47 protein-coding genes and 1 pseudogene are annotated in these 57,671 nt (G+C 58.2%); 25 read left to right on the forward strand and 23 right to left on the reverse strand.

Going from position 1 to position 57,671, the window contains the following annotated elements:
• The first annotated feature begins 71 nt into the window (after positions 1 to 71).
• The 9 genes from bioF to KDX30_RS11630 all read left to right on the forward strand — a co-directional run bounded on the left by bioF (position 72) and on the right by KDX30_RS11630 (position 10,574).
• Positions 72 to 1,262, forward strand: a complete 1,191-nt coding sequence (gene bioF / locus KDX30_RS11590) for an 8-amino-7-oxononanoate synthase (RefSeq protein ID WP_231675805.1) — start codon at positions 72 to 74, stop codon at positions 1,260 to 1,262.
• Positions 1,255 to 1,986, forward strand: a complete 732-nt coding sequence (locus KDX30_RS11595) for an alpha/beta fold hydrolase (protein WP_231675806.1) — start codon at positions 1,255 to 1,257, stop codon at positions 1,984 to 1,986. The genes bioF and KDX30_RS11595 overlap by 8 nt, the downstream gene beginning before the upstream one ends.
• Entirely contained in the window at positions 1,979 to 2,791 is an 813-nt protein-coding gene (gene bioC / locus KDX30_RS11600; protein ID WP_231675807.1) for a malonyl-ACP O-methyltransferase BioC, read from the forward strand. The genes KDX30_RS11595 and bioC overlap by 8 nt, the downstream gene beginning before the upstream one ends.
• Positions 2,792 to 2,819: 28 nt before the next feature.
• Entirely contained in the window at positions 2,820 to 3,500 is a 681-nt protein-coding gene (bioD, locus tag KDX30_RS11605) for a dethiobiotin synthase (protein ID WP_027902455.1), read from the forward strand.
• Between the two features lie 291 nt (positions 3,501 to 3,791).
• The gene (locus KDX30_RS11610; protein ID WP_027902456.1) at positions 3,792 to 4,088 is read left to right on the forward strand and encodes a hypothetical protein; all 297 of its coding nucleotides are present in this window, start codon (positions 3,792 to 3,794) and stop codon (positions 4,086 to 4,088) included.
• Between the two features lie 345 nt (positions 4,089 to 4,433).
• The gene (locus KDX30_RS11615) at positions 4,434 to 6,239 is read left to right on the forward strand and encodes a phenylacyl-CoA dehydrogenase (RefSeq protein ID WP_027902457.1); all 1,806 of its coding nucleotides are present in this window, start codon (positions 4,434 to 4,436) and stop codon (positions 6,237 to 6,239) included.
• Between the two features lie 314 nt (positions 6,240 to 6,553).
• A complete protein-coding gene (locus KDX30_RS11620; protein ID WP_027902458.1) occupies positions 6,554 to 7,846 on the forward strand; it encodes a GGDEF domain-containing protein in 1,293 nt (430 codons plus the stop codon).
• Between the two features lie 422 nt (positions 7,847 to 8,268).
• Positions 8,269 to 10,047, forward strand: coding sequence for an acyl-CoA dehydrogenase C-terminal domain-containing protein (locus KDX30_RS11625; protein WP_231675808.1), 1,779 nt, complete (start codon positions 8,269 to 8,271; stop codon positions 10,045 to 10,047).
• A 365-nt stretch (positions 10,048 to 10,412) separates the two neighbouring features.
• The gene (locus KDX30_RS11630; protein ID WP_049826708.1) at positions 10,413 to 10,574 is read left to right on the forward strand and encodes a YqaE/Pmp3 family membrane protein; all 162 of its coding nucleotides are present in this window, start codon (positions 10,413 to 10,415) and stop codon (positions 10,572 to 10,574) included.
• 109 nt (positions 10,575 to 10,683) lie between these two features.
• On the opposite strand, the gene KDX30_RS11635 is transcribed toward KDX30_RS11630, so the two are convergent.
• From KDX30_RS11635 to ubiE, 12 genes and pseudogenes are all read right to left on the reverse strand, one after another.
• Positions 10,684 to 12,627 carry a methyl-accepting chemotaxis protein gene (locus KDX30_RS11635; protein WP_122396149.1) on the reverse strand — a complete coding sequence of 648 codons (1,944 nt, stop codon included), beginning with the start codon at positions 12,625 to 12,627 and terminating at the stop codon, positions 10,684 to 10,686.
• A gap of 270 nt (positions 12,628 to 12,897) precedes the next feature.
• Positions 12,898 to 13,761, reverse strand: a complete 864-nt coding sequence (locus KDX30_RS29960) for a methyl-accepting chemotaxis protein (RefSeq protein WP_455127254.1) — start codon at positions 13,759 to 13,761, stop codon at positions 12,898 to 12,900.
• Positions 13,753 to 14,862 (reverse strand): annotated as a pseudogene (locus KDX30_RS29965) (methyl-accepting chemotaxis protein); the annotation flags it as partial. The gene KDX30_RS29960 and the pseudogene KDX30_RS29965, both read right to left, overlap by 9 nt.
• 209 nt (positions 14,863 to 15,071) lie before the next feature.
• The gene (locus tag KDX30_RS11645; protein WP_122707510.1) at positions 15,072 to 15,779 is read right to left on the reverse strand and encodes a 16S rRNA (uracil(1498)-N(3))-methyltransferase; all 708 of its coding nucleotides are present in this window, start codon (positions 15,777 to 15,779) and stop codon (positions 15,072 to 15,074) included.
• A complete protein-coding gene (tatC, locus tag KDX30_RS11650) occupies positions 15,776 to 16,570 on the reverse strand; it encodes a twin-arginine translocase subunit TatC (protein WP_027901646.1) in 795 nt (264 codons plus the stop codon). The genes KDX30_RS11645 and tatC overlap by 4 nt, the downstream gene beginning before the upstream one ends.
• Positions 16,567 to 17,058 (reverse strand): Sec-independent protein translocase protein TatB, encoded by a 492-nt coding sequence (gene tatB / locus KDX30_RS11655; protein WP_099267987.1) that lies wholly within the window; start codon positions 17,056 to 17,058, stop codon positions 16,567 to 16,569. The genes tatC and tatB overlap by 4 nt, the downstream gene beginning before the upstream one ends.
• Before the next feature lie 10 nt (positions 17,059 to 17,068).
• On the reverse strand, positions 17,069 to 17,341 hold the full coding sequence (locus tag KDX30_RS11660) for a twin-arginine translocase TatA/TatE family subunit (protein WP_027901648.1): 273 nt from the start codon (positions 17,339 to 17,341) through the stop codon (positions 17,069 to 17,071).
• Positions 17,342 to 17,382: 41 nt separating this feature from the next.
• A complete protein-coding gene (locus KDX30_RS11665; protein WP_027901649.1) occupies positions 17,383 to 17,715 on the reverse strand; it encodes a phosphoribosyl-ATP diphosphatase in 333 nt (110 codons plus the stop codon).
• 3 nt (positions 17,716 to 17,718) lie between these two features.
• Positions 17,719 to 18,111: a phosphoribosyl-AMP cyclohydrolase gene (gene hisI, locus KDX30_RS11670; RefSeq protein ID WP_027901650.1), complete on the reverse strand. Its 393-nt coding sequence runs from the start codon at positions 18,109 to 18,111 to the stop codon at positions 17,719 to 17,721.
• A gap of 68 nt (positions 18,112 to 18,179) precedes the next feature.
• Positions 18,180 to 19,799 carry a ubiquinone biosynthesis regulatory protein kinase UbiB gene (ubiB, locus tag KDX30_RS11675; protein WP_027901651.1) on the reverse strand — a complete coding sequence of 540 codons (1,620 nt, stop codon included), beginning with the start codon at positions 19,797 to 19,799 and terminating at the stop codon, positions 18,180 to 18,182.
• On the reverse strand, positions 19,796 to 20,419 hold the full coding sequence (locus KDX30_RS11680) for a ubiquinone biosynthesis accessory factor UbiJ (RefSeq protein ID WP_099267988.1): 624 nt from the start codon (positions 20,417 to 20,419) through the stop codon (positions 19,796 to 19,798). Before KDX30_RS11680 ends, ubiB begins: the two co-directional genes overlap by 4 nt.
• Entirely contained in the window at positions 20,419 to 21,189 is a 771-nt protein-coding gene (ubiE, locus tag KDX30_RS11685) for a bifunctional demethylmenaquinone methyltransferase/2-methoxy-6-polyprenyl-1,4-benzoquinol methylase UbiE (protein WP_027901653.1), read from the reverse strand. The genes KDX30_RS11680 and ubiE overlap by 1 nt, the downstream gene beginning before the upstream one ends.
• A gap of 143 nt (positions 21,190 to 21,332) precedes the next feature.
• On the opposite strand from ubiE, the gene KDX30_RS11690 reads away from it, so the two are divergent.
• From KDX30_RS11690 to KDX30_RS11700, 3 genes are all read left to right on the forward strand, one after another.
• On the forward strand, positions 21,333 to 21,611 hold the full coding sequence (locus KDX30_RS11690; RefSeq protein WP_027901654.1) for a polyhydroxyalkanoic acid system family protein: 279 nt from the start codon (positions 21,333 to 21,335) through the stop codon (positions 21,609 to 21,611).
• A 290-nt stretch (positions 21,612 to 21,901) separates the two neighbouring features.
• Entirely contained in the window at positions 21,902 to 22,327 is a 426-nt protein-coding gene (locus KDX30_RS11695) for a phasin family protein (protein WP_095092500.1), read from the forward strand.
• Positions 22,328 to 22,337: 10 nt separating this feature from the next.
• Positions 22,338 to 23,195, forward strand: coding sequence for a phasin family protein (locus tag KDX30_RS11700; RefSeq protein ID WP_231675810.1), 858 nt, complete (start codon positions 22,338 to 22,340; stop codon positions 23,193 to 23,195).
• Positions 23,196 to 23,440: 245 nt separating this feature from the next.
• Here the strand turns inward: KDX30_RS11700 and KDX30_RS11705 are convergent, their stop codons facing one another.
• The 10 genes from KDX30_RS11705 to KDX30_RS11750 form a co-directional block, all read right to left on the reverse strand.
• Positions 23,441 to 24,055 (reverse strand): TetR/AcrR family transcriptional regulator, encoded by a 615-nt coding sequence (locus KDX30_RS11705; RefSeq protein WP_027901998.1) that lies wholly within the window; start codon positions 24,053 to 24,055, stop codon positions 23,441 to 23,443.
• Between the two features lie 157 nt (positions 24,056 to 24,212).
• Positions 24,213 to 25,898 (reverse strand): class II poly(R)-hydroxyalkanoic acid synthase, encoded by a 1,686-nt coding sequence (gene phaC / locus KDX30_RS11710; protein ID WP_231675811.1) that lies wholly within the window; start codon positions 25,896 to 25,898, stop codon positions 24,213 to 24,215.
• Positions 25,899 to 26,049: 151 nt separating this feature from the next.
• A complete protein-coding gene (gene phaZ / locus KDX30_RS11715; protein WP_027901996.1) occupies positions 26,050 to 26,904 on the reverse strand; it encodes a poly(3-hydroxyalkanoate) depolymerase in 855 nt (284 codons plus the stop codon).
• 244 nt (positions 26,905 to 27,148) lie between these two features.
• Positions 27,149 to 28,828 carry a class II poly(R)-hydroxyalkanoic acid synthase gene (gene phaC / locus KDX30_RS11720; protein ID WP_027901995.1) on the reverse strand — a complete coding sequence of 560 codons (1,680 nt, stop codon included), beginning with the start codon at positions 28,826 to 28,828 and terminating at the stop codon, positions 27,149 to 27,151.
• Between the two features lie 333 nt (positions 28,829 to 29,161).
• Entirely contained in the window at positions 29,162 to 29,539 is a 378-nt protein-coding gene (locus KDX30_RS11725) for a gamma-butyrobetaine hydroxylase-like domain-containing protein (protein WP_231675812.1), read from the reverse strand.
• Positions 29,540 to 29,817: 278 nt separating this feature from the next.
• Positions 29,818 to 31,155, reverse strand: a complete 1,338-nt coding sequence (hslU, locus tag KDX30_RS11730; RefSeq protein WP_027901993.1) for an HslU--HslV peptidase ATPase subunit — start codon at positions 31,153 to 31,155, stop codon at positions 29,818 to 29,820.
• A gap of 68 nt (positions 31,156 to 31,223) precedes the next feature.
• Positions 31,224 to 31,754 carry an ATP-dependent protease subunit HslV gene (gene hslV, locus KDX30_RS11735; RefSeq protein WP_027901992.1) on the reverse strand — a complete coding sequence of 177 codons (531 nt, stop codon included), beginning with the start codon at positions 31,752 to 31,754 and terminating at the stop codon, positions 31,224 to 31,226.
• A 386-nt stretch (positions 31,755 to 32,140) separates the two neighbouring features.
• The gene (locus KDX30_RS11740) at positions 32,141 to 32,821 is read right to left on the reverse strand and encodes an SPOR domain-containing protein (protein WP_099267999.1); all 681 of its coding nucleotides are present in this window, start codon (positions 32,819 to 32,821) and stop codon (positions 32,141 to 32,143) included.
• Position 32,822: 1 nt separating this feature from the next.
• A complete protein-coding gene (argS, locus tag KDX30_RS11745; RefSeq protein WP_231675813.1) occupies positions 32,823 to 34,559 on the reverse strand; it encodes an arginine--tRNA ligase in 1,737 nt (578 codons plus the stop codon).
• Positions 34,560 to 34,912: 353 nt separating this feature from the next.
• Positions 34,913 to 37,132 carry a primosomal protein N' gene (locus tag KDX30_RS11750; protein WP_027901989.1) on the reverse strand — a complete coding sequence of 740 codons (2,220 nt, stop codon included), beginning with the start codon at positions 37,130 to 37,132 and terminating at the stop codon, positions 34,913 to 34,915.
• Between the two features lie 166 nt (positions 37,133 to 37,298).
• On the opposite strand from KDX30_RS11750, the gene rpmE reads away from it, so the two are divergent.
• From rpmE to KDX30_RS11765, 3 genes are all read left to right on the forward strand, one after another.
• Positions 37,299 to 37,532 (forward strand): 50S ribosomal protein L31, encoded by a 234-nt coding sequence (gene rpmE, locus KDX30_RS11755; protein WP_020293533.1) that lies wholly within the window; start codon positions 37,299 to 37,301, stop codon positions 37,530 to 37,532.
• 11 nt (positions 37,533 to 37,543) lie between these two features.
• Complete coding sequence (locus KDX30_RS11760) at positions 37,544 to 38,359, forward strand: thermonuclease family protein (RefSeq protein ID WP_231675841.1); 816 nt, start codon at positions 37,544 to 37,546, stop codon at positions 38,357 to 38,359.
• Between the two features lie 291 nt (positions 38,360 to 38,650).
• Complete coding sequence (locus tag KDX30_RS11765) at positions 38,651 to 39,919, forward strand: malic enzyme-like NAD(P)-binding protein (protein WP_027901987.1); 1,269 nt, start codon at positions 38,651 to 38,653, stop codon at positions 39,917 to 39,919.
• Between the two features lie 153 nt (positions 39,920 to 40,072).
• Here KDX30_RS11765 and KDX30_RS11770 read toward each other — a convergent pair whose 3' ends face one another.
• Positions 40,073 to 42,532: a penicillin-binding protein 1A gene (locus KDX30_RS11770; RefSeq protein WP_099268002.1), complete on the reverse strand. Its 2,460-nt coding sequence runs from the start codon at positions 42,530 to 42,532 to the stop codon at positions 40,073 to 40,075.
• Positions 42,533 to 42,740: 208 nt separating this feature from the next.
• Between KDX30_RS11770 and KDX30_RS11775 the strand changes: the two genes are divergently transcribed.
• The 10 genes from KDX30_RS11775 to KDX30_RS11820 all read left to right on the forward strand — a co-directional run bounded on the left by KDX30_RS11775 (position 42,741) and on the right by KDX30_RS11820 (position 57,374).
• Positions 42,741 to 43,805: a pilus assembly protein PilM gene (locus KDX30_RS11775; RefSeq protein WP_231675814.1), complete on the forward strand. Its 1,065-nt coding sequence runs from the start codon at positions 42,741 to 42,743 to the stop codon at positions 43,803 to 43,805.
• A complete protein-coding gene (locus KDX30_RS11780; protein ID WP_027901984.1) occupies positions 43,805 to 44,371 on the forward strand; it encodes a PilN domain-containing protein in 567 nt (188 codons plus the stop codon). Before KDX30_RS11775 ends, KDX30_RS11780 begins: the two co-directional genes overlap by 1 nt.
• On the forward strand, positions 44,368 to 44,991 hold the full coding sequence (pilO, locus tag KDX30_RS11785) for a type 4a pilus biogenesis protein PilO (RefSeq protein ID WP_027901983.1): 624 nt from the start codon (positions 44,368 to 44,370) through the stop codon (positions 44,989 to 44,991). The genes KDX30_RS11780 and pilO overlap by 4 nt, the downstream gene beginning before the upstream one ends.
• Complete coding sequence (gene pilP, locus KDX30_RS11790) at positions 44,988 to 45,515, forward strand: type 4a pilus biogenesis lipoprotein PilP (RefSeq protein ID WP_099268005.1); 528 nt, start codon at positions 44,988 to 44,990, stop codon at positions 45,513 to 45,515. Before pilO ends, pilP begins: the two co-directional genes overlap by 4 nt.
• Before the next feature lie 56 nt (positions 45,516 to 45,571).
• On the forward strand, positions 45,572 to 47,674 hold the full coding sequence (gene pilQ / locus KDX30_RS11795) for a type IV pilus secretin PilQ (RefSeq protein ID WP_231675815.1): 2,103 nt from the start codon (positions 45,572 to 45,574) through the stop codon (positions 47,672 to 47,674).
• A 4-nt stretch (positions 47,675 to 47,678) separates the two neighbouring features.
• Positions 47,679 to 48,197, forward strand: coding sequence for a shikimate kinase AroK (aroK, locus tag KDX30_RS11800; protein ID WP_027901980.1), 519 nt, complete (start codon positions 47,679 to 47,681; stop codon positions 48,195 to 48,197).
• Positions 48,198 to 48,325: 128 nt separating this feature from the next.
• Complete coding sequence (gene aroB / locus KDX30_RS11805) at positions 48,326 to 49,429, forward strand: 3-dehydroquinate synthase (RefSeq protein ID WP_231675816.1); 1,104 nt, start codon at positions 48,326 to 48,328, stop codon at positions 49,427 to 49,429.
• Positions 49,430 to 49,438: 9 nt separating this feature from the next.
• Entirely contained in the window at positions 49,439 to 51,028 is a 1,590-nt protein-coding gene (locus tag KDX30_RS11810; RefSeq protein WP_231675817.1) for an AAA family ATPase, read from the forward strand.
• A 357-nt stretch (positions 51,029 to 51,385) separates the two neighbouring features.
• A complete protein-coding gene (gene gltB, locus KDX30_RS11815; RefSeq protein ID WP_099268009.1) occupies positions 51,386 to 55,834 on the forward strand; it encodes a glutamate synthase large subunit in 4,449 nt (1,482 codons plus the stop codon).
• A gap of 121 nt (positions 55,835 to 55,955) precedes the next feature.
• A complete protein-coding gene (locus KDX30_RS11820) occupies positions 55,956 to 57,374 on the forward strand; it encodes an FAD-dependent oxidoreductase (RefSeq protein WP_027901976.1) in 1,419 nt (472 codons plus the stop codon).
• The last annotated feature ends 297 nt before the right edge of the window (positions 57,375 to 57,671 follow it).

Here is a 57,671-nt window from a genome sequence, read left to right on the forward strand (position 1 = left end):
GGTTAACCCTATCGCGGGCAAGCCTCGCTCCCACATGGATCTCCAAACAGCTTCCCTCCTCGAGGCCCTCCATGTCTTTCGATCTGAGCGCACGTCTGGCTTCCCGGCGTGCTGACAATCTCTATCGCCAGCGCCCTTTGCTGCAAAGCCCGCAAGGCCCCGAAGTGGTAGTCGACGGCAAGCCGTTGCTGGCGTTCTGCAACAACGATTATCTGGGGCTGGCCAATCACCCCGAAGTTATCGCCGCCTGGCAGGCAGGCGCTGATAAGTGGGGCGTTGGCGGTGGCTCTTCGCATCTGGTGATCGGCCACAGCAGCCCGCATCACGAACTGGAAGAGGCGCTGGCCGAGCTCACCGGGCGACCGCGTGCGCTGCTGTTCTCCAATGGCTACATGGCCAACCTTGGTGCCGTTACTGCGTTGGTAGGGCAGGGCGACACCGTGCTCGAAGATCGCCTCAATCATGCTTCGCTTCTGGATGCCGGATTGCTCAGCGGTGCGCGGTTTTCCCGTTATCTGCACAACGACGCCCAGAGTTTGAATTCACGTCTGGAGAAAGCCGTTGGCGATACGCTGGTGGTCACTGATGGCGTGTTCAGCATGGATGGCGATATCGCCGATCTACCGACCCTCGCACACACCGCGAAAGCCAAAGGCGCCTGGCTGATGGTTGATGATGCTCATGGCTTCGGTCCGTTGGGCGCCAATGGTGGCGGTATTGTTGAGCATTTCGGTTTGGGCATGGATGACGTGCCGGTCTTGATCGGCACGTTGGGTAAGGCGTTCGGCACGTCCGGAGCCTTTGTAGCGGGCAGCGAAGAATTGATCGAAACCCTGATCCAGTTCGCACGACCGTACATCTACACCACCAGCCAACCTCCGGCCCTGGCCTGCGCAACACTGAAAAGCCTTGAGTTGTTGCGCACCGAGCATTGGCGTCGTGAACACCTGACGCAGCTCATCGCACAGTTTCGCGCCGGGGCCGAACAGATTGGCCTGACGCTGATGGACAGCTTCACGCCGATCCAGCCGATCCTCATCGGCGATGCCGGGCAGGCTGTGCGCCTGTCCCGGATGCTGCGCGAGCACGGCCTGCTGGTAACCGCTATTCGCCCGCCGACTGTACCCGCTGGCAGCGCGCGATTGCGCGTGACGTTATCCGCCGCACACAGCGCCGCCCAAGTGCAGCTATTGTTGAATGCATTGGCGCAGTGTTACCCGCTGCTGGGCATGAGCGAACAGGTGGAGCCAGAGCATGCGTGATCGGTTGATTCTGTTACCGGGTTGGGGCTTGGGCATCTCGCCTCTGGAACCTTTGGCCGCTGCGTTGCGCGGTCTCGACGAGCACCTCCGGGTGGAAATCGAGCCCTTGCCGGAGCTGGACAGCAGCGATCTTCGAGAATGGCTAGACGAGCTGGGCGCGAGCCTGCCCGATGACGCCTGGCTAGGTGGCTGGTCACTGGGCGGTATGCTCGCCGCTGAGCTGGCTGCGCGTCGTGGTGAGCGTTGCTGTGGTCTTCTGACGTTGGCCAGCAACGCCAGTTTCGTGCCCCGTGGTGCGTGGCCCAACGCGATGCCGGCCGGGGATTTCGATGCTTTCCTGACTGGATGCATTGATCATCCGGACGCGACCTTGAAGCGCTTCAGTCTGCTGTGTGCACAAGGGGCCGAAGACCCGCGGGCTATTTCGCGGTTGCTCAAAGCGGGCGCGCCCCATGGCTCCATCAACGCATTGGTACACGGCCTGCAGTTGCTGGGGCAACTTGATACCCGAAGCGCGCTGCAAACCTTTCGCGGTCCGCAGTTGCATCTGTTTGCCGGTCTGGATGCATTTGTGCCCGCCGAGGCAGCGAGTGATCTGCTGGCGCTGTTACCTGATGTGGAAGTGGGGCTGATCGAACAGGCCAGCCATGCCTTCCTGCTGGAAAACCCCCACGGTGTGGCGGCGGCGATCCACGCTTTTCTGCATGAGTCCGGTGATGACTGATCTTTCCAATCCACGGCTGCCGGGTGGTTTGCCCGACAAACGCCAGGTGGCGGCCTCTTTTTCCCGTGCAGCGGGCAGTTATGACAGCGTCGCCGAGTTGCAGCGTGCGGTGGGCGGCGAACTGCTGTCGCGTCTGCCTGCCGGGCTGTCCCCCCGGCGCTGGCTGGATCTGGGCAGCGGCACCGGCTATTTCAGTCGCGCCCTGGCCGAGACCTTTGCGGGCAGCAAAGGCGTTGCGCTTGATATTGCCGAAGGCATGTTGCGCCATGCTCAGCCGTTGGGCGGCGCTGAGTATTTCGTGGCGGGCGATGCTGAACGCATGCCGCTGCGCGATGACAGCTGTGAGCTGATTTTCTCCAGTCTCGCGGTGCAGTGGTGTGCCGATTTTGCTGCTGTCCTGAGTGAAGCACGTCGCGTACTGCCGCCGGGGGGCGTGTTTGCCTTTGCCAGTCTGTGCGTCGGCACCCTTTATGAATTACGCGACAGCTGGCAGGCGGTAGACGGGCTGGTTCACGTCAACCGCTTCCGGCAACTCGACGATTACCAACAGTTATGCGCGGCCAGCGGGATGCGAGTACGCTCGCTTGAGGTCCGTCCGCATGTCCTGCACTACCCGGATGTGCGCAGCCTGACCCATGAGCTGAAAGCATTGGGCGCACACAATCTCAACCCCGGACGTCCCGGCGGTTTGACCGGGCGGGCGCGGCTACTAGCCTTGATTGAGGCGTATGAAGGTTATCGTCAGGCTGAAGGTTTGCCTGCGACGTATCAGGTTATCTACGCGGTATTGGAAAAAACCGTCTGAGTTCACCACGTGAAAAGGGATTGCCGAGATGAGCCGTGCATACTTCGTCGCAGGCACCGACACTGATGTTGGTAAAACTACGATTGCTGCGGGCTTGTTGCATGCTGCCCGGTTGAGCGGGTTGAGTACGCTCGCGGGTAAGCCCGTCGCGTCGGGGTGTGTGGTCGCTCCTGATGGCTTGCGCAACCCGGATGCCCTGGCGCTGATGGCCGAGAGTTCGATAGCGTTGAGTTATGACGAGATCAATCCGTTTGCGTTCGAACCCGCCATCGCACCACATCTGGCTGCGCGGGAGGCGGGCGTCGCGCTCACGGTGCAGGCGCTGCTGGGTCCGATGCGCTTGTTACTGGCCCGCAATGCTGACTTCACTCTGATCGAAGGGGCGGGTGGCTGGCGTGTGCCGCTGGCCGACCAGGCCAATCTGTCGGATCTGGCCGTCGGTCTGCAATTGCCGGTGATTCTCGTTGTTGGCGTGCGCCTGGGGTGTATCAGTCATGCGTTGCTGACCGCTGAAGCGATCGCTGCAGATGGGCTGCAATTGGCGGGGTGGGTCGCGAATATCATCGACCCGAAAACCTCGCGCCTCGAAGAGAATCTGGCGACCTTGGCTGAGCGTTTGCCTGCGCCGTGTCTGGGGCGAGTGCCCAAGTTGAAGAAGGCCGGGGCTGACGCGGTGGCGGAGTATCTGCATCTGGAGTTGCTGGATTGAGATCTGCACGGTTCATGTAGGAGCTGCCGGAGGCTGCGATTGCGGTCTGTCTGACACACTGCTTCGCGACCGTCGTAACCTCCGATGGCTCCTACAGGGCATCGGTGTGGCTGGAATGTGCGCCACCGCACAAAAATTGATCAATGTGATTCAGGTCGAAGCAGTAAACTGGCCAAACGAGAAAGGCTAAGCCTATGAAGAGGCTTTGTGCCATTAGTCTTTTTGTCGGGTGTTTCGCCGGGTTTGCTGCTTAAATAAGCCCGTGTTCGCTTACGAACAGAGGATCGATTTATGCAAATCTCCATGAATAACACGCTCTATCCAGGCCTCAGCGCCATGGAAGTCGGGCAGTCGCGTGTCGATCAAGCGGCTACTCAAATCGCCAGCAGCAACATTGAAGTCTCCGGCAGAAGCCAGTCTTCGGACTTCCAGCTGGAAAACCTGCGGTCGGTTGACCGTTCCCAACGTTCTGACTTGTCCGCGAATCTGGTCGAAATGGCTTCTGGAAAATTTCAGGCTGAAGCCGGTGTTGCCGTGCAGAAAGCCAGCGACGAAATGCTCGGCACTCTGATCGATACCTACGCCTGATTTACCTCTCCAATGCCGTGCGATCTGCGCACGGCATGCGCTGAATTCCCTGTCATCACTCGCTTCTATTTCCTCCGCGCTACGCCGCAAAGTCATCTCTCTCAACTAGACTCATCACGTCGACAAACGGTATTTATCCCGCTGTGTGCCTTTGCCTGTGCGTCTTGTAAAACATCTCAAGATGAAAGGTAGTAGACGCACGCTTGACAAGGTTTGGGCGTAAACGTATGTTTCAAACACCTGTTTGACCGCTAGGCATCCGAGATTGTCCGGTGGTTGGGGAACATTCCCGCAGCGACCGATCGGTCATACATTTCCAGGTTTCATCAGCAGAGGTTTATCGCTATGCCTGACTACAAGGCCCCCTTGCGTGATATTCGCTTCGTTCGTGACGAACTGCTCGGCTACGAAGCGCACTATCAAAGTCTGCCGGCTTGCCAGGACGCTACTCCAGACATGGTCGACGCCATTCTTGAAGAAGGCGCCAAGTTTTGTGAGCAGGTGCTGGCACCGCTGAATCGTGTTGGTGATCTGGAAGGTTGTACGTGGAGCGAGTCGGGCGTGAAAACGCCGAGCGGCTTCAAAGAGGCCTACAAGCAATTCGTCGAAGGCGGCTGGCCAAGCCTGGCGCACGACGTTGAGCATGGTGGTCAGGGCTTGCCTGAATCCCTGGGGCTGGCGGTTAGTGAGATGGTCGGCGAAGCCAACTGGTCCTGGGGCATGTACCCAGGTCTGTCCCATGGCGCGATGAATACCATTTCCGAACACGGCACCGAAGAACAGCAGCACCTGTACCTGACCAAGCTGGTGTCGGGCGAATGGACCGGCACCATGTGCCTGACCGAATCCCACTGCGGTACCGACCTGGGCATGCTGCGGACCAAGGCGGAACCTCAGGCTGATGGCTCGTATCGTGTCACCGGCACCAAAATCTTTATCTCGGCTGGCGAGCACGACATGGCCGATAACATCGTCCATATCGTACTGGCGCGTCTGCCGGATGCCCCTGCTGGCACCAAAGGTATCTCACTGTTCATCGTGCCGAAATTCCTGCCAAACGCTGACGGCAGCGTTGGCGAGCGCAATGCCGTGAACTGTGGTTCTCTGGAACACAAGATGGGCATCCACGGCAACGCGACCTGCGTGATGAACTTCGATGCGGCCACCGGCTTCCTGATCGGCCCGGCGAACAAAGGTCTGAACTGCATGTTCACCTTCATGAACACCGCGCGTCTGGGTACCGCATTGCAAGGTCTGGCCCACGCCGAAATCGGCTTCCAGGGCGGCCTGAAATACGCGCGTGATCGTCTGCAGATGCGTTCCCTGACTGGCCCGAAAGCGCCGGACAAAGCCGCTGATCCGATCATCGTCCACCCCGACGTGCGTCGCATGCTGCTGACCATGAAGGCTTTCTCCGAAGGCACGCGTGCCATGGTGTATTTCACCGCCAAACAGGTGGATATCGCCAAGTACAGCGAAGACGCTGAACACAAGAAGCAGGCCGATGCACTGTTGGCGTTCATGACGCCGATTGCCAAGGCGTTCATGACTGAAGTGGGCTTCGAGTCCGCTAACCACGGTGTACAAATCTACGGCGGCCACGGCTTTATCGCCGAGTGGGGCATGGAGCAGAACGTTCGCGACAGCCGCATTTCCATGCTGTACGAAGGCACCACCGGTATTCAGGCGCTGGACCTGTTGGGTCGTAAGGTGCTGATGACTCAAGGCGAAGCGCTCAAGGGCTTCACCAAGATCGTCCACAAGTTCTGCCAGAACAACGAAGGCGCCGAAGCTGTTCAGGAGTTCATCACTCCGCTGGCCGCGCTGAACAAGGAGTGGGGCGAACTGACCATGAAAGTGGGCATGGCCGCCATGAAGGATCGTGAAGAAGTCGGTGCTGCGTCGGTGGATTACCTGATGTATTCCGGTTACGCCTGCCTGGCTTACTTCTGGGCTGACATGGCTCGCGTGGCGGCCGAGAAGCTCGCCGCTGGCACCAGCGAAGAGGCGTTCTACACCGCCAAGCTGCAGACTGCGCGTTTCTACTTCCAGCGCATCCTGCCTCGTACCCGCTCGCACGTTGCTGCCATGCTGTCGGGTGCCAACAACCTGATGGACATGAAAGAAGAAGATTTCGGCCTGGCTTACTAAGCCTCGCCGGTTTCACTCAAAGCCGCTTCTCCTTCGGGGGAGGCGGCTTTTTTTTGGGGAGCGTGGATCCCGGTAGGAGCGAACTTGTTCGCGAGGCGGTGTGTCAGGTATCGCTGCTCGCGAACAAGTTCGCTCCTACCTGTGACTTCGCTGCCGTCACGCGATCTTCACCTCCTGCCAATAAACATTTCCGGATTGCTGCCGTTAAAGAAAGTAGCCTGCTATTTAGTTCTTCTGAATGCATATCCGAGCGGATGAAGGCACAATGCCAGCTACTAAGTTCTTTACCCTGTGATGGGTAGGAGACATCCCATTTGTTGCGTTCTTCTGCTGCACGCCTGAGTCATTTTCTGCCTTCGCTGGTTTTATTGGTGGGGGGGCTGGGGGCCGCATACGTCAAGGACCTGAACGTTTTCTTCACGTCCCTGTTCAACGTTCTGCCCACTCTGGTTCTGCTATTGGGTGGCGCGTATTGCTGTGTCTATCGTCGCCAGCGCGAGCTGTTTTTGATGATTACCGTCTACACCGCCTATTTCCTGCTCGACACGCAAACTGATTATTTCCGCGATAACGGCAAGGTGCGTGAAGACGCTGCCGTGGTGTTCCATCTGGTGTGCTTGCTGCTGCCCTTGTTGTACGGGGTCTATGCCGCCTGGGAAGAGCGAACTCACTTGGTCCAGGACCTGATCGCCCGCCTTGCGGTGTTGGTCGCGGTGGGTGCTGTCGCGCTGGGGCTGGAGCAAAGCTATCCGGCTGCGCTGTTGGCGTCGCTGGCAGAAATCCGCTGGCCTGCGCTGCATGGCTCGTGGATGAGCCTGATTCAGCTGTCCTACCTTTCTTTCCTGATTGCCTTCGGTTTGCTTATCGCGCAATACGTGCGCAAGCCTCGTCCCTTGCACGCCGCGCAGCTGATTGGTCTGGTTGGCCTGTTCTGGGCATTGCCGAAAACCTTCATTTTGCCGTTCACGCTGAACATCATGTGCAGCCAGGTGATGTTGATGATTGCAGCGGGTGTCGCTCATGAGGCTTATCAAATGGCCTTCCGCGACGAACTGACCGGTTTGCCGGGGCGTCGCGCGCTCAATGAGCGTATGCAGCGTCTGGGGCGCAATTACGTTCTGGCCATGGGCGACGTCGACCACTTCAAGAAATTCAACGACACCCACGGCCATGACGTGGGCGATCAGGTATTGCGGCTGGTGGCCAGCAAGTTGTCGAGAATCACCAGTGGCGGCGGTAAGGCTTATCGCTATGGCGGTGAAGAGTTCGCCATCGTGTTTGCTGCCAAGTCCATCGAGGAATGCATTCCGCATCTGGAAGCCATTCGTGAATTGATCGCCAACTATGAGATTCAGTTGCGCAATCCCGATAACCGCCCCAAAGACGATCAGCAAGGCCGTCAGCGACGAGGGGCAGGGCCTGCCACCAGTGTGTCGGTGACGGTCAGCATTGGCGTTGCCGAGCGTCTGCCGGAGCATCGCACCCCTGAAGAAGTCCTCAAGGCGGCCGACCAGGCGCTCTATGCCGCCAAAGGCGCTGGCCGCAACTGCGTCATGTCCCACGGGCAGAGCACCAAGCGCGGTGCTGTGCGGACAGCTGCTGCTTAATCTTCCCCGGACGCTCACCTCCCTGTAGGAGCGCGCTTGCCCGCGATTCGGTCTGTCAGTCGATAAATATATTGGCTGCTCTGACGCTATCGCGGGCAAGCGTGCATCAAACAAAACGCAAAATTAATGGATTGAAATGCATGTTCTGTAGGAGCTGCCGAAGGCTGCGAAGCATTTCTCCTGATACACCGCGATCGCAGCCTTCGGCAGCTCCTACAGGAATTGGCATGATGCGAAGCAGTCGTGGGCTCTCTGACGGTTGCTGGATATTTGCGTGACTTAAATATGTAATTTGGTCATATATCGACCCTATGTGTCTCTAGTGGCGTTGGAGTACACTCGTCCCATCGACACTGACTTCGCGCACTCATCGCGCGATTCCTCCATTCAGACGTACTGCTCCTGTCCCAGTGAGGTTTGCCATGGCTGACTACAAAGCGCCGTTGCGCGATATGCGTTTCGTACTTAATGAGGTCTTCGAGGTCTCGAAGCTTTGGGCGCAGCTGCCGGCACTGGCAGAGACGGTTGATGCAGAGACAGTCGAAGCAATCCTTGAAGAAGCCGGCAAAGTCACCAGCAAGAGCATCGCACCGCTGAGCCGTAATGGCGACGAACAGGGCTGTACCTGGAACGACACTGCCGTGACTACCCCCGACGGTTTCCCGCAGGCCTATCAGACATACGCGGAAGGCGGCTGGGTGGGCGTTGGCGGTAATCCTGATTTCGGCGGCATGGGCATGCCCAAAGCGGTTTCGGCTCAGGTCGAAGAGATGCTCAATTCGGCAAGCCTGGCCTTCGGCCTGTACCCGATGCTGACTTCCGGGGCCTGTGTCTCGATCAACACCCACGCCACAGAAGAACTCAAAGCCACGTACCTGCCGAGCATGTACTCCGGCGCCTGGTCGGGTTCGATGTGCCTGACTGAGGCCCATGCGGGGACTGATCTGGGCATCATCCGCACCAAGGCCGAACCGCAGGCGGACGACTCTTACAAAATTTCCGGCACCAAGATTTTTATTACTGGCGGCGAGCACGACCTGACTGAAAACATCATTCATCTGGTCCTGGCCAAGCTGCCGGATGCGCCTGCCGGACCGAAAGGTATTTCGCTGTTCCTGGTGCCGAAATTCATGGTCAATGCTGATGGCAGTGTGGGCGCCCGTAACACCGTGAGCTGCGGTTCCATTGAGCACAAAATGGGTATCCAGGCGTCCGCTACCTGTGTCATCAACTTCGATGAAGCGGTCGGTTATCTTATCGGCGAGCCTAACAAGGGCTTGGCGGCGATGTTCACCATGATGAATTACGAGCGTCTTGGCGTGGGCATTCAGGGCCTGGCTTCCGGTGAGCGTTCCTACCAGAACGCCATTGATTACGCCCGTGACCGTCTGCAGAGCCGTTCGCCAACCGGCGCGCAACAGCCTGAGAAAATGGCTGACCCGATCATTGTCCATCCGGATGTGCGGCGCATGTTGCTGACTATGAAAGCGCTGAATGAAGGTGGTCGTGCGTTTTCTACCTATGTAGCGATACAGCTGGATATCGCCAAGTTCAGCGAAGATGACGTCGCTCGGCAGCGCGCTGATGAATTGGTCGCGTTGCTGACCCCCGTCGCCAAAGCGTTCCTGACCGACATGGGCCTGGAAACCACTGTCCACGGCCAGCAAGTGTTTGGTGGTCACGGCTACATTCGCGAGTGGGGTCAGGAGCAACTGGTGCGTGACGTGCGCATCACTCAGATCTACGAAGGCACCAACGGCATTCAGGCGCTGGATCTGGTCGGTCGCAAGATCGTTGGCAGCGGCGGCGCCTACTACAAACTTTTCTCGGATGAGGTTCGTGGTTTCATCACCGGTTCTGACCCATCCCTGAGCGAATTCACCAAGCCGTTGAGCGCTGCGCTGGATACGCTGGACGAGTTGACTCACTGGATTCTCGACCGATCCCGTAACAACCCGCAGGAAATCGGTGCCGCGTCCGTCGAATACCTTCACGTATTTGGTTACACCACATACGCCTACCTGTGGGCGATGATGGCCAAAGCGGCGTTGGGTAAAGAAGCTCAGGAAGATTTCTACGCCAGCAAGCTCGGCACGGCACGTTTTTACTTCGCCCGCTTGCTGCCGCGCATCCACTCATTGAGTGCTTCGGTCAAGGCGGGAAGCGAGTCGCTGTTCCTGCTGGATGCGGCGCAATTTTGACGACTGAGGCTTTGTAAGCATTTGCTTACACTACGTGGTGCTTTTTTGCCTCTATCCGAATGTTGGATCCAAAGTTAATCTTTGTTCCAAGGACGTAGCGCAGGAAGCGCAACAAATAACACGGACACGTAAGGATGCCTGCCAGGATGGTGGGGAGAAATGGAAGTCAGGGAAACAGTCTGCAAAACCCCGCTTAGGCGGGGTTTTCTTATTGGGGCCGATTAAGTTGCAGAAGATTTGCGGCCGCTTCAACCCACGATTCTCCTCGGTAATGGCTGGTTGCCAGACCAAATGGAACCTCTTTCATTGCCCATGGGTCCATTCGCTGTATGGCTTACGAGAGCCATTTAATCTGGAGCTACCCCATGGACATTATTCGCATCATCTTCGCAATCCTGCTGCCGCCCGTGGGCGTGTTTATGCAAGTCGGTTTCGCCGGCGCGTTCTGGTTGAACATCCTGCTGACCATCCTTGGTTACTTCCCAGGCATCATTCACGCTGTGTACATCATCGCCAGCCGTAAATGATTCGCTGAACATGTTGGAGCGAGGCTTGCCCGCGAATCTATCGCTTCGGTGTGCCTGAAACACCGCGTTATCGTTCTTCGCGGGCAAGCCTCGCTCCAACAGTAACGCGCTAGCCCACCCGAAACTTTGCCACCAGTCCTTGCAAATGCGTCCCCAACCGCGCCAGCTCCACACTTGACGCCGCCGTCTGATCGCTCGCCGACGCGGTCTGCTCTGACACATCCCTCACGCTGATAATGTTGCGATTGATCTGCTCCGCCACGGCGCTTTGTTCTTCGCTGGCGGTGGCTATCTGCTGGTTCATGTCCTGAATGGTCGATACGGTGCGGGTAATCTGCTCCAGCGCGCTGCCTGCGCGGCGGCTCAATTGCACGCTGTTGTCGGTCAGGCTGCGGCTGTTATCCAGTGTCGTGGCGACTTGTTGGGTGCCGCTTTGCAACGCTGCAATCAGCTCTTCGATTTCCTCTGTGGACTGCTGTGTACGTTGCGCCAGACCGCGCACTTCATCGGCGACGACCGCAAAACCACGTCCGGCTTCTCCGGCACGCGCAGCCTCAATGGCAGCGTTCAGCGCCAACAGGTTGGTTTGCTGCGAGACTGACTTGATCACGTCCAGCACGCCGCCGATTTTGTCGCTTTCCAGCTTCAACAGATTCATGGCCTGAGTGGATTTCTTGACCTCGTCCGCCAATTGCTCAATCTGCCCGATTGCCTGTCCCACCACCTGATCGCCTTCCCGCGCCTGCTGATCCGCCTGCGCCGCCGCTTGAGAAGCCTCTTGTGCGCTACGTGCAACTTCGTGCACGGTCGCGGTCATTTCGTTCATGGCCGCAGCCACCTGATCGGTCTCGTCTTTCTGGCTGTTGACCCCGGTACTGGTCTGCTCGGTCACAGCCGACAGCTGCTGCGCCGCATCGGTTATCTGCGCGACGCCCTCGCTGATCCCGCCGATCAACTGCCGCAAGCTGAGGGTCATGGCCTGCATGCTGTCTTGCAGTTGCCCCATTTCATCTTTGCGCTGAACCTGTAAGTCCTTGCTCAAGTCACCCTTGGCGATACGTTCTGCGGCCGCCAGTGTCTCGCGCAGCGGTGCGATGATTTGTTGCGTCATGACCCAGGCTGCGAGCAGGCCAAGCAACATCGCCAATACGGCAACGCTGCTCAGCATGGTGCGAGAGGCGCCCGCCTCGGTGTCGCGTTGCTGGCTTTGCAGGGCCAGCAGTTCCGCGACGCTGCTCAGCATCTTGTCGCCCAGGTCTTCGAGCGTTTCCTGAGCGGCCTCCACTTTGACCTGAATGTCCTTGAAGTGACCGAGCTGAGCACGATAGCGCTCCAGCGCCTCTTTCGCCGGCTGCAGGCCTTTGAGGTTGCTGTCGGCCTGATCCTGGCCAATTTGCTGCACTTCTTTCAGAGACTCGTCGATAGCGGCAATGGCTGCTGTTTCATAGGCCTCCAGCGCAGTGAAGGTGTAGGCCTGAACCTGAAATCGAGCGTTCTGGATCTGCTGCTTGAGCTGCGAGATGTTGGTGAATTCATCCAGCCGCTCGCCATTGTCCTGCTCCTGGCTTACGGCTTTGAGCACTTCAATCTCCACCAGCGCGACAGCCTGTACCGCTTGTTCCGATTGTTGGTCCAGTTGAGTCCGGGACAGGTCGCGCCTTTGGTTCTCATCACTGAGCGCTGTAAAGGTCTTCTCCATGTCAGCGACGATTTTGCTTTGCCCGATCAGCAAGCCAACGCTGATGCGGTCGTCTGTTTCTTTTCGCAATGCCTCCAGATGGCTCTCCAGTCCATTGAGCTGGTTAACAACCTTGTTCGCGTTTTCCGGGCTGTTTTTCTGACGATAGATAATGCGGTCGGTGCGCAAATCCTTGGTCATGTTGCTCAGTTGCCCGATGGACGTCAGGGATTCCGAGCGTTCAATCATGGTGTCCAGGCCATGCCAGCCGGTCAGGGTGATTGCCATCGTGAGCATCAGCACCAGGCCGAAACCCAGGGACAGCTTGAGTTTTACGCTGGTGTTGCCAAGCGTTTGGTTGATCCATCGAAACATCGGAAAGCTCCTGCAATTGTGCGAAACAGGTAGGGCCTGGACAAGCCAGGACCTACGTTGTCAGCGCATCGGCAGGGCAAAGAAGAGCGCGACCTGAGTTGGTCGTAGGAGGGGTCTGAGTGGGGTGTGTGAATGTACTGACACAGCGAGGTCTCTTTGTGGGAGCCGAGCTTGCTCGCGATAAGGCTGGACGCGATCGAAAGTGAACTGTGTCCAGCCTTATCGCGAGCAAGCTCAGCTCCCACAAGGAATCTCATTCCAATTCAGGCGTTAAACCTTAAACTTGCTCACCATCACCTGCAAATGATTACCCAGTCGTGCCAGCTCAACGCTGGACGCTGCGGTTTCTTCACTGGCAGCGGAAGTTTGTTCAGAGACATCGCGCACATTGAGGATGCTGCGGTTGATCTCTTCAGCTGTAGCGCTTTGTTCTTCGGCGGCAGCGGCGATTTGTTGGTTCATCGCCTGGATTGCCGAAACGGTCTTGGTGATGTTCTCCAGCGAGCTACCGGCACGGCGAGTCAGCTCCACGCTGCTGACGGTCAGTTCGCGGCTGTTGTCCATGATGGTCGCCACTTGCTGCGTACCACTTTGCAGGCCTGCAATCAGTTGCTCGATCTCTTCGGTCGACTTCTGAGTGCGCTGAGCAAGGCTGCGCACTTCGTCGGCCACGACCGCGAAACCACGACCGGCTTCCCCGGCGCGGGCTGCTTCGATGGCGGCGTTGAGGGCGAGCAGGTTGGTCTGCTGTGCAACCGACTTGATCACGTCCAGCACACTGCCGATCTTGTCGCTTTCGCGTTTGAGCTCGCTCATCGCTTCCGTAGAGTTACCCACTTCCGAAGCCAGACGCTCGATCTGGGTAATCGCTTCGTTGACCACGCGATCACCCTCACGGGCTTGCTGATCCGCTGCTACGGCCGCTTCAGACGCTTCCTCGGCGTTACGTGCAACTTCCTGCACCGTGGCTGTCATCTCGTGCATGGCGGTGGCCACCTGGTCGGTCTCGACCTTCTGGCTGTTCACCCCGGCGCTGGTTTGCTCCGTTACCGCAGACAGCTCTTCAGCCGCGCTGGCGATCTGGGTTACACCGTCGCGAATCCCGCCGATCAGTTGGCGCAGGTTGACGGTCATGCGTTGAATGCTGGTTTGCAATTGGCCCATTTCGTCGCGACGATCAACGACCAAGTCGTGGCTCAGGTCACCATCGGCAACGCGCTCCACAATATTCAGGGTTTGCAGCAACGGCCCGACGATCTGGCGGGTAATGACCCAGGCGGCAATGATGCCGAACACCAGTGCCAGCACGGTAGCGATGGTCAACATGGACTTGGCCTGCTGGCTGTCGGCCTCACGTTTGCTGTATTGATCGTCCGCCAGTTTCTGGGATGTGCCCAGTAGCACGACTGCATGCTTGGCCATTTTTTCCAGGGCTTGCTTGCTCGCCAGTTGTGCGTCGCGATATTGGCCGACTGCTGCACGGTAGCCTTTGAGCGCGGTGCTGGCTGCCTGCAATTGAGGTAGATAACTGGATGGAATACTGCCGGCCAGCGTGTTGATGCCGGTCAGTGCCTCGTCGATGGCGGCGTTGGCATTCTGTTCGAATTCGGCACGACCGCTGTAGGTGTAGCCGCGGACCTGGAAGCGCGCTTGCTGGATCAGCTTGCTGACGTCAACCACGGCATCAAATTGCACGACGCTGTCACCTTGCAGCAACGAGGCTTCGATCTTGTTGACCTCTTCCACAGCCTTGTCGGCCGTAGCGCCCAGATTGGTACGGCTGGCTTCACGTGTCTGGATGGCCTGGGTGAGCTCTAAAAATCCGCTACGGTATCCGCCAGCTGCTTGTGACTGGTCTTCAAGCCATTGATGGCTTTCCGGGGTTGAGACCGTGCTGCGTGCGATTTTAGTCAGTGCGTCGAGCTTGTCGAGGGAGGCAAGGAGCGCCTTTGCAGCCTCATCGTTGTACTGCATTTCGTACATCAGACGCTTGGAACGCAGATCCAGGGTTTGCTCGCTGATTTGCGAAATCGAAACCAGTTTCTCACCGCGATCAATCAGCGATGCAACGCTTAACCACCCGGTGGCTGTGATCACTATGGTCAACAGTAAAACGATACTGAAACCAAGCCCGAGTTTCAGACGAACGCTCATGTTACCGAGACTTTTGCCGAGCAAACCCATGCGGAACTCCTTGGAATAGGTTTGTTGTAGGTAATTTCTTACAACATGCATCGGCAGGGGGATGGGGAACTGAAGGGAGGAGTCGTTATGGTCCTATCTGTAGGAGTGAGCTTGCTCGCGATGGCATCAGGTTTGGCGATAAGTTGTCGACAGGACAACCGAATCGCGACCAAGCTCACTCCTACACAGGTCGCGTTTACCGCGCGCTAGTGCTATGCGAAGGGCAAAGTGCAGCGTCTACAAAATTGTTTGCTCGTCGATCAGAACAGCCGGGCCAATAACGCAGTCACCGCTGTTTCAACCCGCAGGATGCGCTCGCCAAGCTGCACCGGTTGCAGCCCTGCTTTGGTCAGCAGGTCGACTTCGTAGGGAATCCAGCCGCCCTCGGGGCCGATGGCCAGGGTGACTGGCCCGGTCACGGCGCGTGGGCAAGCGGGGAAGTTGCCGGGATGTCCGACCAGACCCAGAGTCCCCTGGGCGAGTTGCGGCAGGCGATCTTCGACAAACGGCTTGAAGCGTTTTTCGATAATGATCTCGGGCAACACACTGTCCCGTGCTTGCTCAAGGCCGAGAATCAGTTGCTCGCGGATCGCTTGAGGTTCAAGGAACGGCGTCTGCCAAAAGCTTTTTTCAACACGATAACTGTTGAGCAGAATGACCTTGGACACACCCATAGTCGCCACGGTCTGAAACACCCGGCGCAGCATTTTCGGGCGGGGCAGGGCGAGCAACAGGGTCAACGGCAGTTTGGCGGGCGGGGCGCTGTCGAGGGTGATGCGTAGCTCGGCTTCATGTGCCTCAAGCCGCAGCAGCTCAGCGCTGCCCAGCAAGCCGCCAATACGGCCGACACGCAGGCTGTCGCCAACTTCTGCGCGATGCACCTCTTGCATATGCTTGAGGCGTCTGTCGCGCAGTACGACCCTGTCAGCCGCAACAAAGTCGGCGTCTTCTAGAAGCAGCAGGTTCACGGCTGAGTCGCGGGCGGCTGGTCTTGCTTGTCTTCTTCGGGCTGGTCGTCGGCATGATCGCCGCGCTTGGTGATCATGGAACTGCACAACACCCCGATCTCGAACAACAGCCACATCGGCACAGCCAGCAGTGTCTGGGAGAAGATGTCGGGCGGGGTCAGAATCATGCCGACCACGAAGCAACCGATGATCACGTAAGGGCGGATCTTTTTCAGGTACTTCACGTCAACGATGCCGATCCACACCAGGAGCACGACGGCTACCGGAATCTCGAACGCTACACCGAAGGCAAAGAACAGCGTCATGACGAAGTCCAGATAACTGGCGATGTCCGTCATCATCGACACGCCTTCCGGCGTCACGCTGGCGAAGAAGTGGAATATCAGCGGGAAGACCAGGTAATAAGCGAAGGCCATGCCCGAATAGAACAGGATGATGCTCGACACCAAAAGCGGTACCGCGACGCGCTTCTCATGCTTGTACAGGCCCGGTGCGATAAAGCCCCAGATCTGATGCAGGATCACCGGCATGGCCAGGAACAGCGCCACCATCATGGTCAGCTTGAACGGCGTGATGAACGGCGAGGCCACATCCGTGGCGATCATCGTTGCACCTTCCGGCAGGAAAACCCGGAGCGGTGCCGAAACGAAGGTGTAGATCTTCTGGGTGAAGTAAAACAGGCAGGCGAAGATCACGAAAATCGCCAGGACGCATTTCAGCAGGCGCGAACGGAGTTCTGTGAGGTGCGAGACCAGCGGCATTTGCTGGTCATTTTCCGGAATATCGCTCATGGGGCTCGCGGTGGCAGTGACGAATCGTTGGCGGAGGGTGCGTTGGGTGCTGGCGTCGCTGGCGACACGTGCGCAGGTTCAGTCGCGACATGGGGCGTCGGTTCAGCAGCGGGCGTAGTGCCCGCCGGAGCGGCCGGCCCCAGATCAGCGGCAGGTGTCACAGACGGCGTGTTCGGAATAGTCGAAACCACCGGCTCAGCGGGCGTTTGTTCGGTTGCCGGAGGCGGGTTGGCCGGGGGCTGCTGCGGAGACATGATCTTGCGCGCTTCTTCTTCCAGCGACAGGATGTGCTCGTTATGCAGTTGCCGACGTATTTCGTCGGCACCGATTTCGCGTTCAACTTCCTGTTTGATCGCATTGAAGCTGCGCTTCAGCCGGCCTATCCAGAGGCCAGCGGTACGCGCAGCGCCGGGCAGACGCTCAGGGCCAAGCACCAGCAAGGCGACGAGGCCGACCAGCAGCAGTTCAGAGAAGCTGATACCAAACATTCAATACGACCTAGTCTTTGCGGATTGGCTCTTCGACTTTATGCGCTTGCGCGTCGATGGTATGCGGCTGGTTCAGGGGCGAGCCCTGTGGCGCTGCTTGCGGCGGTTGCTGAGGCTGCACCGGCGGCTGCTCGGCAGGTTTCTCATCATCGTTCATGGCTTTGCGAAAGCCCTTGATCGACTCACCGACATCGCTGCCCAGACCCTTGAGCTTCTTGGTGCCGAACACCAGTACCACGACAACCAGGATGACGATCCAGTGTTTCCAGTCAAAAATACCCATGAAGCAATCCTCGTAGAAATTTCAAGCTCGAAAAGTGAAGGTCAGTCAGCTGTGCGTGCGGCTTTTTCCGCATGCCCGGACAAGCCGAAACGGCGGTCCAGTTCATCCAGCACTGCTTGTGGGTGCTGACCCAGTGCAGCAAGCATCACCATGCTGTGAAACCACAGGTCAGCGGTTTCGTAGATGACATCGCTGCAATCGCCGCTGACAGCGGCATCCTTGGCGGCAATGATGGTTTCGACCGACTCTTCGCCGACCTTCTCCAGAATCTTGTTCAATCCCTTGTGATACAGGCTGGCGACATAGGAACTGTCGGCAGCGGCACCTTTGCGCGACTCCAGCACTTCGGCCAGGCGGGTCAAGGTATCAGTCATGTTTCAGTGTCCTGCGTGATAAATAGCTTCAGGATCTTTCAAGACCGGTTCGACGGTCTTCCAGGCGGCGTCTTCGTAGACGCGATAGAAGCAGCTTTCGCGCCCGGTATGGCAAGCGATGCCGCCAATCTGCTCGACCATCAGGATGATCACATCGGCGTCGCAGTCCAGACGCAGTTCATGAAGCTTCTGCACATGGCCCGATTCTTCGCCTTTGCGCCAGAGTTTGCCACGCGAACGCGACCAATAGATTGCACGATTCTCTGCGGCGGTGAGGCTCAGGGCCTCGCGGTTCATCCACGCCATCATCAGAACACGTCCGGTCTTGTGATCCTGAGCAATGGCAGGCACCAGACCGTCGCTGTCCCACTTGATTTCGTCCAGCCAGTCTTTCATATCTACTCCGGCAGCCGGGCTTCAGGCCTCGGCGGATTCAACAGTGTGCCAGCGGGCAGCGCCGCTGGCTATCGGCGGATGACCAGATACAGGCCAGCCACCAGCATGATCCATGCAGGCCAGGCGAGTGGTGCGACCAGCGCCGTACCTTCCGCGACCAGCGTCGAGGCCATGACCGCACCTCCGGCCAGCAGCGCCGAACCCAGCAGGCGCAATGCCCAACCGTCACCGCGTTCACGCCACGGTGGCGGCGGATCAGTCCGGTGAGGTTGCGACATGCGCTCCAACAGGTCCCGGGTCATGTTGGCCAGATGCGGAATCTGCTCGACCTGGGACTGCAGGTTGCCAAACAGTGTTTTCGGGCTGACGCGATCCCGCATCCAGCGTTCCAGAAACGGCTGCGCGGTGCTCCACAGATCCAGGTCGGGATACAACTGACGGCCCAGCCCTTCGATGTTCAACAGGGTCTTCTGCAGCAGAACGAGCTGCGGCTGGACTTCCATGTTGAAGCGTCGTGCGGTCTGGAACAGGCGCATCAGTACCTGACCGAAGGAAATATCCTTGAGCGGCTTCTCGAAAATCGGCTCGCATACAGTCCGAATCGCGGCTTCAAACTCGTTGAGTTTGGTTTCCGCAGGCACCCAGCCCGAATCAATGTGCAATTGCGCAACGCGACGATAATCACGTTTAAAGAAGGCAAACAGGTTACGGGCCAGATAATCCTGATCTTCCGGAGTCAGGCTGCCGACGATCCCGCAGTCGATAGCGATGTATTGCGGGCTCCACGGGTTGACCGTGCTGACGAAAATATTGCCGGGGTGCATATCGGCGTGGAAAAAGCTGTCGCGGAATACCTGCGTGAAGAAAATCTCAACACCGCGTTCGGCCAGCAACTTCATGTCGGTGCGTTGATCCGCCAGGGTTGCCAGATCGTTGACCTGAATCCCGTAGATGCGCTCCATGACCAGCACCTTCGGACGGCACCAGTCCCAGTAAACCTGGGGCACGTAGAGCAGGTCCGAGCCTTCGAAGTTGCGACGCAACTGACTGGAGTTGGCCGCTTCACGCAGCAGGTCCAGTTCGTCGTAAATGGTTTTCTCGTAGTCGGCGACCACGTCCACCGGGTGCAACAGGCGGGCATCGGCGGACATCCGCTCAGCTGTGCGCGCCAGTATGAACAGCCATGCCAGGTCCTGGCCGATGATCGGCTTGAGGCCCGGACGCACAACCTTGACCACGACTTCTTCGCCACTTTTCAGTTGCGCGGCGTGGACCTGCGCCACCGAAGCCGAAGCCAGTGGCGTGACGTCGAAGCGACTGAACACCTCGCTGATCTTCGCGCCCAGTTGTTCTTCGATGAGCTTGATCGCGACTTGCGGATCGAACGGCGGAACGCGGTCCTGCAACAGCATCAACTCGTCAGCGATGTCCTCTGGCAGCAGATCGCGGCGGGTAGACAGGATTTGGCCGAACTTGATGAAGATCGGCCCAAGGTCCTGTAGCGCCAGACGCAGACGCGCACCGCGGGGCAGCTCGGCGTTGTTGCGCGGCAGCAAACGCCACGGCATGACAAAGCGCGTGGCCTTCATCCACCACGGCAGCGGCAGGGCGAACAGCAGGTCATCGAGACGGTAGCGGATCACGACACGCTGGATACGAAACAAACGGCGGACGGCAAGCAGCTTCATGCGTTATCGCTGGAGTCAGAGGGTTGGGCGAGGCGCTCAAAGCGCGCCTCAAGGCGTTCCAGATCAAGTTTGATCCGGTCGAGTTCGGCAAAGCGTGCTTCGGCTTCGTGTTTACCCACCAGGGTGCGCGACTCCTCGTTCAGGTAGTCGGCAAGGCTCTGGCTGAGGTTGGCGAAGCTGTCTTTGCTCCAGCGCGCGCGGCTGCGCAAATGATCACCCAGTAAGGTGGTTGCCACCGGACCAAGCCAGCGGGACAGCTCGTATTCCCAGTCCAGCTCGAGGTCCTGAAGGATCCCGACCAGTTCCAGTAATACGCCACTGTCCCCATCCAGCTCGACATCGGGGCCATGCAGCACGGCGCTCTTGTCCTTGCTCACCGCCAGACGCATCAGGCTGGCGGCCGGGGCGCGCAGGGTGCAATCCGCTTCAACTTCCCAGTGCGAGGCCAGCAGCAGGCCTTCGTCGCTGGGCAGAATGAACAGCTGTAGCGAAGGATTGCGGCAATCCACCGCAATCACCTTGCCCGACAGGCGCTCAAGACGTGGCAAGGCGGTGCTGTCCAGACGCAACACGCGGTTGATGCCGTGCTCGACGCTGGCGAGCAAGCCGCTGAGCAACATCAGGGTTTGATGCCGCGATGCAGTGCCACGACGCCTGCGGTCATGTTGTGGTAAGTCACGCGGTCAAAACCGGCTTCGACCATCATCGACTTCAGGGTTTCCTGATTCGGGTGCATGCGGATCGATTCGGCCAGATAGCGGTAGCTTTCCGAGTCATTGGTGACCAGTTTGCCCATTAGCGGCATGAACGCGAACGAGTAAGCGTCATAGGCCTTGGACATCAGCTTGTTGGTCGGCTTGGAGAACTCCAGCACCAACAGACGGCCACCCGGCTTGAGTACGCGCAGCATCGAGCGCAGCGCATCTTCCTTGTGGGTCACGTTGCGCAGGCCGAAGGCGATGGTCACGCAGTCGAAATGGTTGTCAGGGAACGGCAGCTTTTCTGCGTCGGCCTGAACAAATTTGACGTTGCTTGCCACGCCCAGGTCCAGCAGACGGTCACGACCGACCTTGAGCATGGAGGCGTTGATGTCAGCCAGCACCACTTCGCCAGTCGGGCCGACCAAGTGAGAAAACTTTTTGGTCAGGTCGCCTGTACCGCCCGCAATGTCCAGCACGCGGTTACCGGTACGAACGCCGGAAAGTTCAATAGCGAAGCGCTTCCAGAGGCGATGCATGCCACCGGACAGCAGGTCGTTCATCAGGTCGTACTTGGCTGCGACGGAGTGAAACACCTCCGCAACTTTCTCTGCCTTCTGGCTTTCCGGCACATTTTTGTAGCCGAAGTGAGTAGTAGGTTCGGCATCGCTGCCTTTGCGCGGATCATTCATATCGCGTTCACCGGAATAAAGTGTTGCCATTCTAATCGTCGTGGCTGGCTTTGTCTTGACAAGGCTCATCGCCAACAGTTTCTTCATCCGGGTCGGCTGGTATAGTTGCCCCACGATTGACCTTGCGCTGAAGGAGCCATCGAATGGCCAAGATTACTGTTGAACGCCCGCATTCGCTGGGCAAGGAAAAGGCTCGCGAGAAGGCTGAGCTGCTGGTCGAGAAGCTGGCCGACAAATACGGCATCGAGCACGAGTGGAGCGGCGACGTCGTCAAGCTTGAAGGCAAGGGCGCCAAAGGCTCGGTCGATGTCGGAGAGGATTTTGTGCGGGTTAACCTGGAGCTTAATTTTTTCCTGTCGGCCATGAGCGGACAGATTCAGGCAGAGGTCGAGCGGCAGCTGGATAAAGCGCTGGTTGCTTGAGTCATACCACCTATTAAACAAAACCCGCAGATCCCGTGGGAGCGAATTCATTCGCGAAAGCAGTATTTCATTCGATGAAGATGTATTGGATGTACTGGCTTCTTCGCGAATGAATTCGCTCCCACACAGTCTGCACAGGGGCAAACTCACCCAATTCCTACCCCCATTTCCTACATCCCTTCAACATCACCCAAACCTAGGGTGAGCTTTCTAATTTTTCCGACTACTTTCGTGTCCATGCCCCGTTGTCCCTGGGGGTGATCCTCAAACATTCGAGCGTGAGGTGCACCATGGCCAAAGTTACGTTGAAGAAAAAAATCAAAGACGAAGAAAACAGTTCGGTCTCCGACGTTCGCCTGTATGCCCGCAAGGTCTGGCTGGCCGGGCTGGGCGCTTATTCGTGGGCCGGTCAGGAAGGCGCTGAGTACTTCAAGGAGCTGGTCAAAGCGGGTGAGCAGACCGAAAAGAAAGCCAAAAAAGTGATCGACGAAAAGGTCGATGCCGCTAATAGCGAGATCGATTCGGCTAAAGATGAGCTGACTTCAGTGAAGGGTCGGGTCGAGGTGCAACTCGATAAAATCGAAAGCGCTTTCGATCGGCGGGTCGCCAGCGCCTTGAATCGCATCGGTATACCGTCTAAACATGACGTGGAGACACTGTCTGCTAAGCTCGATGAGCTGACGGCATTGCTTGAACGTGTCGCGCGTAAACAATAAGGAGAGCAGGATGGCTGGCAAGAAAAAAATCGAGAAAGAAGGCAGCTCCTGGATTGGCGAGGTGGAGAAATACTCCCGCCAAATCTGGCTGGCTGGTTTAGGCGCTTACTCCAAGATCAGCAATGACGGCAGTAAGCTTTTTGAAACGCTGGTCAAGGACGGCGAAAAAGCCGAGAAGCAGACCAAGGTTGAGGTCGAGAAACAAGTCGATTCCGCCAAGGATTCTGCCAAGGCTGCGAAGTCTCGTGTAGGTGATGTCAAAGACCTCGCGATGGGCAAGTGGAGTGAGCTGGAAGGGGCTTTCGACAAGCGTCTGAACAGCGCCATTTCGCGTTTGGGCGTACCTAGCCGTAACGAAGTGAAGGCTCTGCACAGCAAGGTCGATCTGCTGACAAAACAGATCGAGAAGCTGACAGGTGCTTCAGTGACTCCTGTTTCAAAAGCGCCGGCTTCCAGAGCTTCGACTTCCAAGGCCGCGGCGTCCAAACCGGCACCTAAAACTACGGCCAAGCCACTGGTGAAAGCCGCTGCGAAACCGGTTGCCAAAGCCGCCGACAAGGTTGCCGCGAAAACCGCTGCAGCCAAACCGGCAGTGAAAGCAGCAGCGGCCAAACCCGTTGCCGCCGCTAACAAGGCTGCGACTAAAACCGCGACCAAGGCCAAGTCTGTAGCGGCCAGCAAACCGGCTGCGGCGAAGAAACCGACTGCAGCCAAGAAACCTGCTGCGCCGAAAGCGGCACCGAAGGCAGCCGCCAAGCCAGCTCCGAAACCCGCTGCCACACCAGCAGCAACACCTGCACCCGCTGCGACCAATACCGCCGCCGCACCGGCATCGGCTGCACCGTCGACACCCGCAAGTCAGTCCTGATTCAAGGGCTGTAAAGCGAAAAGCCCGACCTGCGAAAGCAGGTCGGGCTTTTTTATTGGGACTCAAATGCAATCCCTGTGGGAGCTGGGCTTGCCCGCGATGAACGATAACTCGGTGCATGCCTGTAAATAAAGTTGACCCTATCGCGGGCAAGCCCGGCTCCCACAGGGATATGTGTTTGCTGCGCCAACGCAGAGTGTCAGAGGCAGAGCCGCTGCCTGAAGAACTGTCAGTACTGCGAGAAATCACTCCTCCAGATAATGCATCGCCAATTGCTGCGCCGCATGCCGTGAACCCGGCGTCAGGTGTGGTGCGACGAGCATCATGATCTGGTAGACCACCACCCGTACTTCAGCTTCGCGACCCAGAATCCGTTGGTAATCCAGCGAGAACAGTAGGGTCATGGTGATTTGCTCCACCAGTTGCCCCAAAGCCTGGGTATCGCTGACCACCTGGCCTTCAGCTTTCAGGCGTGCCAGTAACGACGCCAGCGTGCGTTTGAGGCTATTGAGCAGGCTGCGAATACCGCGAGCCAGTTTGGGCAATCGACCCGCCAGGTTGGACAGATCCTGAAACAGGAAGCGGTAGTCGGCCAGTCGCTCGACGATCAAGTGCAGGAACAGCCAGTAATCTTCGGCGGCCAGTTGCGCGTCTTCGGGCGGGTTCAGCAGGGGCGAAAGCTCTGCCTGGAAACGCTCGAACAGGCCGAGCACCAAGGGCTCTTTGCCGTGGAAGTGGTAGTAAAGATTGCCGGGACTGATGCCCAGTTCGTTGGCAATTTCCAGCGTGGAGACATTGGGCTCGCCCTGTTGATTGAATAACGTCAGGGCACATTCAAGGATTCGGTCGCGGGTTTTCATCCGGTCTTCTTGTCAGGGGGCGGATTAAGCAGGTTATAAATCTGTGGGAGCGAATTTATTCGCGAAGGGGCTAGTACATTCGATACATATTCGTCGTCGATAAGGCCGCATTCGCGAATGAATTCGCTCCCACAAGGAGGTTTTGAATTTCGCGACCCTACCGAACATGCACATAAGTCCCCGGCGCTGCTTCCATCGCCGGATGCATTGCGTTACCCAGCGCCATCTGGGTTTCGCGCTGGGTGCCGGACCGGGCTTGTATCCATTCCAGCCAGGCAGGCCACCAGCTACCCTCATGTTTCTGCGCGTCGTAATACCATGCCCGTGGATCGCTGCTGAGTTTGCTGTTCTCGACATAGTTGGCTTTAGGGGTACCCGGCGGGTTGAGAATGCTCTGCACGTGACCACTGTTGGACAGCAGAAAGCGCCGGTCGCCGCCCAGCAGCAGTGTCGAGCGATAGACCGCGTCCCATGGCGTAATGTGATCGTTGATGCCTGCGACGTTGAAGCTGTCCACGGTCACCTTCTGCAGATCAATGGGGGTGCCACAGACTTCCAGTCCGCCAGGGTGAGTCAGCGGGTTGTGTTTGAAGAAGTCCAGCAGATCGCCGTGCAATGCGGCGGGCAGGCGGGTGCTGTCGTTGTTCCAGTACAGAATGTCGAAAGCGGGCGGGGCCTTGCCCAGCAGGTAATTGTTGATCCAGTAACTCCAGATCAAATCATTCGGGCGCATCCAGGCGAAGATTTTCGCCATGTCCCGACCGTCCAGCACGCCTTGCTGATACGAGCGACGCTTCGCGGCCTCAAGCGTCGTTTCGTCGATGAACAATGTCGCGGCGCTATCAATCTGGCTGTCCAGCAGGCTGACCATGTAAGTCGCGCTGGCGACTTTGCGCAGTTGTCGCTTCGCCTGCAAGTGCCCTTGCAGCGCGGCGATGGTCAGCCCACCTGCACAGGCACCGACCAGATTCACGTCCTTGGCGCCAGTGATGGACCGGCATGCCGCCATCGCTTCTTCGGTGGCCTGAACGTAGGTGGACAAGCCCCATTCACGGTGCCGGACATCGGGATGTCGCCAACTGATCATGAAGGTCTGCAAGCCGTTCTTCAGACAGTACTGGACGAAGCTGTTGGCCGGGCTCAGGTCAAAAATATAGAACTTGTTGATTTGCGGCGGCACGATCAATAACGGCCTTGCGTACTGTTTTTCGCTCATCGGCTTGTACTGGATCAGCTCCAGCAGCTCGTTGCGAAATACCACCGAGCCTTGGGTGGCCGCCACTGTGCGACCCACTTCGAAGGCGTCTTTGGTGGTTTGTCGGGGCAGGCCGTTGTTGTGCAACAGATCATCGAACATGTGGCCAATGCCCTTGACCACGCTGTTGCCGCCGCTGTTGAACAGCTCTTTGACGGCCATGGGGTTGAGCAAGGTGTTGGACGGAGAAAGGGCATCGTTGAGCAGCGAGAAAATGAAGTGCGCCCGGTCGCGATCATCCTTGGACAGGTCGGTGTCATCTATCCAGTGTTTAACCTGATGCTGCCACGCCAGATACGTTTGCAAGCCGCGACGGTACAGCGGATTCAACGTCCATGTAGGGTCTGTGAAACGGGTATCTCGGGCGGGCAACTGATAGGGCGTTTCCCCCAGCAGCACGACACGGCTGACTTGCTTGCCGAGGGCCAATGCGTGGCGGGCGCTACGCAATGGATGCTGCAGACCTTGGGCGGCAACCTTGCGTAATGTTGAAAACAAATCCTGGCCACGCAGGCCAGTGATCGCACTTTGTGCATTGATGTAAGTCGCCGGTGTGATCTCGGCGCTTTTGGCTGATCGTTCTCGCATGGGGGCAACACTCCTTCGTCGTGCCGATACATCTTTGCGGACGCATGCTCCTCGGGGCATGCGTCGTTTTGCGCCGAACAACTTCCATTCAACCGGCGCAGTCAGTGACGCTTTATTTGCGGTGCGGGGAATCCTTTTCTGTCTGTGATGATCAGCGTGCGCTGGGTGTCGGATGCGGATGCATCACGGCTCGCTGACGCTCCTGCTGGAGGAATTTCATGATGATTGGCGCGACTGCTTCGGCACGGGTGATCAAGAACAAATGACCGTCATCGATTATGTGTAGCTGGGCATTGGGGATCCGCCAAGCCAGCAGGCGCATATTTATCAGCGGGATCAGCGGATCGTCGTCGCCGGCCAGTACCAATGTAGGCTGATGGATCTTGTGCAGCCAGTGAATGCTGGTCCAGCCCATGCCCGCAAACAGTTGCCAGTAATAGCCCAGCTTGCCGGACGAACGGACCTTTGCCGCATGGTTGGCGGCCAGATAAGGATCACGCCGAAATGCGCCGCCGTAAATTTCCGGTGCAATGCGGATCACATGGGAAGGCTGGATATAACGCCGCGGGCTGGCCATCAACCAGAGCACTCGGGGTTTGCCAGGCACCATCACTGCACCGGCTGATGTCGCCGCCAGTACCAGTTTTTTGCAGCGCTCGGGGTAGTCGTGGGCGAACTGTTGAGCCAGCGCGCCGCCCCATGAAACGCCGATAGCGTTGACCTGGCCATAGTCCAGATAATCGAGCATGCGCGCCGCCAGTTTTGCCAGACCGGGAAAGCGGTACGGGCGACTGGGCGTCGAGGAGCCACCGACGCCGGGCACATCAAAAGCGATGACTTCCAGGTCCGGGTCCAGCGCATCAACGAACGGGAACACCAACTCCAGGTTGGCGCCAATACCATTGAAAATCAGCAGCGGAGTCAGGTGACTTTTGCCTGGGCGTACAGCGGTTCGGATGCTGTGGCCATCCAGATCGATAGTGCGAAAAATAAACGGTTGCGGCATGCGCGAAGCCCTGTGGGTTAAACCGCTGGAAAAGCCGTCCTGCGCTTTGGCCAGATCGCCCGAGGCCGGGCGCCGATGTGGAATGTCAGTGATTACTGTAGGAGCTGCCGAAGGCTGCGAAAGGGACTGAAAATGCTTCGCAGCCTTCGGCAGCTCCTACAGGTTTTCTGTCTGCCGCGAAATAGCTCCTTCCTTTGTAACGGCCATCGCTAGCCATTCCTGATTCCACCCGTCGCATCAGCCCTTAGCGTTCATGCACATAGGTCCCCGGAGATGCTTCTGCGGGCGCAAAGGTCTTGTTGCCCAGGCTAGTGGGAGACTTCTTCATCTTTCCAGAGCGCTCGCTTAGCCAGCTCTGCCAGTGCAGCCACCAGGAATCGGTGTGCTTGGTGCCGTTTTCCTGCCAGGCCTTTGGATCAACCGGCATTTCGCTGTTGGTCATGTAGCGTGCCTTGGGGTTACCGGGCGGGTTGAGAATGCTTTGGATATGGCCGCTGCTGGACAGAACAAATTCAGTCTTTCCGCCGAACAGTCGTGCGGATTTGTAACAGGAGCCCCACGGCGTGATGTGATCGTTGGTCCCGGCCAGGCAAAACACATCGCTGGTGACCTGTTTGAGATCGATAGGCGTACCGCACACTTCAAGCGCATTGGGGCGGATCAGTGGGTTGTTCTTGAACATCTCGATCAGGTCGCCGTGAAAGGCGGCGGGCAGGCGAGTGGTGTCGTTGTTCCAGAACAGGATGTCGAACACCGGAGGCTCGTTACCCAGCAGGTAGTTGTTGACCCAGTAATTCCAGATCAGGTCATTGGGGCGCATCCAGGCGAATACTTTCGCCATATCGCTGCCTTCCAGCACGCCAGCCTGATAGGAGTGGCGCTTGGCCGATTCCAGGGTCTGCTCATCGACAAACAGCGCGACGTCGGTGTCCAGGGTGGTATCGAGCACGCTGACCAGCAAGGTCAGAGCATTGACCTTCTGATCGCCCAGCGCCGCGTAATGTCCCAGCAGGGCTGTGCAGGTAATGCCGCCGGAGCAAGCGCCGAGCATGTTGATGTCTTTGCTGCCGGTGATGGCGGTGACTACGTCGACAGCTTCCTTGAGCGCGTCGATGTACGTCGACAGGCCCCATTCACGCTGCGCCTTGGTCGGATTACGCCAGCTGATAATGAACGTCTGCACGTTACTGCGCAGGCAGAAGCGGGCCAGACTCTTTTCCGGGCTCAGGTCGAATACGTAGAATTTGTTGATTTGGGGCGGCACCACCAACAGCGGCCGTTCATGCACTTGCTCGGTGATGGGCTTGTACTGAATCAGCTCCAGCACGTCGTTGCGAAACACCACCGAGCCTTCGCTGGTGCCCAGACTCTTGCCGACTTCGAAAGCGTCCATGTTGACCTGGCTGGGCATGCCGCCGTTATGCACCAGATCCTTGGCGAGATGTGACAGGCCATCAAGAATACTTTTGCCGCCGGTTTCGAAGAAGCGCTTGATCGCGGCCGGATTGGCGGCGGTGTTGGTGGGCGACATGGCTTCGGTCATCAGATTGATGACGAAGTGCCCGCGACTGATTTCCTGAGGAGAGAGATTGCTGTCGCCGATCCAGTCATGCAGCTCCTTGCGCCACGCCAGGTAGGACTGCAGATAACGACGATAAACCGGATTCTGGCTCCAGGCCGGATCGTTGAAGCGTCGGTCTTCCGGGGCTGGCTGGAGCGCTGACTTGCCCAGCAGCACGTTTTTGAGTTCAACGCCCAGACTGGCGACGTGCTTTGCACTGTGAAAGGGTTGTTTCAGAGCCTGACGCAGGACCATGCGGGCAGTGGTCAGCAAGTCCTTGCGCCGCAGACCAACGACCGGGTTCAAACCCAGTGTGTGTTCCGAGGCTTGTTGCTGCAGGTCATCGTTGTTTCTGCTACTCATTCACGACGCTCCATTGTCCTGATGTGAGTACCGCTTCCCTGTGAATCAGTGACACAGGCAAATGCCGGTACTACTGCTCGGGTGAACCATGATGGCTGAACTCAATTTCCCTTGGGGCCGCATTCATTCGTAACAAGCGCTGCGCTTTATACGACGGCTTTACCGCTCACCCTTTCGCTGCATTCGAAGATGCAGGGAACTTGCCAGAACCATTGGTTACGCGAGATTGCGAAAAATCGCAAGCAGCACCCGTCATTGGCCGCTGCGCGGCACATTCAAACAAAAGGAATTAGAAAGCGCGTCCTAAAACGCCGGGCGGCTCTGCGCCGAGGGTTAGAGCATGAGCCGGATGACTTGCTCGGAAGGGTCGCGGGATTTGCCTGCGTTTTTCAGCTCAAGCAAATAGTCATTCCACAGGTCTTCCTGGCGTTGCGCCAGTTCGTAGAGGTATTCCCAAGTAAACAATCCGCTGTCATGACCGTCGTCGAAGGTCAATTTCAGTGCGTATTGTCCGGCGGGTTCGACCTTGGTCAGGCCAACCCCGAGTTTGCCAAATTGCAGGATCGGCTTGCCGTGGCCCTGAACTTCGGCAGACGGCGAATGCACCCGCAGGAATTCTGCAGGCAGGTGGTATTCCTCGTCCGGCCCGTACTTGAGTGTCAGGGTTTTCGAGGCTTTGTGGAGCTGGATGGCGGTGGGGATTCGGGTCATGTAAAGGCCGTTACGTTCGAACGTATTACCGTGGGAGCGAATTCATTCGCGAAGGCGTCGTGTCAGGCAATGATGATGCAAGATGTGATGGCCCTTTCGCGAATGAATTCGCTCCCACGCAGACTGTGTGAAAACGTAGCGAGCGACGGCAAGACAAGGCAAAAACAGGCGAAAAAGCGGAGTCTAGGTGTTCTAAATGAGCATTTTTCGCCTGTTTTTAACGCAGTATTGCCGAGCGTAGTAGTTTTCACACTGTCTGCACGGGGGAGCGTCCGGCGTTAAAGGATATACCGCGACAGATCCTCATCCTTGGCCAGTTCGCCAAGATGACTGTTCACGTATTCTGCATCGATGCGGATCGGCGCTGCATCCGGATCCGTCGCCAGATCACCGGCGCTGAACGAGACTTCCTCAAGCAGACGCTCAAGCAGCGTGTGCAAGCGACGGGCACCGATGTTCTCGGTCTTCTCGTTGACCTGCCAGGCAATCTCGGCGAGACGCTTGATGCCGTCGGCTTCGAACGCGATGTTCAAGCCTTCGGTTTTCAGCAGCGCGCAGTATTGCTCGGTCAGGGACGCATGTGGCTCGCTGAGAATACGTTCGAAATCCTGTGGCGACAGCGCCTTGAGTTCAACACGGATCGGCAGACGGCCTTGCAGCTCAGGCACCAGATCGCTCGGCTTGCTCAAGTGGAAAGCGCCGGATGCGATGAACAGGATGTGGTCGGTTTTGACCATGCCCAGCTTGGTGTTGACCGTGCAGCCTTCGATCAGCGGCAGCAGGTCGCGCTGTACGCCTTCGCGGGATACATCGGCACCGCCCACATTGCCGCGCTTGGCGACCTTGTCGATTTCGTCGATGAACACGATTCCGTGCTGTTCGACGGCTTCCAGCGCCTTGGCCTTGAGTTCTTCCTCGTTAACGAGGCGACCCGCTTCTTCTTCGCGCACCAGCTTGAACGCTTCTTTGACCTTGAGCTTGCGGCTCTTCTTCTTGCCCTTGCCCATGTTGGCAAACAGGCTTTGCAGCTGGTTGGTCATTTCTTCCATGCCTGGTGGCGCGGAAATGTCGACGCCAACGGCTTCGTTTATTTCGATCTCGATTTCCTTGTCGTCCAGCTGACCTTCACGCAGGCGCTTGCGGAACAACTGACGGGTATTGGAATCGTTGCTCGGCGCGGCTTCTTCCTGAAAACCTGTGCGGGCTGGAGGCAGCAGGGCGTCGAGGATACGGTCTTCAGCGGCGTCTTCGGCGCGGTGACGAACCTTGATGATTTCCTGTTCGCGCAGCAGCTTGATCGCCGCGTCGGCCAGATCACGAATGATCGATTCAACGTCGCGGCCGACATAACCGACTTCGGTGAATTTGGTCGCTTCGACCTTGATGAACGGCGCGTTGGCCAGCTTGGCCAGACGACGCGCGATCTCGGTTTTACCGACACCAGTCGGGCCGATCATCAGGATGTTCTTGGGCGTTACTTCAACGCGCAGTTCTTCCGGCAACTGCATCCGGCGCCAGCGGTTACGCAGGGCGATGGCGACGGCGCGCTTGGCATCGTCCTGGCCGATAATATGGCGGTTCAGTTCGTGGACAATTTCACGGGGAGTCATTGACATGGTATTTGGCGGTCCTCCAGCTGATTCAAGGTCGATATGGCCGCTGATTGCAGCGGCCATATCAAGGCTTACTCAGCGAGGTCCTGCTCCTCAATGGTGATGTTGTGGTTGGTGAACACGCAGATATCGCCAGCGATATGCAATGCGGTTTCGGCAATTTCACGCGCCGACAGGTCGGTCTTTTGCAGCAGGGCGCGGGCAGCGGCCTGTGCGAAAGCACCGCCAGAACCCATGGCAATCAGGCCATCTTCGGGTTCAACAACGTCGCCGTTGCCGGTGATGATCAATGAAGCGTCTTTGTTGGCGACGGCCAGCATGGCCTCCAGACGGCTCAGGGAGCGGTCGGTCCGCCAGTCTTTGGCGAGTTCAACGGCGGCACGCACCAGATGACCTTGGTGCTTTTCAAGTTGCCCTTCAAAGCGTTCGAAAAGAGTGAACGCGTCGGCCGTAGCGCCAGCGAAACCGGCAATCACTTCGCCGTGATACAGACGACGCACTTTCTTGGCGTTGCCTTTCATGACGGTGTTGCCCAGAGAAACCTGGCCGTCGCCAGCCATGACGACTTTGCCGTGGCGGCGAACTGAAACGATGGTGGTCAAGGGAGAGTCTCCACACAGCGGGGCGAAAATGCCCTGGTGAAAACTCATATGGGGGTGTGGAAGGGGATTTCAACCACGGGGGATGAGTGGTGGTGAAGGGCGAGCATGACAACGGTAGGAGTGAGTTTGCTCGCGATGGCGTCAGTTCATGCGATAAATTCGTCGGCCATGAAATCGGATCGCGAGCAAGCTCACTCCTACAGGGTCCGTGTTTGCTGCGCGGCATCGCGGGGTCTGGACGACGGGGTGCTCCTACAGAACAAGCATTTCGGCAGTGACCGTGGGAGCGAATTCATTCGCGAAGGCGTTTTGTCAGGCACCTATGATGCAAGACGTAACGGCCATTCCCGAATGAATCAGATCCCACGGGGATCTGCGTTTGGCTGCTACTTGCTGCGCTGCTGCAACAACAAGTTACTAAAACCACCGGTCGCCAGTTGCTTCTGGGCAACGGTCAGTTGCTCACGGTTGCTGAACGGGCCAACCAGTACGCGGTACCAGGTTTCCTCTTTGACGGTCCCGGATTCCACGGCGGCGGTCTGGCCGAGCAGGATGATCTGCGCGCGCACCTTGTCGGCGTCCTCTTTCTTGCGGAACGAGCCCGCTTGCAGGAAGAACTGCGTCACTGCAGCCGGTTTCACCACGGGCGGGGCCGGTGGCGGCGTCAGGCCGCTAAGTGCCGCTTGTGCGCGTGCGGTATCAATCTTCGCTGCCTGTTCAGGCGTGACCGGCGCAACCACAGGTGGCGGAGTTTTCTCAGGCACGGCCTCGTTAGGCACGATGACTTCCGATTCCGGCAGCAGCGTGTAGAAGTCGTACTTGGGCTTCACCGGTGCTGTCGGGCTCGGCGGCGTCTTGTTCGCTTCGGCGATTTTTGCTGCCTTGGCATCCGCCCGGACCCGCTTGATGTCATCGCCACCGGGTTCGAGCTTCATCAGGAAGACGACGAATGCACCGACGCTGAGGCCGATCGCCAACCACAGCCATCCAGGAATCGGCTTCTTCGCGGGTGCCTGGTAACGGCTGGCGCCGCGCTTGGGAGCAGGTTTCTTTTTCGCGGCAGCCAACTTACATACGCTCCAGTGTTTCCAGACCCAGCAGTTGCAGGCCTTGCTTGAGGGTGCGGCCAGTCAATGCAGCGAGGCGCAAACGGCTCTGCTGTTGTTCGGCATTATCGGCAGCCAGGATAGGGCAGTTCTCGTAGAAGCTGGAGAACAATCCCGCGAGGTCGTAGAGGTAAGCGCACAGAACGTGAGGCGTGCCCTTTTCAGCGACGTTGTTGAGGATTTCCCCAAACTGCGCCAGACGTGCAGCCAGCTCCTGCTCCTGTGGTGCCTCAAGGACGATCTGGCCCTTGCTGGCATCAAACGGCGTACCGAGTTTACGGAACACACCCGCAACCCGTGTATACGCATAGAGCAGATAAGGCGCGGTATTGCCTTCGAAGCTGAGCATCTGATCGAAATTGAAGCTGTAGTCGCTGGCCCGATGCTTGGACAGGTCGGCGTACTTCACTGCACTGATACCCACCGCCTGGGCGATGGTGCGCAGTTCGTCTTCAGGCAACTCCGGGTTCTTTTCCTTCACCAGGGTGTAGGCGCGCTCCTTGGCCTCTTCGAGCAGGTCGATGAGTTTGACTGTGCCACCGTCGCGGGTCTTGAACGGACGGCCATCGGCGCCGTTCATGGTGCCGAAGCCCATGTGTTCCAGTTGCATGCCTTCGTGAACGAAACCGGCGCGGCGCGCGACTTCGAAGACTTGCTGGAAGTGCAACGCCTGACGCTGGTCGACGAAATACAGCACGCGATCAGCTTTGAGTACGTTGCTGCGGTAGCGCATAGCCGCCAGGTCGGTGGTTGCATACAGATAGCCGCCTCCGGCCTTCTGCACGATGACCGGCAGCGGGGTGTCGTCTGCGGTGCGGAATTCTTCAAGGAATACGCACTGTGCGCCGTTGCTCTCAACCAGCAGGCCGGCTGCTTTCAGATCGGCAACTACGTTGGCCAGATCATCGTTGTAAGCACTCTCGCCCATCACGTCTGCCGGGGTCAGTTTGACGTTCAGCAGGTCGTAGACTTTCTGGCAGTGCGACAGCGAGATGTCTTTGAATTTGGTCCACAGGCTCAGGCATTCGGCGTCACCGGCCTGCAGTTTTACCACCAGCCCGCGAGCGCGGTCGGCGAACTCTTCGGATTCGTCAAAACGCTTTTTCGCAGCGCGGTAGAAGTCTTCCAGGTCCGACAACTCGTCGCTGGTGGCTGGCTGCTCTTGCAGGTAAGCCAACAGCATGCCGAATTGCGTACCCCAGTCGCCCACGTGGTTCTGGCGGATGACGGTGTCGCCCAGAAATTCCAGAACGCTGGCAACGCCGTCGCCAATGATGGTCGAACGCAAGTGGCCAACGTGCATCTCTTTCGCCAGATTCGGTGCCGACAGGTCGACCACGGTGCGCTGTGCAGGGCCGTTCTTGCGCACCGACAGTTGGGCGTCGGCCAAGGCGGCATCAAGGCGTGCGGCCAAGGCCTGGGTGTTCTGGAAGAAATTCAGGAAGCCTGGACCGGCGATTTCCACTTTGCTGATCTGCTCGTCGGCTGGCAGCGCGGCGATCAGCTTTTCAGCCAGATCACGGGGCTTCATGCCGGCTGGCTTGGCAAGCATCATGGCGATGTTGCTGGCGAAGTCGCCGTGGGTCTTGTCCTTGGCATTCTCCACCTGAATCGCTGGCGACAGGCCTTCTGGCAAGACGCCCTCGGTGACGAGTTGGCTCAGGGCTTGTTGGATCAGCTGGCGAATGGTGTCTTTCATGGTGCTCTCTTTCGACCGCAAGCGCGGCAGCGCCTGGATGCGCGGGTGGAAAAACTGGGCATTATCCGTTGCCGGAGCCACCTTGCCAACCGCGTTGGATGTGCGGTTGTAATTGTAGGAGCGCGCTTGCCCGCGATAAGGGCCGCAGGACCTTCAAAAAACTGACAGCGAGCAAGCTGGTGAAGCTTAAATTGCTATCGCGGGCAAGCGCGCTCCTACAGGTTCACTACGGAGCCAGGACGCACCGCTTCCCCTGTAGGAGTGAACTTGTTCGCGAAGCGGTCTTCCTGTCTCGCAGGCCTATCGCTTCGCCAACAAGTTGGCTCCTACAGGTATCCGCTTACAGGTGCTGGCTAATACAAATCCACCGGATCCACATCCAGCGACCACCTGACCTGCCTGCCGCTCGGCATTTGCTCCAGCGCCAGCAGCCAGGAAGCAAGCAGCCGGTGCAGTGGCGCTCGGGCGCTGGATTGCAGCAGCAATTGTGCTCGATATCGACCGGCGCGGCGCTCCATCGGTGCCGGGACCGGGCCGAGCAATTCAATGCCGCCCAGATTCATGTCGTTCAACAGCTGCTCGGCAACCGAGCAGGCCTCATCGAGAAACCCTTCGGCCTGACCCGGTTTATGGGCTTCGGCCCGTAACAGTGCCAGATGCGCAAAAGGTGGCAAACCAGCCGCGCGACGTTCGCTCAGGGCTTGCTCGGCGAAGGCGAAGTAACCTTGTTCGGTAAGCTGAATCAGCAGTGGGTGATCCGCCAGGTGCGTCTGGATGATCACCCGGCCTGGCTCTTCAGCCCGTCCGGCCCGCCCGGCAACCTGAACGATCAACTGAGCCATGCGCTCGCTGGCACGGAAGTCTCCGGAAAACAGGCCGCCATCGGCATCCAGAATCGACACCAGTGTCACACGCGGGAAGTGGTGCCCTTTGGCGAGCATCTGTGTGCCCACCAGAATGCACGGCTGGCCGCGCTGAATGGTCGCGAACAGTTGATTCATCGCGTCTTTGCGCGAGGTGCTGTCGCGATCAACCCGCAATACGGGGTAATCCGGAAACAGAATCGCCAGACGCTCTTCAGCGCGCTCGGTGCCTGCGCCAACCGGGCGCAAATCCACTTTGCCGCAGGACGGGCACTGGCGCGGTACGCGTTCGACGTGGCCGCAGTGGTGGCAGCGCAATTCCCCGGAGCGCTGATGCACGGTCATTCGCGCATCACATCGCGGGCAGCCCGACAGCCAGCCGCAATCGTGGCACAGCAGCGTCGGCGCAAAGCCGCGTCGGTTGAGGAAGACCAACACTTGCTGACCGGCTTCGAGAGTCTGGCCGATGGCTTGTTGCATCGGTCCGGAGATACCGCTGTCCAGTGGACGGCTTTTAACGTCCAGCCGCATGAATTTCGGTTGCTGCGCGCCGCCCGCACGCTCATTGAGGCGCAACAGGCCGTAGCGGCCGGTGTAGGCGTTGTGCAGGCTTTCCAGCGAAGGTGTGGCCGAGCCGAGCACAATGGGGATATTTTCCTGGCGTGCACGCACTAAAGCCAGATCCCGTGCGTGATAGCGCAGGCCTTCCTGCTGTTTATAGGAGCCGTCGTGCTCTTCGTCGATGATGATCAGGCCGGGATTCTTCATCGGCGTGAACAGCGCCGAACGAGTACCGATAATAATATCGGCCTCGCCATCCCGCGCTGCCAGCCAGGCATCCAGCCGGTCACGATCATTGACTGCCGAATGCAGCAGGGCGATGCGTGCGTTGAAGCGCTGCTCGAAGCGCGCCAGGGTTTGCGGCCCGAGGTTGATTTCCGGGATCAACACCAGCGCCTGTTTACCGGCTTCCAGCGTTTCGCGGATCAGCTGTAAATAGACTTCGGTCTTGCCGCTGCCGGTAACGCCCGCCAGCAGGAACGCATGAAAGCTGCCGAACCCGGCGCGAATCGCCTCGCAGGCCGCGCGTTGTTCCGTGTTGAGGGGCAGTTCCGGCTGGGCCAGCCAGTGTTCATGACGCGCCGAAGGAGCATGGCTGCGTACTTCAACCTGCACCAACTCTTTAGCCAGCAGCAAATTGAGGCTTTCTTTATTAAGCATCAGCTTGCTCAGCAACTGATGCGCAACACCGTGTGGATGCTGGGCGAGGGTGGTCAGTGCTTCGCGTTGCTTGGGTGCCCGGGCAATGCGCGGGTCATCGACGCTGGCATTCGGCGCAACCTGCCAGAAGCGCTCCTGGCGCGATTCGGCCGGTTCGCCCTGGCGCAGCAGGACTGGCAGCGCCCAGCTCAAGGTGTCGCCGAGGCTGTGCTGATAATACTGAGAGGTCCACAGGCACAGCTTGAACAGCGCGGGCGGCAGGGGGGCTTGCTCATCGAGCAGGGCGATGGCGGGCTTGAGTTTGTCTGCGGGCACTTCGCTGTGATCGGCGATCTCGATCAGAATGCCGATCATTTCCCGACGGCCGAAGGGGACTCGCAGGCGCATGCCCGGCTGCAAGGCACTGCGCAGCACTCCCGCAGGTGCTCGGTAGTCGAACAGGCGCCGCAGTGGCGAAGGCAGGGCAAGGCGCAGAATGGCGTCGGGCACGCGGGGTTTCCCTGTTACGGTATGTGACGGATGCGCGATCTTAGCAGACGACCGGCGTAAAGCCCCGCTTGCGTGATCTGGATTGTCTGGTAATATTCGCGGCCTATTTACGTGCGGTATTCAACAATAGTGTTGGATGGCGGCACGCTAGCCCGAGGAAGTACCGATGAAAGCTGATATCCATCCAGTTTACGAAGCCATTGACGCTACTTGCAGCTGCGGCAATGTCATCAAAACCCGTTCGACTCTCGCCAAGCCTCTGAGCCTTGACGTTTGCAACGAGTGCCACCCGTTCTACACCGGCAAGCAGAAGACTCTTGACGTTGGCGGCCGTGTTGACAAGTTCAAGTCGCGCTTCGGTGCGTTCGGTGCTACCAAAGCTCCTGCTGCTGCAGAGTAAGGTTGGCCGATCTGGAAAATCCAAAGGGTTTCTCCAGGCTGCTTAAAAAGGCGTCCCTTGTGGGCGCCTTTTTTGTGGCTGCGATTTGGCTGCCTGCCGCCCAGGCTTTTTGCCTTGCGCCATCCTCGCTCCCGGTTGCTCAGGTCGAGCGTGTGGTCGATGGCGATACCCTGCGCCTTAAAGATGGGCGCAACGTACGCATGGTTGGCCTCAATACTCCCGAGACGGGGAAGAACGGTCGTTCCGCCGAGCCGTTTGCCGAGGCTGCTAAAAGCCGCTTGCAGACGCTGGTGGCTGAAAGCGATGGCACCGTCAGTTTGCTGATCGGCCAACAGGCCAAGGATCGTTATGGTCGCGTGCTGGCCAATGTCTATGGTCGCGACGGTGCCAATCTCGAAGCGCAGTTGCTGATCGAAGGTCTGGGTTATCTGGTTGCGGTGTCGCCTAACGTAGCGCTGGTAGATTGCCAGCAAGCGGCTGAGCGTAGCGCCCGTCAGGCTGGCCTCGGTGTGTGGCGTAAATCGCCGGTGCAGTCGGCGGGTCAGATCGATAAGGGCGGTTTTGCGCTGGTCTCCGGGCAAATCGTCGATGTGCAGCGTAATGGCGGCGGCATATGGATCGAGCTGCAGGGTTCGCTGGTTCTGCGTATCGCACCGGACCTTGTCAGCCAGTTTGACGCCAAACAGCTGAGCCGCATGAAGGGCCAGAGTATCGAAGCGCGTGGCTGGGTCGTTGATCGATCTCGACGGAGCGGCCTCAAGGATGGGCAGGCACGCTGGATGATGCCGATTACCCATCCGGCGATGCTTGATTCATCGACCCTCTGACACACCGATCTGTAGGCGCACGCTTCCATCAAACAACACGCAAACTAATGGATTGGAATGCATTTTCTGTAGGAGCTGCCGAAGGCTGCGAAGCGTTTATCCTGACACACCGCGATCGCAGCCTTCGGCAGCTCCTACAAACTCGTTCCCCTGATGCAACTCCTCCGCTCTAAGCGGAAAGTCTTAGTCCTCGCCTATTGACAGTTGTGACTGGCCAGTCTTGTTAGGACTTTGCATCTTGCGTATCCTCGGCGGTCCGTCTTCCCACAGTAAAAAAAGCGGAATGCCCACATGTCTGATTTGAAAACTGCCGCGCTTGAATATCACGCCAATCCTCGTCCGGGGAAACTGAGCGTAGAACTCACCAAGCCCACCGCTACTGCTCGCGACCTGGCCCTGGCTTACAGCCCTGGCGTTGCCGAGCCTGTGCGTGAAATCGCCCGTGACCCTGAGCTGGCTTACAAATACACCGGCAAAGGCAACCTGGTAGCAGTTATTTCCGATGGCACCGCGATCCTCGGCCTGGGTGATTTGGGCCCACTGGCATCCAAGCCAGTGATGGAAGGCAAGGGCGTTCTGTTCAAGCGTTTCGCCGGTATCGATGTATTCGATATCGAAGTGGATTCGGAAAGCCCACAGGCTTTCATCGATACCGTAAAACGCATCTCCATCACCTTCGGCGGTATCAACCTCGAAGACATCAAGGCGCCTGAGTGCTTTGAGATCGAGAAAGCGCTGATCGAACAATGCGACATCCCGGTTTTCCACGATGACCAGCACGGCACCGCGATTGTTACGGCGGCCGGTATGATCAACGCCCTGGAAATCGTCGGCAAGAACCTGGCTGACGCAAAAATCGTCTGCCTGGGCGCTGGCGCAGCGGCCATCTCCTGCATGAAGTTGCTGGTGAGCATGGGCGCGAAGATCGAAAACATCTTCATGATCGACCGTTCCGGCGTTATCCACTCCGGCCGTACCGATCTGAACCAGTACAAAGCGGTGTTCGCTCACGCGACTGAAAAGCGCACCCTGGCTGACGCTCTGGATGGCGCAGACGTGTTCGTTGGTCTGTCTGGCCCGAACCTGCTGAGCGCTGAAGGTCTGAAGTCGATGGCCAAGGATCCGATCGTGTTCGCCTGCTCGAACCCTGATCCGGAAATCTCCCCGGAGTTGGCTCACGCTACTCGCAGCGACGTGATCATGGCGACAGGTCGTTCCGACTACCCGAACCAGGTCAACAACGTACTGGGCTTCCCGTTCATCTTCCGCGGCGCTCTGGACGTTCGCGCCAAGCGTATCAACGAAGAAATGAAGATCGCAGCGGCCAACGCCCTGCGTGAACTGGCCAAACTGCCAGTGCCTCAGGAAGTCTGCGACGCCTACGGCGGCATCAAGCTGGAATTCGGTCGTGAGTACATCATCCCGAAACCAATGGATACCCGCCTGCTGGGCCTGATCGCTGATGCTGTTGCCAAAGCAGCCATCGAAAGCGGTGTTGCAACCCTGCCGTATCCAAAGCACTACCCGCTGACCAGCGTTGATGACGTTTTTAACGGCTAACGTTGTTAGCAGACCCATAAAAGAACCCGGCCATTAGCCGGGTTTTTTTATGGGGAAGTTTCAAGCTACAAGCTGCAAGCGAAAACAACGCAGCATTCCGTTTCTCCACTGCTTTTTCTTGTAGCTCGCGGCTTGAAGCTTGTAGCTGCTTGCCTAGAACAAATCGATCGGCGCCGACTCATCCGCAGGCAACGGACTGCCCGGTGCCTGGCCGCCCAGTTCGTTGACGCTTGGCGGCGTATCTTCGCTTTTAAACAGCTCGAAGAACGCGTTAGGCGTGCTCGGAGTTGCTGCACGGCCGCTGATCGGATCAACTCGCAGGCTCAGGATGCCATCCGGCTCGGCTTGCTGATGCGGCGGCTTGTCCTTGAGCGCGGCGCTCATGTAGTTCATCCAGATCGGCAGAGCGACGGTACCGCCAAATTCATGACGGCCCAGGCTTTCTGGTTGGTCAAAGCCCGTCCAGACCGTGGTCACGTAATCGGCGTTGTAACCGGTGAACCACGCATCCTTGGATTCGTTGGTCGTACCGGTCTTGCCTGCGATATCCGGACGGTTCATCGCCAAGGCTCGGCGGCCGGTGCCACGCTTGATCACGTCCTGCAGCATGCTGTTGAGGATGTACGTGGTCCGGCTGTCCACAATGCGCGGTGCAACGGCGGGTGCCTGAGGATCAACCGGCGCTGCAGGCTGTGCAGGGCCTTCACTGGATGAGGTGATCAGCGCAGGTCCATTGGGCACCGCTACCGTGTTGGCATGTGGCGCTGGCTGGTGGTCTACCGCTGGAACGCTTGGCGGGTTGGCCTCAAACAAGGTCACGCCATCGCGGCTCTCGATGTTCTGGATCAGGTATGAGTTGATCTTGTAGCCACCGTTGGCGAACGCTGACCAACCGGTGACGATTTCCATCGGTGTCAGAGTGGCTGTGCCCAGTGCCAGCGACAGGTTGCGCGGCAGATCACTCTTGTTGAAGCCAAAGCGCGTGATGTAGTCGATTGACGTATCGATGCCCAGTTGTTGCAGCAGACGAATCGAAACAAGGTTACGCGACTTGTACAGCGCTTCACGCAGGCGGATCGGGCCAAGGAAGGTATTGGTGTCGTTCTTCGGACGCCAGACCTTGTCCAGATACTCGTCAACAAACACGATCGGCGCATCGTTTACCAGACTTGACGCGGTGTAGCCGTTGTCCAGCGCGGCGCTGTACAGGAATGGCTTGAAGCTCGAGCCCGGTTGACGCTTGGCTTGGAGGGCGCGGTTGTAGTTGCTCTGCTCGAAGGCGAAACCACCGACCAGCGCACGAATTGCACCATTTTGTGGGTCAAGTGATACCAGTGCACTTTGCGCCGCCGGTATCTGGCTGAACTTGAGAGAGCCATTTTCCTGACGCTGCAGGCGAACCAGATCGCCGACATGCGCGACATCAGCAGGTCCCTTTGGATTTGCGCCCAGGCTGTTGGTGTTCAGATAAGGGCGCGCCCATTTCATGCTCGCCCACTCGACAGTTTCTTCCTTCTCACCATTACGGGTCAGGACGCGAACGCCAGTCTTGTCGACCTGGGTGACGATTGCAGGCTCAAGGCCGCTGATGGTGCGTTGCTTGGTCAGCTCTTGCGCCCAGCCTTCGCGGGTCATGCCCGGGAAGCGGCTTTCAGGGCCGCGATAGCCGTGCCGCTGGTCGTATTCGATCAGGCCTTCCTGAACCGCCGTATTGGCGTGTTCCTGAAGGTCGCTTGGGACTGTCGTGGTGACACGGAAGCCTTCTGTATAGGCGTCGCTGCCATAACGGCCGACCATTTCGGCCCGCGCCATTTCTGCAATATAAGGTGCGTTAACTTCAGGCGTCGGCACGTGGTAGCTGGCGTTGAGTGGCTCGCTGAGCGCAGCCTGGTAGGCGCTCTGGTCGATCTTGCCCAGCTTGAACATGCGCCCCAGGATCCAGTCGCGACGCTCTTTGGCGCGTGTCGGGTTGGCCAGCGGATTGAAACGCGAAGGTGCTTTCGGCAGGCCGGCAATCATGGCCATCTGCGCAAGGCTTACGTCGCGGATCGATTTGCCGTAATAAACCTGCGCCGCTGCTTCAATGCCGTAGGCCCTGTTACCCAGATAGATCTTGTTGACATACAGCTCGAGAATTTCGTCTTTGGTCAGTTGGCGCTCAATTTGCAGTGCAAGAAGGATCTCGGTGGTTTTACGCGAAAAACTGCGCTCACTCGTCAGAAAATAGTTCTTTGCCACCTGCATGGTGATGGTGCTGCCACCCGACTGGATGTGGCCACTTTTGACAAGTTGCGACGCTGCACGCATCAGGCTGCCAGGGTCGACGCCGTAGTGGTTGGCGAAATTGTCATCTTCGGCCGAGAGCAAGGCGTTGATGAAATTCGGCGGGATGTCGGCAAAGCGGATCGGGGTACGGCGCATCTCGCCAAACTCCGCAATCAACTTGCCGTCGCTGCTGTAGACGCGCAGCGGGATTTGCAGCTGGATGCTGCGCAAGGCTTCTACAGACGGCAGGTTAGGGCTCAGATAAAGAAAGGCACCGCTGAGGCCGAGCAACAGCGCACAGAATACGGCGACGAGAGACCACCAGAAAAACTTCAGCAGGCGTATCAAGGCTTTTTGATTTCCAGAATAAAAAGAATGAGTTAAGCGCAGGCACTAATAAATAGACACGCCTTGAAGCTTGGTTATACGAAAAAAGCGCTGGGCATTATAAGCATTTTTCGTCTCCGAGCGTTATTTGCGCTACTGTCAGGATTGCTGGCGGCGGCGTTGGACAACAAATTATCCGTAAGTGACGGAAACTCATAGGGAACAGGTTGTGTTCGAACTCTTCGGTAAGAAGGCCAACACCCTTCTAGGGATCGATATTAGCTCTACATCGGTGAAACTCCTTGAATTGAGTCGTTCCGGCACACGTTACAAAGTCGAGTCCTACGCGGTGGAGCCGCTCCCGGCGAACGCGGTGATCGAAAAGAACATTGCCGAGCTCGAAGGCGTCGGAAATGCATTGGCGCGCGTATTGGCCAAGGCGCGTACAAGCGTCAAATCTGTGGCGGTCGCCGTGGCCGGTTCGGCGGTGATTACCAAGACCATCGAGATGGACGCTGGCCTGTCGGATGACGACATGGAAAACCAGCTGAAAATCGAGGCTGATCAGTACATTCCCTATCCACTGGAAGAAGTCGCAATCGATTTCGAGGTTCAGGGCTATTCGGTGCGCAACCCCGAGCGCGTTGAGGTCCTGCTGGCCGCCTGCCGTAAAGAAAATGTTGAAGTACGCGAAGCCGCCCTGGCCCTTGCGGGGCTCAATGCACGGGTCGTCGATGTCGAGGCCTATGCACTGGAGCGTGCCTATGGGTTGTTGTCGACGCAACTGGGCAACGGTCACGACAAACTGACCGTTGCCATCGTCGACATCGGCGCGACCATGACCACCCTGAGCGTGCTGCACAACGGACGCATTATCTATACCCGTGAACAGCTGTTCGGTGGGCGTCAGCTGACCGAGGAAATCCGGCGTCGCTATGGCCTTTCGATGGAAGAAGCCGGGCTTGCCAAGAAGCAGGGCGGTCTGCCCGATGATTACTTGATCGAAGTGCTGCAGCCATTCAAGGACGCCGTGGTGCAGCAAGTTGCCCGGTCGCTGCAATTCTTCTTCGCCGCAGGACAATACAACGCCGTGGACTACATCATGCTGGCCGGTGGTACCGCATCGGTTTCCGGGCTGGACAACCTGATTCAACAGCGCGTCGGCACACCCACTCTGGTGGCCAACCCGTTTGCAGACATGGCCTTGAGCGCCAAGGTCAATGCTGGCGCCCTGGCCAGCGATGCTCCTGCTTTGATGATCGCGTGCGGTCTGGCCCTGAGGAGCTTTGACTGATGGCACGGATCAACCTTCTCCCCTGGCGTGAACAGTTGCGCGAAGAGCGCAAGAAAAGATTTCTGATGGCCTTGGCTGGCGTATTTGTAGCTTCGGTCGGCGTATTGTTCATGGTTGATCAATATTTGAGCAGTGCGATTACTCATCAGGCGGCGCGCAATGCGTTCATCCAGAAAGAAATCGTGCAGCTCGATGAGCGTATTAAAGAGATCAGCGATCTGCGAGCCCGCCGCAAGCAATTGTTGGAACGGATGAAGATCATTCAGGACCTGCAAGGCAATCGCCCGATCATTGGCCGGGTGTTTGACCAGATGGCGCGTACCCTGCCGGATGGCGTGTATTTCTCGAACGTGAAGATGGTCGACAAACTGGTGAGCGTCACGGGCGCGGCAGAATCGAACAATCGCGTGTCGGACCTGATGCGTAATCTCGAGGCTTCCGACTGGTTTGAAGCACCGAGTCTGACCGAAGTGAAGGCAACAACCGCTGGCGCGCTGGATCAGGCCAACGTGTTTCAGTTAACAGTGCGCCAGACACAGCCGGCCATTGATGGAGTCAAGCCATGAATCTCTCCGAGACGCTGGAAAGTCTGCGCCGGATTGACCTTGGCGATCTGGACATCAACAACCTTGGTTCATGGCCCGCTGCGGTCAAGTTCGTGACCGGCATTCTGTTGATGGTGCTTGTGCTGGCGCTGGGTTACTTCTTCTATATCCAGGATCTTGAGAGTCAGCTTGATGGCGCGCGCGCCAATGAAAGCACGCTCAAAGAGCAGTTCACTACCAAGGCGTTCCAGGCCGCCAACCTGCAGCCCTACAAGGTGCAGATGGCCGAGATGGAAAACACCTTCGGCGCATTGTTGCGGCAGTTGCCCAGCGATACCGAAGTACCTGGCTTGCTGGAAGACATCACGCGCACAGGGTTGGGCAGTGGGCTGGAGTTCGAAGAGATCAAACTGCTGCCGGAAGCGGCTCAGCAGTTTTACATCGAGTTGCCGATACAGATCACCGTAGTGGGCGGGTATCACGATCTGGCCACCTTCGTCAGTGGTGTCGCCAGCCTGCCGCGGATCGTCACCCTGCATGATTTCGAGATCAAGCCTGTGGAAGCTTCAAATCCGTCCAGGCTGCGAATGAATATTCTTGCCAAGACCTATCGCTACAACGATGAAGGACTGAATAAATGAGGCTGGCGCGATTGTTGTGCGCCAGTGTGGCGTTGATCAGTCTGGCCGGTTGCAACGAGGATTCGTCGTTTGCCGACCTGACCAGTTTTATGGATGAGGCGCGTGCCCGACCAACGGGCACCATCGAACCTCTGCCAAGGTTTCGTCCTTATGAGGCTTTCACGTATAACGCTGCGAATCTGCGCAGCCCGTTTCAGCCGCCGATCAAGGTCGATCTGGTCAACCGTCTCAAAGGGTCAAGACTGGTGGCTCCGGATGAAACACGGCCAAGGCAGTTTCTGGAAGGGTTCAATATCGAGACGTTCGAGATGGTCGGCACCATGGGTAATGAAACCGGGACCTTTGCCTTGCTCAAGGGGGCGGGTGGCGTATACCGGGTGAAAGTCGGTGATTACCTGGGCCGCAATAACGGCCGGATTGTCTCGGTCGATGAATCTCGCGTTGATGTCGTAGAAATAGTTCCTGACGGAGAGGGGGCATGGCTGGAAAGGCCGCGCAGCATTTCCCTGAAAGAACGCTCATGAAACGAGCACAGCCAAGCATGCAAAGCACTCTCGGGTTCGCAGGACGGAAAATGATCATGACCAGGATTCTTTCGGCTATCGGTGTATCGCTATGGATTACGATGATTTCGCCGATGCTCCAGGCCGCCACTCTCAAGACGCTGGATGTTGCGGCGCTGCCCGGTGACAGGATCGAGCTCAAGCTGACTTTTGATGCGCCGGTCCCTGCACCCAGAGGCTATACCACTGAACAGCCAGCGCGTATCGCGCTCGATTTGCCCGGCGTGACCAGTCAGCTGGCGACCAAAAGCCGTGAGCTGGGCAGTGGCAATGCCCGCAGTGTGGTCGTGGTTCAGGCCAATGATCGCACGCGTGTCATCGTCAACATGACCACACTTGCGCCTTACAGCTCACGGGTTGATGGCAATAATCTGTTTATCGTGATCGGTCAGGGCGCTACGGCGGCGCAGGCATCGCAACCCAGTACTGCGCAGGGCGCGGCTCGTGTTGCCGTGCCACCTCCTGCTCCCGCAAGACCCAAAGCGTACGCGCCAACTGGCAAAGCGATCCGCAATGTCGATTTCCAGCGGGGCGAGTTGGGCGAAGGCAATGTGATCATTGATCTGACGGACTCCAGCGTTGCTCCTGATATTCAGGAACAGGGCGGCAAGATTCGCGTCGACTTCGCCAAAACCCAACTGCCTGAAAAGCTGCGGGTAAGGCTGGACGTCAAGGACTTCGCGACGCCGGTGCAGTTCGTTAACGCCACTGCGACCGGCGATAAGGCAAGCATCACCATCGAGCCATCCGGGCCTTTCGATTACTCCGCCTATCAGACCGAAAGCAAGCTGACCATCAGCGTACGTCCGTTGACCAACGAAGACCTGGACCGCCGCAACGCAGAGAAGCTGGTTTACACCGGTGAAAAACTGTCGCTCAACTTCCAGGACATCGATGTGCGCTCGGTGCTGCAATTGATCGCCGACTTCACCAGTCTCAACCTGGTCGCCAGTGACACGGTTCAGGGCGGCATTACCTTGCGCCTGCAGAACGTGCCGTGGGATCAGGCGCTGGATCTGGTGCTGAAAACCAAAGGTCTGGACAAACGCAAGATCGGCAACGTTTTGCTGGTCGCACCCGCCGACGAAATTGCGGCCCGCGAGCGTCAGGAGCTGGAGTCTCTCAAGCAGATTGCCGAGCTGGCACCGCTGCGTCGTGAACTGTTGCAGGTCAACTACGCCAAGGCTGCGGACATCGCCAAGCTGTTCCAGTCAGTGACCAGCGCCGAGTCGAAAGTCGATGAGCGCGGCTCGATTACCGTGGATGACCGCACCAACAACATCATTGCTTACCAGACTCAGGACCGTCTGGACGAGCTGCGCCGCATCGTCTCCCAGCTGGATATTCCCGTGCGTCAGGTGATGATCGAGGCGCGAATCGTCGAGGCCAATGTCGGTTACGACAAGGCGCTCGGGGTCCGCTGGGCAGGCGACACCAACCGTAATAACAACCACAAATGGAGTGGTTATGGTCTGGATGATAATGGGGACGAAGCCGGTAACACGGGCGATGCGCTGACTTCCAATGTGCCATTCGTCGATCTGGGCGCAGCCAATGCAACCTCCGGCATTGGTATCGCTTTCATGACCAATAACGCTTTACTCGATCTCGAGCTCAGCGCAATGGAAAGAACCGGCAACGGTGAAATCGTCTCCCAGCCCAAGGTGGTCACTTCCGACAAGGAAACCGCGAAGATTCTGAAAGGCACCGAGATTCCTTATCAGGAATCCAGCTCCAGTGGTGCCACGACAGTGTCTTTCAAAGAGGCCTCGCTCTCACTGGAAGTGACGCCGCAGATCACGCCGGACAACCGCATCATCATGGAGGTCAAGGTCACCAAGGATGAGCCCGACTACCTGAACATGGTGCAAGGTGTTCCTCCTATTCGTAAAAACGAAGTCAACGCAAAGGTGCTGGTCGCCGATGGAGAAACCATCGTAATCGGTGGTGTGTTCTCGAATACGCAAACTAAAACCGTCGATAAGGTGCCATTTCTCGGCGATGTGCCGTATGTTGGCCGCCTTTTCCGGCGCGATGTGGTCTCGGAAGCAAAATCCGAGCTGCTGGTGTTCCTCACTCCGCGTATCATGAACAACCAGGCGATTGCTGTGAGTCGTTGATTCTGTGCGAAATTTAATACTTGTAGGGCCGATGGGGGCTGGTAAAAGCACCATCGGCCGTTTGCTGGCCAAAGAGCTGCGCCTGCCGTTCAAGGATTCCGACAAGGAAATTGAGCTGCGCACGGGTGCCAATATCCCGTGGATCTTTGATAAAGAAGGTGAGCCCGGATTCCGTGACCGCGAGCAGGCGATGATTGCCGAGCTATGCAGTGTCGACGGGATCGTCCTCGCGACAGGCGGCGGTGCCGTCATGCGTAGCGAAAATCGCCAGGCCCTGCACCAGGGTGGGCGCGTGGTGTATCTGCATGCCTCGGTAGAGCAGCAAGTCGGGCGTACTGCCCGCGACCGTAACCGCCCGCTGTTGCGCACCGCTGATCCGGCAAAGGTTTTGAGCGATCTGCTCGAGATGCGTGACCCGCTTTATCGGGAGATCGCTGATCTGGTGGTTGAAACCGATGAGCGGCCGCCACGAATGGTGGTTCTTGATATTCTTGCGCGCCTGGCGGAGCTTCCTCCCCGTTAAAGCCTGGGCAGAAATGCGCTATCCTCTGCGACCAATAAAAAACAGGACGAGGCGTAGCCTTGAGCCACCTATTGCGTGAGTGCCAAAAGCACTCACAGCGACGTATCCGGTAATCAACGTGGGGACACATGCAGACACTTAAGGTCGAGCTTGGCGAGCGCAGCTACCCGATTCATATCGGCGAAGGCTTGCTGGATCGTTTGGATTTACTCGCTCCGCATATCGTTGGGCGGCAAGTGGCGATTGTTTCCAATACCACCGTCGCGCCTCTTTACCTTGAGCGACTGACCCGCACCCTGGCCGGCTACAACGTCCAGCCTGTCATCCTTCCGGACGGCGAAGCTTTCAAGAACTGGGAAACCCTGCAAGGCATTTTCGATGGCCTGCTGGGTGCCCGTCATGATCGGCGTACCACGGTGATTGCCCTTGGCGGCGGTGTGATCGGCGATATGGCCGGTTTTGCGGCCGCTTGCTATCAGCGCGGCGTGAACTTCATTCAGATTCCCACGACCCTGCTGTCTCAGGTTGACTCTTCGGTGGGCGGCAAGACCGGGATCAACCACCCGCTGGGCAAGAACATGGTCGGTGCGTTTTACCAGCCAAGCGTCGTGCTGATCGACACCGCCAGCCTCAATACGCTGCCGGAGCGCGAACTGTCGGCGGGCCTTGCCGAGGTCATCAAGTACGGTCTGATCTGTGATGAGCCGTTCCTGACCTGGCTTGAAGAAAACGTTGATCAGTTGCGTGGGCTGGATCAGGCCGCCCTGACCGTCGCCATCGAACGTTCCTGTGCCGCCAAGGCCTTGATCGTTGGCGCTGATGAGCGCGAAACCGGGGTGCGCGCTACGCTGAACCTGGGGCACACGTTCGGGCATGCCATCGAAACCCACATGGGGTACGGTGTCTGGCTGCATGGCGAGGCTGTCGGCGCAGGCACTGTGATGGCGCTGGAAATGTCCTCTCGTCTGGGCTGGATCAGCGAACAGGAGCGCGACCGCGGCATTCGCCTGCTTCAGCGCGCCGGTCTGCCGGTGGTGCCGCCGCAGGAAATGACCCCGGAGCATTTCCTTGAGCACATGGCTGTCGACAAAAAAGTCCTGGATGGTCGTCTGCGTCTGGTCCTGTTGCGCCGTATGGGCGAAGCCGTGATCACCGACGAATATCCAAAAGAAGTTTTACAGGCCACGCTGGCGGCGGATTACCGCGCCCTCGTGGATCAGCTCAGAGGTTAATGAAATTCCATGACGAGTAGCTTGCACGCCGACGAGGCCTTCCTCGGCCATTACCAGTTGAGTCATGACCCGTTCGCAGCGCGGGTACCTGGCTTCAAATTCTTCCCTGCCCAGCGCAAGCCGGTATTGGGACAATTGCATCATTTGGCCCGTTACAGCCAGCTATTGCTGGTCGTGACCGGCCCGGTTGGCAGCGGCAAAACCTTGTTGCGTCAGGCGTTGGTTGCCAGTACCAACAAGCAATCGGTCCAGAGCGTGGTGGTTTCGGCCCGGGGTGCTGCAGATGCTTCCGGTCTGCTGCGTCAGGTTGCCCAGGCGCTGAATGTCGCCCAGCCAGAGATGCGCGCCATCCTCGCGCAGGTCGTGCAATTGGCGCTGACCGGCCAGGAAGTCTATTTGTTGGTGGACGATGCCGAACAACTTGGCGAATCCGCACTCGAAGCACTGCTCGGTCTGGCCGATGGAAGTCCTGAAGGCCGTCCACATGTGTTTCTGTTCGGTGAAGCTTCACTGATCGATAGACTCGATCAGCTGTGTGCCGAAGCGCAAACCGAGGGCGAGCGCTATCACGTCATCGAACTGGCACCTTACACGGAAGATGAAACACGGGAATATCTGGAGCAACGACTGGAAGGTGCCGGACAAGGCATCGAATTGTTCACGGCCGAGCAGATAACCGATATTCACGAGCATTCCGGTGGATGGCCTGGCGCTATCAATCAGGTTGCCCGGGACTCAATGATCGAGGCGATGATCGCCAGCCGTTCGGCGGTCAAACGCCCAAGTGTGGGATTCAAAATGCCGAAGAAATATGTAATGGCACTGGGTGCTGTGGTTGCAGTCGGGGTATTGGCAGCAGTGCTGATCCCGGGCCGTGGCGGCAATTCCGGTGCCCCAGCGACGCAGCCTGCCAACTCTCAGGCGCAATTGCCTCTGGGGCAGGGCACGCCAAGCGCCCAGCAGTCCAACAACGGTGGCCCGGCTATCGAGTTCGCGGGTAATTCGCAGCCCATGCCTTTGCCGCTGGTGGGTAACTCTCAGCCTGTCATGCGCGGCCCTCTGGCCGAAGCGGCGGGCGCGAGTGATGGCGACGATGATGGCGTACCGGTCGGGTCTGTTGACCAGCCGCCTACCGTGACCACCACCGCGCCACCTGCTGGTGTGCCGGCCGGTGCAGCACCGTCGACACCTCGTTCGTCCATTGCGCCGCCAGCGGCCGCTACTGCTCCGAAGCCAGCTGCACCTGCTCAGGCTCCAACGCAGGTCGCAACGGCCAAGACTGCACCGGCCGCTGCCGGGAAATCTGCAGCTGGTAGCAGCTGGTATGGCAGTCAGGCGCCGGGTCGCTACGTGGTGCAGATCCTCGGCACCAGCTCCGAGAGCACTGCTCAGGCGTTCGTTGCCGAGCAAGGCGGCGAGTACCGTTATTTCAAGAAAACGCTTCAGGGCAAGCCGCTGTATGTGATCACTTACGGCAACTTCTCTGACCGCGCAGCTGCCCTTGCAGCTATCAAGGTATTGCCAGCGAAGGTTCAGGCTGGTAAACCTTGGCCTCGTACTGTCGCCAGTATCCAACAGGAACTCGGCGCAGCTCGCTGAAGTCGCAGCGGCCTTATCCGGGCCGCTCACCCAGCATCCCTGTTTTGATCCGCAAGCGTGCAGTCCGATTGACCGCGCGCCTTGTGGTGTCTGCGTCCCGGACGCTTTTGGAAAACGGGGTGTTTTGGTCAGATCGCTAAAAAAGCTTTTGACTAGCACAGCATCCAGCTATAAACGTTCATAAATGCGACACGAATTTACGACTGTTCGTCGTTAAATTTGTGAGGCTTTGTGTCGCTGTGTACAATGACCTCCCTTTTGCTCCCGCTAAGCTGGCGTACGTTCAGCGCGAGAGGTAACTGGTTGAATTGAAAAGAAATTTGTCTCTTTTAGAGGCAGCCTGGTGAGAAAGTGTCTATGAAAGCAGGTCTGTACCATCCAGATGAATTCAAGGATAACTGTGGTTTCGGCCTGATTGCCCACATGCAGGGCGAACCCAGTCATCACCTGTTGCAGACGGCTATCCAAGCCCTGACCTGCATGACCCACCGTGGTGGGATCAACGCCGACGGCAAGACCGGTGACGGTTGCGGGCTGTTGATTCAAAAACCGGACGCGTTCCTGCGCGCCATTGCCAAAGAACACTTTGATAATGAGCTGCCGCGCCAATATGCCGTGGGCATGGTGTTCCTCAATCAGGACGACGCTAGAGCTGACGCCGCCCGCGAGAACATGAATCGCGAAATCCTTGCTGCTGGCCTGACCCTTGTTGGCTGGCGCCAGGTACCCATCGACACCAGCGTGCTGGGTCGTCTGGCGTTGGAGCGTCTGCCGAAAATCGAGCAAGTGTTCATCGGTGGTGAAGGCCTGAGCGATCAGGAATTCGCGATCAAGCTGTTCAGCGCACGTCGCCGTTCGTCGGTCGCCAACGCTGAAGACACCGATCACTACATCTGCAGCTTTTCTCACAAGACCATCATCTATAAAGGTCTGATGATGCCGCGCGATCTGACGGCATTTTTCCCGGACCTGAGCGACGAGCGCCTGCAAACCGCGATCTGCGTGTTCCACCAGCGCTTCTCGACCAACACCCTGCCGAAATGGCCGTTGGCACAGCCGTTCCGCTTCCTCGCCCACAACGGCGAGATCAACACCATTACCGGTAACCGCAACTGGGCGCAGGCCCGTCGCACCAAGTTCGCCAACGAACTGATTCCGGACCTGGACGAGCTGGGCCCGCTGGTCAACCGCGTGGGTTCCGACTCTTCGAGCATGGACAACATGCTGGAGCTGATGGTCACGGGCGGCATCGACCTGTTCCGTGGCGTGCGCATGATCATTCCGCCTGCGTGGCAGAACGTTGAAACCATGGACCCCGATCTGCGGGCGTTCTATGAGTACAACTCCATGCACATGGAGCCTTGGGATGGTCCTGCTGGCGTGGTAATGACCGAAGGTCGCCACGCGGTTTGCCTGCTTGACCGTAACGGTCTGCGTCCGGCGCGCTGGGTCACCACCAAGAATGGCTACATCACCCTCGCGTCGGAAATCGGCGTGTGGGACTACAAGCCGGAAGACGTCATCGCCAAGGGCCGTGTCGGGCCGGGTCAGATCTTTGCCGTGGACACCGAGACCGGCCAGATCCTCGACACCGACGCCATCGACAACCGCTTGAAGTCGCGTCATCCGTACAAGCAGTGGCTGCGCAAGAACGCTCTGCGTATCCAGGCGACCATCGAAGACAACGACCATGGTTCGGCTTTCTACAATGCCGACCAGCTCAAGCAATACATGAAGATGTATCAGGTCACCTTCGAAGAGCGCGATCAGGTACTGCGTCCGCTCGGTGAGCAGGGCCAGGAAGCGGTCGGCTCCATGGGCGACGACACGCCGATGGCGATTCTGTCGCAGCGTGTGCGTTCGCCTTACGATTACTTCCGTCAGCAGTTCGCGCAGGTCACCAACCCGCCGATCGACCCGCTGCGTGAAGCGATCGTCATGTCGCTGGAAATCTGCCTCGGTGCCGAGCGCAACATTTTCCAGGAGTCGCCTGAGCACGCCTCCCGCGTGATCCTCAGCTCGCCGGTCATTTCCCCGGCCAAATGGCGCTCGCTGATGACCCTGGAGCGTCCGGGCTTTGAGCGGCAGATCATCGACCTGAACTACGACGAGAGCATCGGCCTTGAAGCGGCTGTGCGTAACATCGCTGATCAGGCTGAAGAAGCCGTGCGTGCCGGTCGTACCCAGATCGTCCTGACTGACCGTCATATTGCCCCAGGCAAATTGCCCGCTCACGCATCCCTGGCTGTAGGCGCTGTGCACCACCGCCTGACCGAAAAAGGCCTGCGTTGCGACAGCAACATCCTGGTTGAAACTGCTACCGCCCGCGATCCGCATCACTTTGCGGTGTTGATCGGCTTTGGTGCTTCGGCTGTTTATCCGTTCCTCGCTTATGAAGTGCTGGGCGACCTGATCCGCACCGGTGAAGTTTTGGGAGACCTCTATGAGGTGTTCAAGAACTACCGTAAAGGCATCACCAAAGGTTTGCTCAAGATCCTGTCGAAGATGGGTATCTCTACCATCGCTTCGTACCGTGGTGCGCAGTTGTTCGAAGCCATCGGCCTGTCCGAAGCGGTCTGCGAACTGAGCTTCCGTGGCGTACCAAGCCGCATCAAGGGTGCCCGCTTCGTCGATATCGAAGCCGAGCAGAAGCTGCTCTCCAACGAAGCCTGGAGCCCACGCAAGCCGATCCAGCAAGGTGGCCTGCTCAAGTTCGTGTTCGGCGGCGAATACCACGCCTACAACCCGGACGTGGTCAGCATGCTGCAGGCCGCTGTACAGCAGGGCGACTACAGCAAGTTTAAGGAATACACCTCGCTGGTGGACAAGCGTCCGGTATCGATGATTCGCGACCTGTTCCAGGTCAAGACCCTCGACACTCCGATGTCCATCGACGAAGTCGAGCCGCTGGCGGAAATCCTCAAGCGCTTTGACTCGGCCGGGATCTCTCTGGGCGCATTGTCGCCTGAGGCTCATGAAGCGCTGGCCGAGGCCATGAACCGTCTGGGCGCACGCTCCAACTCCGGTGAGGGCGGCGAAGATCCTGCGCGCTACGGCACCATCCGCAGCTCGAAAATCAAACAGATAGCTACTGGCCGTTTCGGCGTAACCCCTGAGTACCTGGTCAACGCCGACGTGTTGCAGATCAAGGTTGCCCAAGGCGCCAAGCCGGGCGAGGGCGGGCAACTGCCGGGCGGTAAAGTGAACGGTCTGATCGCCAAACTGCGCTATGCAGTGCCGGGCGTGACCCTTATTTCGCCGCCGCCGCACCACGACATCTATTCCATCGAAGACTTGTCGCAGCTGATTTTCGACCTCAAGCAGGTCAATCCGGCGGCGCTGGTTTCGGTGAAACTGGTTGCCGAGGCGGGCGTCGGTACGATTGCTGCCGGTGTGGCCAAGGCTTACGCCGACCTGATCACTATTTCCGGCTATGACGGCGGCACCGGTGCATCGCCGCTGTCTTCGATCAAATACGCGGGGGCTCCGTGGGAACTCGGCCTGGCCGAAACCCACCAGACCCTGCGCGGTAACGATTTGCGCGGCAAGGTTCGGGTACAGACCGACGGCGGTCTGAAAACCGGTCTGGACGTGATCAAGGCTGCAATTCTCGGTGCTGAAAGCTTCGGTTTCGGCACCGCGCCAATGATCGCGCTGGGCTGTAAATACCTGCGTATCTGCCACCTGAACAACTGCGCCACCGGCGTTGCCACTCAGAACGAGAAGCTGCGCAAAGACCACTACATCGGCACCGTCGACATGGTAATCAACTTCTTCACCTACGTGGCTGAAGAGACCCGTGAGTGGCTGGCCAAGCTGGGCGTCCGCTCGCTGGAAGAGCTGATCGGCCGTACCGACCTGCTTGACATCCTGCCGGGCGAAACCGCCAAGCAACAGCACCTGGACCTGACGCCGCTGCTGGGTAGCGACCACATCCCGGCTGACAAGCCTCAGTTCAGTCTTGTGGATCGCAACCCTCCATTCGACAAAGGCTTGCTGGCCGAGCGCATGGTTGAAATGGCCAAGCCGGCCATCGAAAGCCTGAGCGGTGGCGAATATGAACTGGACATCTGCAACTGCGACCGCTCCATCGGCGCGCGGATTTCCGGCGAAATCGCCAAGCTGCACGGCAACCAGGGCATGAACAAGGCGCCGATCACCTTCCGCTTCAAAGGGACGGCTGGTCAAAGCTTCGGCGTGTGGAACGCCGGTGGTTTGAACATGTATCTGGAAGGCGACGCCAACGACTACGTCGGTAAAGGCATGACCGCTGGCAAGCTGGTCATCGTTCCGCCAAAAGGCAGCCCGTTCAAAACCCAGGAAAGCGCCATTATCGGCAATACCTGTCTGTACGGCGCAACCGGTGGCAAGCTGTTCGCGGCCGGTACTGCAGGCGAGCGTTTCGCGGTGCGTAACTCCGGTGCTCACACAATCGTGGAAGGCACGGGCGATCACTGCTGCGAATACATGACCGGCGGCTTCGTCTGCGTACTGGGCAAGACCGGCTACAACTTCGGTTCAGGCATGACCGGTGGTTTCGCCTACGTGCTCGACCTGGACAACAGCTTCGTTGACCGGGTCAACCATGAGCTGGTTGAGATTCAACGCATCAGCGGCGAGTCGATGGAAGCTTATCGCAGCCATCTGGAGCGTGTACTGGCCGAGTATGTCGAGGAAACCGACAGCGAGTGGGGCCGTAACGTCTGGGAAAACCTGGACGATTACCTGCGCCGCTTCTGGATGGTCAAGCCGAAGGCTGCTTCGTTGAAGTCGTTGCTCTCCAGCACCCGCGCGAATCCGCAGTAACTGCAGCTTTAAGCGGCAAGCTTCAAGCCGCAAGTTAACAGCAGTGCGTGATTTGCCTGCGAATATGATTCTGGCAGCTTCAGGTTTGTCGCCTGAAGCTGCCATGTAGAGGTTCAAGAGAATGGCCGAACGTCTAAGTAACGACTTCCAGTTCATCGATGTCGGGCGTAAAGATCCGAAGAAGAAACTGCTGCGTCAGCGCAAGAAAGAGTTCGTGGAAATCTACGAACCTTTCAAACCCCAACAGTCGGCCGATCAGGCTCACCGTTGCCTGGGTTGCGGTAACCCGTACTGCGAATGGAAATGCCCGGTACACAACTTCATCCCCAACTGGCTCAAGTTGGTTGCGGAAGGCAACATCCTGGCCGCCGCCGAACTGTCGCACCAGACCAACACCCTGCCGGAAGTCTGCGGTCGCGTGTGCCCGCAGGATCGTCTGTGCGAAGGTGCCTGCACCCTGAACGACGGTTTTGGCGCTGTGACCATCGGTTCGGTCGAGAAGTACATCACTGATACCGCGTTCGCCATGGGCTGGCGTCCGGACATGTCCAAGGTTGTGCCCACCGGCAAGCGCGTAGCGATTGTTGGTGCAGGCCCTGCCGGCCTGGGCTGTGCCGACGTATTGGTACGTGGCGGCGTGACCCCGGTGGTGTTCGACAAGAACCCTGAAATCGGCGGTTTGCTGACCTTTGGCATCCCCGAGTTCAAACTGGAAAAAACCGTACTGAGCCATCGTCGTGAAGTCTTCACCGGCATGGGTATCGAGTTCCGTCTCAATACCGAAGTCGGCAAGGACGTGACCATGGAGCAGTTGCTCGAAGAATACGATGCCGTGTTCATGGGCATGGGCACCTACACCTACATGAAAGGTGGCTTCGCCGGTGAGGACTTGCCGGGTGTGCACGATGCGCTGGATTTCCTGATCGCCAACGTCAATCGCAACCTGGGCTTTGAAAAGTCGCCGGAAGATTTCGTCGACATGAAGGGCAAGAGGATTGTCGTCCTCGGCGGTGGTGACACGGCCATGGACTGCAACCGTACTTCGATCCGTCAGGGTGCCAAGTCGGTGACCTGCGCTTATCGTCGCGACGAAGAAAACATGCCGGGTTCTCGCAAGGAAGTGAAGAACGCCAAGGAAGAAGGCGTGAAGTTCCTCTACAACCGCCAGCCGATCGCCATTGTTGGCGAAGACAAGGTTGAAGGTGTGAAGGTGGTCGAGACCCGTCTTGGCGAGCCTGATGCCCGTGGCCGTCGTAGCCCTGAGCCGATTCCTGGCTCGGAAGAGATCATCCCGGCTGATGCCGTGGTCATCGCGTTCGGCTTCCGCCCAAGCCCGGCACCGTGGTTTGAGCAGTTCACTATTCAGACCGACAGCCAGGGCCGCGTTATCGCCCCGGAACAGGCGCAATACAAGCACCAGACCAGCAACCCGAAAATCTTCGCCGGTGGCGATATGGTGCGCGGCTCTGATCTCGTTGTGACTGCAATCTTCGAAGGCCGTAATGCGGCCGAAGGGATTCTGGACTACCTGGGCGTTTGATGTAGCAGCGCGGCTCCCACGTAACCTGTGGGAGCCGAGCTTGCTCGCGATAAGGCTGGACGCCATCTACTCGATACTTGCGGTGCTTTCATCGCGAGCAAGCTCTACTCCCACAGGCCCGGTGATCGTCTGTAGCTGCTGCCGAAGGCTGCGATCGCGGTGTGTCAGGATAAACGCTTCGCAGCCTTCGGCAGCTCCTACAGAAAATGCATTTCAATCCAGCAGTTTGCATGTTGATTGATGAGCTTGCTCTTGCTCCCGCTTCAAACCCTGCAACAAATCGGCACCGCGCCCTCG

Source organism: Pseudomonas quasicaspiana (assembly GCF_021147825.1).
GTDB lineage: Bacteria > Pseudomonadota > Gammaproteobacteria > Pseudomonadales > Pseudomonadaceae > Aquipseudomonas > Aquipseudomonas quasicaspiana.

Excerpts from the sequence above, each read along its gene's own strand:
- KDX30_RS11615 (WP_027902457.1), top strand. The coding sequence starts at position 4,434 with ATGCCTGACTACAAGGCCCCCTTGCGTGATATTCGCTTCGTTCGTGAC.
- tatB (WP_099267987.1), bottom strand. The coding sequence starts at position 17,058 with ATGTTTGGTATCAGCTTCTCTGAACTGCTGCTGGTCGGCCTCGTCGCC.
- KDX30_RS29960 (WP_455127254.1), bottom strand. The coding sequence starts at position 13,761 with ATGACCGTCAACCTGCGCCAACTGATCGGCGGGATTCGCGACGGTGTA.
- KDX30_RS11690 (WP_027901654.1), top strand. The coding sequence starts at position 21,333 with ATGGCCAAGATTACTGTTGAACGCCCGCATTCGCTGGGCAAGGAAAAG.
- phaZ (WP_027901996.1), bottom strand. The coding sequence starts at position 26,904 with ATGCCGCAACCGTTTATTTTTCGCACTATCGATCTGGATGGCCACAGC.
- gltB (WP_099268009.1), top strand. The coding sequence starts at position 51,386 with ATGAAAGCAGGTCTGTACCATCCAGATGAATTCAAGGATAACTGTGGT.
- rpmE (WP_020293533.1), top strand. The coding sequence starts at position 37,299 with ATGAAAGCTGATATCCATCCAGTTTACGAAGCCATTGACGCTACTTGC.
- KDX30_RS11810 (WP_231675817.1), top strand. The coding sequence starts at position 49,439 with ATGACGAGTAGCTTGCACGCCGACGAGGCCTTCCTCGGCCATTACCAG.
- KDX30_RS11595 (WP_231675806.1), top strand. The coding sequence starts at position 1,255 with ATGCGTGATCGGTTGATTCTGTTACCGGGTTGGGGCTTGGGCATCTCG.
- KDX30_RS11700 (WP_231675810.1), top strand. The coding sequence starts at position 22,338 with ATGGCTGGCAAGAAAAAAATCGAGAAAGAAGGCAGCTCCTGGATTGGC.
- KDX30_RS11725 (WP_231675812.1), bottom strand. The coding sequence starts at position 29,539 with ATGACCCGAATCCCCACCGCCATCCAGCTCCACAAAGCCTCGAAAACC.
- ubiB (WP_027901651.1), bottom strand. The coding sequence starts at position 19,799 with ATGAAGCTGCTTGCCGTCCGCCGTTTGTTTCGTATCCAGCGTGTCGTG.
- KDX30_RS11665 (WP_027901649.1), bottom strand. The coding sequence starts at position 17,715 with ATGACTGATACCTTGACCCGCCTGGCCGAAGTGCTGGAGTCGCGCAAA.
- KDX30_RS11625 (WP_231675808.1), top strand. The coding sequence starts at position 8,269 with ATGGCTGACTACAAAGCGCCGTTGCGCGATATGCGTTTCGTACTTAAT.
- KDX30_RS11820 (WP_027901976.1), top strand. The coding sequence starts at position 55,956 with ATGGCCGAACGTCTAAGTAACGACTTCCAGTTCATCGATGTCGGGCGT.
- pilO (WP_027901983.1), top strand. The coding sequence starts at position 44,368 with ATGAATCTCTCCGAGACGCTGGAAAGTCTGCGCCGGATTGACCTTGGC.
- pilP (WP_099268005.1), top strand. The coding sequence starts at position 44,988 with ATGAGGCTGGCGCGATTGTTGTGCGCCAGTGTGGCGTTGATCAGTCTG.
- hisI (WP_027901650.1), bottom strand. The coding sequence starts at position 18,111 with ATGAAAGACTGGCTGGACGAAATCAAGTGGGACAGCGACGGTCTGGTG.
- KDX30_RS11680 (WP_099267988.1), bottom strand. The coding sequence starts at position 20,419 with ATGTTGCTCAGCGGCTTGCTCGCCAGCGTCGAGCACGGCATCAACCGC.
- KDX30_RS11780 (WP_027901984.1), top strand. The coding sequence starts at position 43,805 with ATGGCACGGATCAACCTTCTCCCCTGGCGTGAACAGTTGCGCGAAGAG.
- bioF (WP_231675805.1), top strand. The coding sequence starts at position 72 with ATGTCTTTCGATCTGAGCGCACGTCTGGCTTCCCGGCGTGCTGACAAT.
- bioD (WP_027902455.1), top strand. The coding sequence starts at position 2,820 with ATGAGCCGTGCATACTTCGTCGCAGGCACCGACACTGATGTTGGTAAA.
- KDX30_RS11635 (WP_122396149.1), bottom strand. The coding sequence starts at position 12,627 with ATGTTTCGATGGATCAACCAAACGCTTGGCAACACCAGCGTAAAACTC.
- phaC (WP_027901995.1), bottom strand. The coding sequence starts at position 28,828 with ATGAGTAGCAGAAACAACGATGACCTGCAGCAACAAGCCTCGGAACAC.
- tatC (WP_027901646.1), bottom strand. The coding sequence starts at position 16,570 with ATGAGCGATATTCCGGAAAATGACCAGCAAATGCCGCTGGTCTCGCAC.
- KDX30_RS11630 (WP_049826708.1), top strand. The coding sequence starts at position 10,413 with ATGGACATTATTCGCATCATCTTCGCAATCCTGCTGCCGCCCGTGGGC.
- KDX30_RS11660 (WP_027901648.1), bottom strand. The coding sequence starts at position 17,341 with ATGGGTATTTTTGACTGGAAACACTGGATCGTCATCCTGGTTGTCGTG.
- pilQ (WP_231675815.1), top strand. The coding sequence starts at position 45,572 with ATGACCAGGATTCTTTCGGCTATCGGTGTATCGCTATGGATTACGATG.
- aroB (WP_231675816.1), top strand. The coding sequence starts at position 48,326 with ATGCAGACACTTAAGGTCGAGCTTGGCGAGCGCAGCTACCCGATTCAT.
- bioC (WP_231675807.1), top strand. The coding sequence starts at position 1,979 with ATGACTGATCTTTCCAATCCACGGCTGCCGGGTGGTTTGCCCGACAAA.
- argS (WP_231675813.1), bottom strand. The coding sequence starts at position 34,559 with ATGAAAGACACCATTCGCCAGCTGATCCAACAAGCCCTGAGCCAACTC.
- phaC (WP_231675811.1), bottom strand. The coding sequence starts at position 25,898 with ATGCGAGAACGATCAGCCAAAAGCGCCGAGATCACACCGGCGACTTAC.
- KDX30_RS11705 (WP_027901998.1), bottom strand. The coding sequence starts at position 24,055 with ATGAAAACCCGCGACCGAATCCTTGAATGTGCCCTGACGTTATTCAAT.
- hslU (WP_027901993.1), bottom strand. The coding sequence starts at position 31,155 with ATGTCAATGACTCCCCGTGAAATTGTCCACGAACTGAACCGCCATATT.
- ubiE (WP_027901653.1), bottom strand. The coding sequence starts at position 21,189 with ATGAATGATCCGCGCAAAGGCAGCGATGCCGAACCTACTACTCACTTC.
- KDX30_RS11695 (WP_095092500.1), top strand. The coding sequence starts at position 21,902 with ATGGCCAAAGTTACGTTGAAGAAAAAAATCAAAGACGAAGAAAACAGT.
- KDX30_RS11610 (WP_027902456.1), top strand. The coding sequence starts at position 3,792 with ATGCAAATCTCCATGAATAACACGCTCTATCCAGGCCTCAGCGCCATG.
- KDX30_RS11765 (WP_027901987.1), top strand. The coding sequence starts at position 38,651 with ATGTCTGATTTGAAAACTGCCGCGCTTGAATATCACGCCAATCCTCGT.